The organism is Rhizobium phaseoli (assembly GCF_010668805.1).
GTDB lineage: Bacteria > Pseudomonadota > Alphaproteobacteria > Rhizobiales > Rhizobiaceae > Rhizobium > Rhizobium phaseoli_A.
Genome location: NZ_WUFT01000007.1, coordinates 168,350 through 224,152, shown reverse-complemented (window position 1 = coordinate 224,152; position 55,803 = coordinate 168,350). Strand labels below are relative to the sequence as shown.

53 protein-coding genes, 1 tRNA gene and 2 pseudogenes (2 of these 56 only partly in view) are annotated in these 55,803 nt (G+C 62.1%); 32 read left to right on the top strand and 24 right to left on the bottom strand.

Annotated elements, in window-relative coordinates:
• Window positions 1-152: the end of a M24 family metallopeptidase gene (locus GR197_RS13180; protein WP_164010086.1), read on the top strand. It extends 1,273 nt beyond the left edge of the window; 152 of the gene's 1,425 nt are visible here — the last part of the coding sequence; its start codon lies off the left edge, out of view; its stop codon occupies window positions 150-152.
• A gap of 1 nt (window position 153) precedes the next feature.
• Window positions 154-804, top strand: a complete 651-nt coding sequence (locus tag GR197_RS13175) for a flavin reductase family protein (RefSeq protein WP_164010084.1) — start codon at window positions 154-156, stop codon at window positions 802-804.
• A 147-nt stretch (window positions 805-951) separates the two neighbouring features.
• On the opposite strand, the gene GR197_RS31980 is transcribed toward GR197_RS13175, so the two are convergent.
• Both GR197_RS31980 and GR197_RS13165 read right to left on the bottom strand, forming a co-directional pair.
• Window positions 952-1,326 (bottom strand): DUF6538 domain-containing protein, encoded by a 375-nt coding sequence (locus GR197_RS31980; protein ID WP_204330185.1) that lies wholly within the window; start codon window positions 1,324-1,326, stop codon window positions 952-954.
• Window positions 1,327-1,481: 155 nt separating this feature from the next.
• Window positions 1,482-1,555: transfer RNA gene (locus GR197_RS13165), tRNA-Gln, on the bottom strand.
• Window positions 1,556-1,796: 241 nt separating this feature from the next.
• On the opposite strand from GR197_RS13165, the gene GR197_RS13160 reads away from it, so the two are divergent.
• Genes GR197_RS13160 through GR197_RS13150 form a run of 3 tightly spaced genes read left to right on the top strand, consistent with a single transcriptional unit; the run spans window position 1,797 to window position 4,530 of the window.
• Window positions 1,797-3,362, top strand: coding sequence for an exopolyphosphatase (locus GR197_RS13160; RefSeq protein WP_164010082.1), 1,566 nt, complete (start codon window positions 1,797-1,799; stop codon window positions 3,360-3,362).
• Window positions 3,363-3,371: 9 nt separating this feature from the next.
• The gene (locus tag GR197_RS13155) at window positions 3,372-4,091 is read left to right on the top strand and encodes an RlmE family RNA methyltransferase (protein ID WP_164010080.1); all 720 of its coding nucleotides are present in this window, start codon (window positions 3,372-3,374) and stop codon (window positions 4,089-4,091) included.
• Window positions 4,092-4,146: 55 nt separating this feature from the next.
• Window positions 4,147-4,530 (top strand): VOC family protein, encoded by a 384-nt coding sequence (locus GR197_RS13150; RefSeq protein WP_164010078.1) that lies wholly within the window; start codon window positions 4,147-4,149, stop codon window positions 4,528-4,530.
• A gap of 55 nt (window positions 4,531-4,585) precedes the next feature.
• Here the strand turns inward: GR197_RS13150 and GR197_RS13145 are convergent, their stop codons facing one another.
• The gene (locus GR197_RS13145; protein ID WP_164010076.1) at window positions 4,586-6,007 is read right to left on the bottom strand and encodes a DHA2 family efflux MFS transporter permease subunit; all 1,422 of its coding nucleotides are present in this window, start codon (window positions 6,005-6,007) and stop codon (window positions 4,586-4,588) included.
• Window positions 6,008-6,271: 264 nt separating this feature from the next.
• Between GR197_RS13145 and GR197_RS13140 the strand changes: the two genes are divergently transcribed.
• The 3 genes from GR197_RS13140 (at window position 6,272) to GR197_RS13130 (ending at window position 9,581) form a co-directional block, all read left to right on the top strand.
• Window positions 6,272-7,264 (top strand): MBL fold metallo-hydrolase, encoded by a 993-nt coding sequence (locus GR197_RS13140; protein ID WP_164010074.1) that lies wholly within the window; start codon window positions 6,272-6,274, stop codon window positions 7,262-7,264.
• A gap of 278 nt (window positions 7,265-7,542) precedes the next feature.
• Window positions 7,543-9,027 (top strand): IMP dehydrogenase, encoded by a 1,485-nt coding sequence (guaB, locus tag GR197_RS13135; RefSeq protein WP_164010072.1) that lies wholly within the window; start codon window positions 7,543-7,545, stop codon window positions 9,025-9,027.
• Window positions 9,028-9,029: 2 nt separating this feature from the next.
• A complete protein-coding gene (locus tag GR197_RS13130; protein ID WP_164010070.1) occupies window positions 9,030-9,581 on the top strand; it encodes a hypothetical protein in 552 nt (183 codons plus the stop codon).
• A gap of 7 nt (window positions 9,582-9,588) precedes the next feature.
• Here the strand turns inward: GR197_RS13130 and GR197_RS13125 are convergent, their stop codons facing one another.
• Complete coding sequence (locus GR197_RS13125) at window positions 9,589-10,506, bottom strand: LysR family transcriptional regulator (RefSeq protein ID WP_164010068.1); 918 nt, start codon at window positions 10,504-10,506, stop codon at window positions 9,589-9,591.
• A 92-nt stretch (window positions 10,507-10,598) separates the two neighbouring features.
• On the opposite strand from GR197_RS13125, the gene GR197_RS13120 reads away from it, so the two are divergent.
• The 3 genes from GR197_RS13120 (at window position 10,599) to GR197_RS13110 (ending at window position 12,799) form a co-directional block, all read left to right on the top strand.
• Window positions 10,599-11,354: an SDR family oxidoreductase gene (locus GR197_RS13120; protein ID WP_164010066.1), complete on the top strand. Its 756-nt coding sequence runs from the start codon at window positions 10,599-10,601 to the stop codon at window positions 11,352-11,354.
• Between the two features lie 107 nt (window positions 11,355-11,461).
• Complete coding sequence (locus GR197_RS13115; protein ID WP_164010064.1) at window positions 11,462-11,878, top strand: MAPEG family protein; 417 nt, start codon at window positions 11,462-11,464, stop codon at window positions 11,876-11,878.
• A gap of 279 nt (window positions 11,879-12,157) precedes the next feature.
• Entirely contained in the window at window positions 12,158-12,799 is a 642-nt protein-coding gene (locus GR197_RS13110; protein WP_164010062.1) for a TetR/AcrR family transcriptional regulator, read from the top strand.
• Window positions 12,800-12,802: 3 nt separating this feature from the next.
• On the opposite strand, the gene GR197_RS13105 is transcribed toward GR197_RS13110, so the two are convergent.
• Entirely contained in the window at window positions 12,803-13,759 is a 957-nt protein-coding gene (locus GR197_RS13105; protein WP_164010060.1) for a LysR substrate-binding domain-containing protein, read from the bottom strand.
• Between the two features lie 203 nt (window positions 13,760-13,962).
• On the opposite strand from GR197_RS13105, the gene GR197_RS13100 reads away from it, so the two are divergent.
• Window positions 13,963-14,262, top strand: coding sequence for a DUF1127 domain-containing protein (locus GR197_RS13100; RefSeq protein ID WP_164010058.1), 300 nt, complete (start codon window positions 13,963-13,965; stop codon window positions 14,260-14,262).
• A gap of 87 nt (window positions 14,263-14,349) precedes the next feature.
• Here GR197_RS13100 and GR197_RS13095 read toward each other — a convergent pair whose 3' ends face one another.
• From GR197_RS13095 to GR197_RS13075, 5 genes are all read right to left on the bottom strand, one after another.
• Entirely contained in the window at window positions 14,350-15,216 is an 867-nt protein-coding gene (locus tag GR197_RS13095) for a DUF937 domain-containing protein (protein WP_164010056.1), read from the bottom strand.
• Window positions 15,217-15,454: 238 nt separating this feature from the next.
• Window positions 15,455-16,828 (bottom strand): glutamate--cysteine ligase, encoded by a 1,374-nt coding sequence (locus GR197_RS13090; RefSeq protein WP_164010054.1) that lies wholly within the window; start codon window positions 16,826-16,828, stop codon window positions 15,455-15,457.
• A gap of 146 nt (window positions 16,829-16,974) precedes the next feature.
• A complete protein-coding gene (locus GR197_RS13085; RefSeq protein WP_164010052.1) occupies window positions 16,975-17,712 on the bottom strand; it encodes a 16S rRNA (uracil(1498)-N(3))-methyltransferase in 738 nt (245 codons plus the stop codon).
• A 119-nt stretch (window positions 17,713-17,831) separates the two neighbouring features.
• Window positions 17,832-19,331 (bottom strand): inorganic phosphate transporter, encoded by a 1,500-nt coding sequence (locus GR197_RS13080; RefSeq protein ID WP_164010050.1) that lies wholly within the window; start codon window positions 19,329-19,331, stop codon window positions 17,832-17,834.
• Window positions 19,332-19,394: 63 nt separating this feature from the next.
• Window positions 19,395-19,925: an NUDIX hydrolase gene (locus tag GR197_RS13075; RefSeq protein WP_164010048.1), complete on the bottom strand. Its 531-nt coding sequence runs from the start codon at window positions 19,923-19,925 to the stop codon at window positions 19,395-19,397.
• A gap of 262 nt (window positions 19,926-20,187) precedes the next feature.
• Between GR197_RS13075 and GR197_RS13070 the strand changes: the two genes are divergently transcribed.
• Both GR197_RS13070 and GR197_RS13065 read left to right on the top strand, forming a co-directional pair.
• On the top strand, window positions 20,188-21,066 hold the full coding sequence (locus tag GR197_RS13070) for a LysR substrate-binding domain-containing protein (RefSeq protein ID WP_164010046.1): 879 nt from the start codon (window positions 20,188-20,190) through the stop codon (window positions 21,064-21,066).
• Window positions 21,067-21,164: 98 nt separating this feature from the next.
• Window positions 21,165-22,322 carry an adenosylhomocysteinase gene (locus GR197_RS13065; RefSeq protein ID WP_164010044.1) on the top strand — a complete coding sequence of 386 codons (1,158 nt, stop codon included), beginning with the start codon at window positions 21,165-21,167 and terminating at the stop codon, window positions 22,320-22,322.
• A gap of 19 nt (window positions 22,323-22,341) precedes the next feature.
• On the opposite strand, the gene GR197_RS13060 is transcribed toward GR197_RS13065, so the two are convergent.
• Window positions 22,342-23,337: a zinc-dependent alcohol dehydrogenase family protein gene (locus tag GR197_RS13060; protein ID WP_164010042.1), complete on the bottom strand. Its 996-nt coding sequence runs from the start codon at window positions 23,335-23,337 to the stop codon at window positions 22,342-22,344.
• Between the two features lie 137 nt (window positions 23,338-23,474).
• Here GR197_RS13060 and GR197_RS13055 point away from each other — a divergent pair.
• Window positions 23,475-24,324 (top strand): annotated as a pseudogene (locus tag GR197_RS13055) (LysR family transcriptional regulator).
• A gap of 71 nt (window positions 24,325-24,395) precedes the next feature.
• Here the strand turns inward: GR197_RS13055 and GR197_RS13050 are convergent.
• Window positions 24,396-25,292 carry a LysR family transcriptional regulator gene (locus GR197_RS13050; protein ID WP_164010039.1) on the bottom strand — a complete coding sequence of 299 codons (897 nt, stop codon included), beginning with the start codon at window positions 25,290-25,292 and terminating at the stop codon, window positions 24,396-24,398.
• 164 nt (window positions 25,293-25,456) lie between these two features.
• Between GR197_RS13050 and GR197_RS13045 the strand changes: the two genes are divergently transcribed.
• The 4 genes from GR197_RS13045 to GR197_RS13030 all read left to right on the top strand — a co-directional run bounded on the left by GR197_RS13045 (window position 25,457) and on the right by GR197_RS13030 (window position 30,122).
• On the top strand, window positions 25,457-26,896 hold the full coding sequence (locus GR197_RS13045; protein ID WP_164010037.1) for an FAD-linked oxidase C-terminal domain-containing protein: 1,440 nt from the start codon (window positions 25,457-25,459) through the stop codon (window positions 26,894-26,896).
• A complete protein-coding gene (gene glcE, locus GR197_RS13040; protein ID WP_164010034.1) occupies window positions 26,893-28,092 on the top strand; it encodes a glycolate oxidase subunit GlcE in 1,200 nt (399 codons plus the stop codon). Before GR197_RS13045 ends, glcE begins: the two co-directional genes overlap by 4 nt.
• A gap of 238 nt (window positions 28,093-28,330) precedes the next feature.
• A complete protein-coding gene (gene glcF / locus GR197_RS13035) occupies window positions 28,331-29,641 on the top strand; it encodes a glycolate oxidase subunit GlcF (RefSeq protein ID WP_164010032.1) in 1,311 nt (436 codons plus the stop codon).
• A 40-nt stretch (window positions 29,642-29,681) separates the two neighbouring features.
• The gene (locus GR197_RS13030; protein ID WP_164010030.1) at window positions 29,682-30,122 is read left to right on the top strand and encodes a hypothetical protein; all 441 of its coding nucleotides are present in this window, start codon (window positions 29,682-29,684) and stop codon (window positions 30,120-30,122) included.
• A gap of 27 nt (window positions 30,123-30,149) precedes the next feature.
• Here GR197_RS13030 and GR197_RS13025 read toward each other — a convergent pair whose 3' ends face one another.
• From GR197_RS13025 to GR197_RS13015, 3 genes are all read right to left on the bottom strand, one after another.
• Window positions 30,150-30,824: an outer membrane protein gene (locus tag GR197_RS13025; protein WP_164010028.1), complete on the bottom strand. Its 675-nt coding sequence runs from the start codon at window positions 30,822-30,824 to the stop codon at window positions 30,150-30,152.
• 123 nt (window positions 30,825-30,947) lie between these two features.
• Window positions 30,948-31,640, bottom strand: coding sequence for a L,D-transpeptidase (locus tag GR197_RS13020; RefSeq protein ID WP_164010026.1), 693 nt, complete (start codon window positions 31,638-31,640; stop codon window positions 30,948-30,950).
• A gap of 372 nt (window positions 31,641-32,012) precedes the next feature.
• Window positions 32,013-32,762: a L,D-transpeptidase gene (locus GR197_RS13015; protein ID WP_164010024.1), complete on the bottom strand. Its 750-nt coding sequence runs from the start codon at window positions 32,760-32,762 to the stop codon at window positions 32,013-32,015.
• 261 nt (window positions 32,763-33,023) lie between these two features.
• Here GR197_RS13015 and GR197_RS13010 point away from each other — a divergent pair, with 261 nt between their 5' ends.
• Both GR197_RS13010 and GR197_RS13005 read left to right on the top strand, forming a co-directional pair.
• On the top strand, window positions 33,024-33,653 hold the full coding sequence (locus GR197_RS13010; RefSeq protein WP_164010021.1) for a DNA-3-methyladenine glycosylase I: 630 nt from the start codon (window positions 33,024-33,026) through the stop codon (window positions 33,651-33,653).
• On the top strand, window positions 33,650-34,162 hold the full coding sequence (locus GR197_RS13005) for a hypothetical protein (protein ID WP_164010020.1): 513 nt from the start codon (window positions 33,650-33,652) through the stop codon (window positions 34,160-34,162). The genes GR197_RS13010 and GR197_RS13005 overlap by 4 nt, the downstream gene beginning before the upstream one ends.
• Window positions 34,163-34,179: 17 nt before the next feature.
• Here the strand turns inward: GR197_RS13005 and GR197_RS13000 are convergent, their stop codons facing one another.
• Window positions 34,180-34,884, bottom strand: coding sequence for an HAD family hydrolase (locus tag GR197_RS13000; protein WP_164010018.1), 705 nt, complete (start codon window positions 34,882-34,884; stop codon window positions 34,180-34,182).
• A gap of 314 nt (window positions 34,885-35,198) precedes the next feature.
• Between GR197_RS13000 and GR197_RS12995 the strand changes: the two genes are divergently transcribed.
• Window positions 35,199-36,248, top strand: coding sequence for an aldo/keto reductase (locus GR197_RS12995; protein ID WP_164010016.1), 1,050 nt, complete (start codon window positions 35,199-35,201; stop codon window positions 36,246-36,248).
• Between the two features lie 184 nt (window positions 36,249-36,432).
• Here GR197_RS12995 and copM read toward each other — a convergent pair whose 3' ends face one another.
• From copM to GR197_RS12980, 3 genes and pseudogenes are all read right to left on the bottom strand, one after another.
• Entirely contained in the window at window positions 36,433-36,792 is a 360-nt protein-coding gene (gene copM / locus GR197_RS12990; RefSeq protein WP_164010014.1) for a CopM family metallochaperone, read from the bottom strand.
• Between the two features lie 70 nt (window positions 36,793-36,862).
• Window positions 36,863-37,246: a hypothetical protein gene (locus GR197_RS12985; protein WP_164010012.1), complete on the bottom strand. Its 384-nt coding sequence runs from the start codon at window positions 37,244-37,246 to the stop codon at window positions 36,863-36,865.
• Between the two features lie 83 nt (window positions 37,247-37,329).
• Window positions 37,330-38,083, bottom strand: a pseudogene (locus GR197_RS12980) (hypothetical protein).
• Between the two features lie 135 nt (window positions 38,084-38,218).
• On the opposite strand from GR197_RS12980, the gene hisS reads away from it, so the two are divergent.
• From hisS to hisG, 3 genes are all read left to right on the top strand, one after another.
• On the top strand, window positions 38,219-39,742 hold the full coding sequence (gene hisS / locus GR197_RS12975) for a histidine--tRNA ligase (RefSeq protein WP_164010010.1): 1,524 nt from the start codon (window positions 38,219-38,221) through the stop codon (window positions 39,740-39,742).
• Between the two features lie 174 nt (window positions 39,743-39,916).
• The gene (locus GR197_RS12970; RefSeq protein ID WP_164010008.1) at window positions 39,917-41,038 is read left to right on the top strand and encodes an ATP phosphoribosyltransferase regulatory subunit; all 1,122 of its coding nucleotides are present in this window, start codon (window positions 39,917-39,919) and stop codon (window positions 41,036-41,038) included.
• The gene (gene hisG, locus GR197_RS12965; protein ID WP_164010006.1) at window positions 41,035-41,730 is read left to right on the top strand and encodes an ATP phosphoribosyltransferase; all 696 of its coding nucleotides are present in this window, start codon (window positions 41,035-41,037) and stop codon (window positions 41,728-41,730) included. Before GR197_RS12970 ends, hisG begins: the two co-directional genes overlap by 4 nt.
• Window positions 41,731-41,815: 85 nt before the next feature.
• On the opposite strand, the gene GR197_RS12960 is transcribed toward hisG, so the two are convergent.
• A complete protein-coding gene (locus tag GR197_RS12960; protein WP_164010004.1) occupies window positions 41,816-42,229 on the bottom strand; it encodes a DoxX family protein in 414 nt (137 codons plus the stop codon).
• A gap of 212 nt (window positions 42,230-42,441) precedes the next feature.
• Here GR197_RS12960 and GR197_RS12955 point away from each other — a divergent pair, with 212 nt between their 5' ends.
• Entirely contained in the window at window positions 42,442-43,152 is a 711-nt protein-coding gene (locus GR197_RS12955; protein WP_164010002.1) for a glutathione binding-like protein, read from the top strand.
• A gap of 221 nt (window positions 43,153-43,373) precedes the next feature.
• On the opposite strand, the gene GR197_RS12950 is transcribed toward GR197_RS12955, so the two are convergent.
• The 3 genes from GR197_RS12950 to groES form a co-directional block, all read right to left on the bottom strand.
• Entirely contained in the window at window positions 43,374-43,820 is a 447-nt protein-coding gene (locus GR197_RS12950) for a hypothetical protein (protein WP_164010000.1), read from the bottom strand.
• A gap of 482 nt (window positions 43,821-44,302) precedes the next feature.
• Entirely contained in the window at window positions 44,303-45,946 is a 1,644-nt protein-coding gene (groL, locus tag GR197_RS12945) for a chaperonin GroEL (RefSeq protein WP_164009998.1), read from the bottom strand.
• 70 nt (window positions 45,947-46,016) lie between these two features.
• Window positions 46,017-46,313 (bottom strand): co-chaperone GroES, encoded by a 297-nt coding sequence (gene groES, locus GR197_RS12940; RefSeq protein WP_003545797.1) that lies wholly within the window; start codon window positions 46,311-46,313, stop codon window positions 46,017-46,019.
• A gap of 285 nt (window positions 46,314-46,598) precedes the next feature.
• Between groES and GR197_RS12935 the strand changes: the two genes are divergently transcribed.
• The 4 genes from GR197_RS12935 (at window position 46,599) to GR197_RS12920 (ending at window position 52,385) form a co-directional block, all read left to right on the top strand.
• Window positions 46,599-47,447: a TIGR01459 family HAD-type hydrolase gene (locus GR197_RS12935; protein ID WP_164009996.1), complete on the top strand. Its 849-nt coding sequence runs from the start codon at window positions 46,599-46,601 to the stop codon at window positions 47,445-47,447.
• 14 nt (window positions 47,448-47,461) lie between these two features.
• Complete coding sequence (locus tag GR197_RS12930; RefSeq protein ID WP_164009994.1) at window positions 47,462-48,445, top strand: bifunctional riboflavin kinase/FAD synthetase; 984 nt, start codon at window positions 47,462-47,464, stop codon at window positions 48,443-48,445.
• 287 nt (window positions 48,446-48,732) lie between these two features.
• Window positions 48,733-51,624: an isoleucine--tRNA ligase gene (ileS, locus tag GR197_RS12925; RefSeq protein WP_164009992.1), complete on the top strand. Its 2,892-nt coding sequence runs from the start codon at window positions 48,733-48,735 to the stop codon at window positions 51,622-51,624.
• 131 nt (window positions 51,625-51,755) lie between these two features.
• The gene (locus tag GR197_RS12920) at window positions 51,756-52,385 is read left to right on the top strand and encodes a hypothetical protein (RefSeq protein ID WP_164009991.1); all 630 of its coding nucleotides are present in this window, start codon (window positions 51,756-51,758) and stop codon (window positions 52,383-52,385) included.
• Window positions 52,386-52,605: 220 nt separating this feature from the next.
• Here GR197_RS12920 and GR197_RS12915 read toward each other — a convergent pair whose 3' ends face one another.
• Window positions 52,606-53,043, bottom strand: coding sequence for a nucleoside deaminase (locus tag GR197_RS12915; RefSeq protein ID WP_164010248.1), 438 nt, complete (start codon window positions 53,041-53,043; stop codon window positions 52,606-52,608).
• Window positions 53,044-53,133: 90 nt separating this feature from the next.
• Between GR197_RS12915 and GR197_RS12910 the strand changes: the two genes are divergently transcribed.
• Together GR197_RS12910 and rsmD are read left to right on the top strand one after the other, a co-directional pair.
• Window positions 53,134-55,341, top strand: a complete 2,208-nt coding sequence (locus GR197_RS12910; protein ID WP_164009988.1) for a pseudouridine synthase — start codon at window positions 53,134-53,136, stop codon at window positions 55,339-55,341.
• Window positions 55,322-55,803: the 5' portion of a 16S rRNA (guanine(966)-N(2))-methyltransferase RsmD gene (rsmD, locus tag GR197_RS12905; protein WP_164009986.1), read on the top strand. 79 nt of this gene lie beyond the right edge of the window; the window shows 482 of its 561 coding nt (coding positions 1-482); it begins with the start codon at window positions 55,322-55,324; its stop codon lies off the right edge, out of view. The genes GR197_RS12910 and rsmD overlap by 20 nt, the downstream gene beginning before the upstream one ends.

Here is a 55,803-nt window from a genome sequence, read left to right as displayed (position 1 = left end):
AAGGAATGGTCTTCGTACTCCATACGCAATGGCTGGAGCCTCTGTCGGCCGGCTGTAATGTCGGCGACATGTATGTCGTCACCAAGGATGGGTTCGAGAACCTGTCCCGCCACACCCCGCTTGAAACCCACCGCATCGCTGCCGAGGCCTGATATGTACGATCACACCCATTTCGATTTCTCCCGCCTCAACGAACGCGAGCGCTACAAGATTCTGATCGGCACCGTGATCCCGCGCCCGATCGCGCTGGTAACGACCGTAAGCAAGGACGGCCAGCCGAACGCCGGGCCCTTCAGCTTCTTCAACGTCCTGACACATGATCCTGCCATCGTCGCTATCGGCGTGGAGAACTATGCCGACATGCGCTTCAAGGATACCGCCCGCAACATTCGCGAGACCGGTGAGTTCACCGTCCACATTTGCGACAATGCGCTCGTCGAGCAGATGGAAGTCTGCGCTATCAAGTTCGGTCCCGAGGTCGACGAGATGGAGGAGGCCGGCCTCGCAACCGTTCCTGGACAGATGGTCTGCAGTCCGCGAATCCTTGCAGCCCCTGCAGCCTTGGAATGCCGTCGCCACACGACGCTGCAGGTCGGACCGGCTCGCGAGATCATTCTCGGCGAGGTCGTGGGCGTCTTCGTTCGCAGCGACGCGGTCAATGCGTCGAACCTGCATATTGACCAGCAGATGATGGACGCCGTCGGTCGAATGGGTGGCCATACCTATAGCAGGACGCGCGACCAGTTCGATATCAAGACGCTGACGCCGCAGGAGTGGGAAGGCCGGAAGGCGGCGGCCGAGTGAACCACGGCCAAACAAGGACGCCTCCAGATAAGGAACTGGGTCCCCAGCCAGCTTTCGTGCGCCAATGGCTGGCGCTTTTGGATCCTGACAGATCACAGAGCAGCGCGCCTTTATTTGTCGGTAACTAACTGTAAAGTTATGACATTTTCATGTGTATTGCCGGCCATAAGGTTCTGCTTCGAGATCGAGTTCCATCTCGGCGACGTGCCCAGCGCGGCCGTCCCGCTTGGCAATCAAGCTGATGTCCTCGAGCTTCTCAAGCATCCCGTCAGGGAGATGCTCGAACAATTTTTGAAGCAATTCCCTGTCGCCCATCAGGTCCTTCGGTCTCAATTTCATTTCGGCGAGCCGCATGTTGAGCTGCCGGGCAATGATCCTCGCCTTCTTATGATCGGAACACTGAAGACTGAGTGAAAGGCGGCTTCCTGACTTGCAGTTCAGGAAGCACGTGGGGACGCGTGCTCGCCAATAGAAGATGTTTCCGCGGCGGATAAGATTCTCGACTTCGTGGCGGATCGCCATGATGCAGACGGCCTTCGCTGGCCCGAGATGATTCCGGTTTCAATACCGTGGGCATCACCTGTGGGCTACAGTTCCGGGCATCAGGTCGCCAATGATGCCAAAACGATATCCAGCACGACTGGAAAATCAAGGATTTAGAGGGTTTTAGGGAGAATTGGCTGGGGAACCTGGACTCGAACCAAGATTAACGGAGTCAGAGTCCGTCGTTCTACCATTGAACTATTCCCCAGCAGTTGCCGCCGAAGCATGGCTTGGCTGCTGTGCGGCGCTTATAACCAAAAGCCGGGGGATTGCAAATACCCGTTTTGAAAAAAATCGGTGTTCCCTGGGAAAGGCGAAACCGCTGCAAATCCCGGTTCAAAAAAGAATTTGGCGATTTCTGCGGGCGCTGATATTCTTGCCGCAACGCAAAAATCAAATGAGCGCCTGCTGCATATCTCCGAACTTGCGCGGCGCGATGGAAAAACAACGTGGAAGACCCCGAAGGCGGCGCAAAGCCGCAATTTGACGGGGCGTCGGCGGCAGGGCGCAAGGACGGCAAGAAGTCCAGGCGCCGCAAGGGCAAGCGTGGCGGGCAATCCCGCAGCGCGGCTCATCCCGCTTCGCATGAGCCTACCGGCGGTGCCGGACAGCCTGCGCGCCCGATGGAAGATGCAGCCGGCAATCCGGCCCGCAAGCGAAAGCGTCGCCGTCGTAGCGGCCAAGGCGCGCCGCAGGACGGTTCTCCTCATGTCCATCCGATGGAGCAGACCCAAGCGGTGGACAGTGCTGCTCGGCCGGATGGCGAGCAGACGCCGAGCCGGCGCAATCGCCGCAAACATCGCGGCAAGCGCGGTCTTCAGGGCCGGCCGCTGACGTCGGCAAAACCATCAAGTGCCCCGCAACAGGAAAGCCGTGCGGATGAGACGGTGCGCAGTGCAGTTCCGCGTGAAACGCAGAACAGCACAGCCGCCAACCGCAAGGGCCGCCAGGATAGTCACGGCCATCCGGGGTTTCAGGGCGATCGCCAGGCCGGCGAACATGCGTGGCCGGACGAACTCTACGCCGCTCTCGACCTCGGCACCAACAATTGCCGTCTGCTCATTGCCCAGCCGACCCGCCCGGGGCAATTCCGGGTGGTCGACGCCTTTTCCCGCATCGTGCGCCTTGGCGAGGGCCTTGCGGCCAGCGGTCGTCTGTCCGACGAGGCGATGGAAAGGGCAGTCGAAGCGCTGCGGATCTGCGCCTCCAAGCTCAGAAACCGCGAGATCCGCCGCATGCGGCTGATCGCCACCGAAGCCTGCCGCCAGGCCGTCAATGGTGAGGAATTCCTCAGCCGCGTCGTTGCCGAAACCGGTCTCGCGCTGGAGATTATCGATCGCGAGACCGAAGCGCGCCTCGCCGTCTCCGGCTGCTCTTCGCTGGTCGGGCGTGAGACACGCTCCGTCGTGCTCTTTGATATCGGCGGCGGCTCGTCGGAGATCGCCGTCATCCGCATCGGTGACAATCGTTTCAGCCGGTTGGCCAATCACATCACCCACTGGACCTCGCTGCCGGTCGGCGTCGTGACGCTGTCGGAGCGTCATGGCGGGCACGACGTCACGCCGGAGGCTTTCGAAGGCATGGTTCGCGAAGTCGGCGGCATGCTCGAAGGTTTCGATTGCCCGGAGATCGAAGTTGGCCAGGCCGGCGACTTCCATCTGATCGGCACATCAGGCACGGTGACGACGCTTGCCGGCGTGCATCTCGACCTGCCGCGTTATGACCGGCGCAAGGTCGATGGCATCTGGCTGTCTGACGACGAGGTCTCCGCCATGCAGGCAAAGCTGCTCTCCTGGAATTTCGAAAGCCGTGCCGCCAATCCCTGCATCGGGCCGGATCGGGCCGATCTGGTGCTCGCCGGCTGCGCAATCCTGGAGGCGATCCGCCGCCGCTGGCCGAGCCCGCGCATGCGGGTCGCCGATCGCGGCTTGAGGGAAGGCCTGCTCACCGACATGATGGCCGATGACGGCGTGTGGCGGCGCAATCGCAACCGCCGCGGCCAGCGTGCTAAATAAGGATAAGGCATGACCAAAGCACCGATCGCGGGAAACCGCACCGGCCGCAAGCTCGGCCAGCGCGTCAAGAACAAGAAGATGAAGGCCTCCTCGCGCCAATGGCTGCAGCGCCACATCAACGATCCCTATGTGCAGCGGGCTCAGCTGGAAGGCTATCGCGCCCGCGCCGCCTTCAAGCTTTTGGAGATCGACGAGAAGCACCATATCCTGCGCGGCGCCAAGCGCATCATCGATCTGGGTGCGGCACCCGGCAGCTGGTCGCAGATCGCTGCCAAGGTCACCGGCTCGACGGATGAGGATATCCGTGTGGCCGCGATCGATTTTCTCGAAATGGCCCAGCTGCCCGGCGTCAAGATCCTGCAACTCGATTTCCTCGATCCCAGTGCGCCGGAAAAGCTGCTGGAGGCGGTCGGCGGCACGCCAGATCTCGTCTTCTCTGATATGGCAGCACCGACCACCGGCCACCACCGCACCGACCATCTGCGCACCATGCATCTCTGCGAAGTCGCGGCCCAATTCGCCGTCGAGGTGCTGGGGGAGGGCGGGCATTTCCTGACCAAGACTTTCCAGGGCGGCACCGAGCGTGAGCTGCTCGCCATGCTGAAGCAGAATTTCCGCCAGGTCGTCCATGTCAAGCCGAACGCCTCGCGCGCCGAATCGGTCGAGATGTTCCTGCTCGCCAAGGGCTTCAAGGGACGCAAGGTCGAAGGTGACGCAGAGCAGGCTTGATCTTGGGCTGGTCTCGGCCGATGATGACGATCTCGAGAGCTGAGCGGCTGGTCCCATGCTTCTGTACGTCACGCTCGGAACCAACGATCTTTATCGCGCAGGACATTTTTATGATGCCGTGCTGCCTCTGCTTGGCTATCGCCGCCAGCATTATTCGGAAGAGGAAATCGGCTATTCCGCCGAGAGCGATACGCGCTGCCGCTTCTGGGTGGTAACGCCGTTCAATCGCCGCCGGGCGGCTGCCGGCAATGGCGCCATGGTCGCCTTTGCAGCCGAACGCCGAGCCGATGTCGACGCCTTCCATGCGGCGGCGATGGCGGCAGGCGGAGTGGACGAGGGCGGGCCCGGCCTGCGCCCCTACCATGCCCATTTCTATGCCGCTTATGTGAGAGATCTCGACGGCAACAAGCTCAGCGCCGTCTGCGAAAACCCCGAATAGCCGACAGCGGCGCGCGTCATTCCAGGCGCGCAAAGGACGCTGTAGCACTCGAAGCCTATTTCACCACCGGCTGCTCGGCGTCGATCGTCGACTGCACCGCCTTTGCGCGGTGGCCGGAAACGAGCGCGCCGGCATTGCGGTCCATCCGGATGAAGGGAATGGTGGCAATGACCGTCAGTCCGGCGATGATATAGAAGGCAAGGTGGAAATCGGCGACCTGCAAGGCTTCGCCCCTGATATAGATTGAGCTTTCCAGGATCGCGGCTGCGACCGCAACGCCGAGCGCCAGGCTCACCTGCTGCATCACCGAGCTCATCGATGTCGCCTGGCTCGCTTGCGCGTCGTCGATATCGGCAAAGGCAAGCGCGTTGACGCCGGTGAACATGAAGGAGCGGGAGAAGCCGCCGAGCAACAGCACGCCGATGATGGCCAGATGCGGCGTTGCCGGCGTGAACAGGCCAGTAACGATCGTCACGAGGGTCGTCACCATGGCGGCGCAAAGCAGCGTCGTGCGGAAACCGGCGGCCGCGAAAACGCGCTTTGCCATGAACTTGGTGGTGATCGCCCCGATCGCTCCGGCAAAGGTGATCAGGCCGGATTGGAACGGCGTCAGCCCGAAGCCGAGCTGCAGCATCAGCGGCGTCAGGAAGGGCATGGCGCCGACGCAGATCCGAAAGAGCGTGCCGCCCAAGGTCGAGGCCCGGAAGGTCGGGTTCTTGAACAGGTTGAGGTTGAGGATCGGCGCCGGGTGGCGTTTCGCATGGCTGATATAAAGGAAGCCGCAGATAAGGCCGATCAAGGTAGCGGTAATGCCGATGATCGGCGGCAGCGCCGGCAGGCTGACCACCGACAGGCCGAAGACGACGCCGGCGGCCGTAAGCGAGGTGAGCACGAAACCGGTGAAATCGAGCTTCGGCGGCGCCATCGCCTCGACCTCCGGCAGGAAGATCGTCGCCAGCCAGATGCCGATGACGCCGACCGGCACGTTGATCAGGAAGATCCAGTGCCAGCTGAAATAGGTGGTGATGAAGCCGCCGAGCGGCGGGCCGGTGAGCGGGCCGACCAGCGCCGGAATGGTCAGCAGCGCCATGGCCGAGACCAGATCGCTGCGCTTCGTCGTGCGCACCAGCACGAGACGGCCGACCGGCGTCATCATCGCGCCGCCCATGCCCTGCAGGAAGCGGGCGAAGACGAATTCGACGAGGTTGGACGAGATGGCGCAGAAGATCGAGCCGATGACGAAGACGGAGATGGCAAGGCGGAAGATTTTCTTGGCGCCGAACCTGTCGGCCATCCAGCCGCTGACCGGGATGAACACAGCCAGCGCCACCATATAGGAGGTCAGCGCCAGCTTCAGCGTGATCGGCCCGACATTGAGATCCGACGCGATCGCCGGCAGCGCCGTGGCAATGACGGTGGAGTCCATCTGTTCCATGAAAAGAGCGACGGCAAGGATCAGCGGGACGATGCGGTTCATAGGCGGGAGGCCTTGATGGGCTGCGGATGGGAGCTGGGAAGGCCCGTGCTGTTTAGACCCACTTCAGAGGCCTGCCAATGCTCAAATCCGGTTCGACGACATGTTTGCTTCACGTCTGCGTGAGACGGCTTGTCCGACAACATCGCGTGTCAACATTGACATATGCTTACCCTGCCGGGGCAAGAAATCCGGCGGGGAATGTCATCGGCCGGAAAGGTGATCGGCCGTGCGGCGAGACACCGCACGGCGTGGAAGGATGGACATATGGCAATTTCGTCGGGAATAAAGCGGCGCACCCTTTTTGCCGCAGGCCTCGGCCTGCTCGCGGCGCCGGTCATTTTTAGAGAAAAGGCCGAAGCGGCCGCTACTGGAGAAAGCAATACTATGAACATAACGCCTGCGCCGCAGATCAATCAATTCAAGCTCGGTGCCTATAAGTTCACCGTCGTGCGCGACGGCACCAATGTCTCCGAAAACCCGCACGAAACCTTCGGCACCAATCAGGCCCCTGAAACCGTCAAAGCATTGCTGACCGCAAACTTCCTTCCGGCCGACAAGTTCATGAACGGATATACGCCGGCTCTCATCGACACTGGTTCGGAGGTCATTCTCGTCGATACCGGCTTCGGCGCTGGCGGTCGCGCAAGGGGCGCCGGCCAGCTTACCGAAGGCCTGAAGGCCGCAGGCTATTCGGCCGACGACGTCACCCTGGTGGCGCTGACTCATCTGCATGGTGATCACATCGGCGGCCTGATGGAAAATGGTTCGCCAGCCTTCCTGAATGCCCGCTATGTCGTCGGCCAGGCCGAATATGATTTCTGGTCGAACACCGCGCGCGAGGGCACGCCGGCCGAAGGCGGCCACAAGGCGGTGCTCGCCAATGTCGCGCCGCTTGCCGAAAAGACCACGTTCATCAAGGACGGCGACAGTTTCGCGCCCGGCATAACGGCGATGCTGGCGGCCGGGCACTCGCCGGGGCATATGGTGTTCCATGTCGAATCCGAGGGCAAACGCCTGGTTCTCACCGGCGATACCGCCAACCATTATATACTGTCGCTGCTGCGGCCGGATTGGGAAGTGCGTTTCGACATGGACAAGACGCAGGCAGCCGCCACCCGCCGCAAGGTTTTCGAGATGATCGCGACCGAGAAGATCGCCTTCCTCGGCTACCACATGCCGTTCCCGGCGGTCGGCTTCGTCGAGCGGCAGGATGGCGGTTATCGCTTCGTGCCGAAGACCTATCAGTTCGACATCTGATCTGCAGAAATTCCAGCAAACTGCGCCGCAGTTTTGCTTTCGGAGTCTGTGAAAACAATGAGATAGAGCATCCCCATGAGCTGGGGAAATGAGGGGATGCTCCAGGCGCATGGCACCCATGCCGAGCCCGGCCGATAGGCCGGGCTTTTTGCTATTTCCTTCCTGTCATAGACGTGTTACCAGCCCTCGCCAACTTCCAAGCAATCCCATGCACACCGCCGGGGCGGACGATTCGTTTCCGGGCGGGCTCGCATTTTTATTAAATGAAGGAATTGGCCATGGCACGCATCATTGAAACGGCAACCGGCGCGGACGCGCTTACCTTCGACGACGTGCTGCTGCAGCCCGGCCACTCCGAGGTCATGCCCGGCCAGACGAACATCGCGACCCGCATCGCCCGGGATTTCGATCTCAACATCCCGATCCTGTCTTCGGCCATGGATACCGTCACCGAAAGCCGCCTGGCGATCGCCATGGCCCAGGCCGGCGGCCTGGGCGTCATCCACCGCAATCTGACGCCGATCGAGCAGGCCGAAGAGGTCCGCCAGGTCAAGAAGTTCGAAAGCGGCATGGTCGTCAATCCGGTCACCATCGGCCCGGATGCAAAGCTTGCCGAAGCACTCGGCCTGATGAAGTCGCACAGCATCTCCGGCATTCCCGTCGTCGAGAAGTCTGGCCGCCTCGTCGGCATCCTGACCAACCGCGACGTCCGCTTCGCCTCCGATCCTGAGCAGAAGATCCACGAGCTGATGACCAAGGACAATCTGGTCACCGTCAAGGAGAGCGTCGATCAGCAGGAGGCCAAACGCCTGCTGCATTCGCATCGCATCGAGAAGCTGCTGGTCGTCGATACCGAAGGCCGCTGCGTCGGCCTCATCACCGTCAAGGATATCGAAAAGTCGCAGCTGAACCCGAACGCCTCCAAGGATGCCCAGGGTAGGCTTCGTGCCGCTGCCGCCATCAGCGTCGGCGATGACGGTTTCGAGCGCGCCGAACGGCTGATCGAGGCCGGCGTCGACCTTCTGGTCGTCGATACCGCCCACGGCCATTCGCAGCGCGTCCTCGATGCCGTCACCCGCGTCAAGAAGCTGTCCAACTCGGTGCGCATCATGGCCGGCAACGTCGCCACCTATGACGGCACCAGAGCGCTGATCGATGCCGGCGCGGATGCCGTCAAGGTCGGTATCGGCCCGGGTTCGATCTGCACGACGCGCATCGTCGCCGGTGTCGGCGTTCCGCAGCTCGCCGCCATCATGTCGGCCGTTCAGGCAGCGCAGGCTCAGGACGTGCCCGTAATCGCCGATGGCGGCATCAAATTCTCCGGCGATCTTGCCAAGGCGATCGCCGCCGGCGCTTCCGCCGTCATGATCGGTTCGCTGCTGGCCGGCACCGACGAGAGCCCGGGCGAGGTCTATCTCTACCAGGGCCGTTCCTTCAAGGCCTATCGCGGCATGGGCTCCGTCGGCGCCATGGCCCGCGGCTCGGCTGACCGTTATTTCCAGGCGGAGGTGCGCGACACGCTGAAGCTCGTGCCCGAAGGTATCGAGGGCCAGGTGCCGTATAAGGGACCGGTCGCGGCCGTCGTCCACCAGCTCGCCGGCGGCCTCAAGGCGGCCATGGGTTATGTCGGCGGCAAGGACCTGAAGGATTTCCAGGAGCGGGCGACCTTCGTGCGCATCTCCGGCGCCGGTCTTCGCGAAAGCCACGCCCATGACGTGACCATCACCCGGGAGAGCCCGAACTATCCGGGCGCCGGCCTCTGATCATGAAAGCGGGCAGCGGGATTCCTCTCTGGATCGTCGCGCTGCTCGCAGCCCTCTGCCTTGCCGTGCTTGCCTGGACGACGTTCGGCTTCGTTGTGCCCTTCAAGCACGAAACCGGACAGGCGGTTCTCGATACCTATTTCGCCGGTTACGACGAGTCGGCGGTCTTTCATATGCAGAAGCTGCTCGATGAGAACGAGACGGCGACCAAGCTGCTCCGGGCCATGTATTTCGGGCCGGAGCTGATCTTTCCGGCATTGCTAACGGCGCTGCTGTTTCTCGCCTTTGTCAAGCTTGGCCCTCTCGACGCGTGGTTCGGACGATCGCATCCGCTCGTCGGCCAGGCGATCTATCTGCTGCCCTTCGTCTACGGAATCGCCGACTATGGCGAGAACATCTCGAGCCTGATTGCCTTCGGCGACAGTCCTTTCGCAGGACTTGCCGCGCAGCTGCTGCCATGGATGACAAGGCTGAAATTCGCGAGCCTCGCCATCTCGTCCATCGTCCTTGTCAGGCTTGCCATCGCCCGTTGGCTGTCGCCAGGCCGAGATTGAAGCGGCGTCAGTTCCTCCTCCGCCAAACCGGATTTGACAGTCTCGCCACCATGAAATCGGCAAGGACCTCGACCTTCGCTGGCCGGCTCCGAGCCGAAGGTGTGACGAAATACAGTGCGCCGGTCGGCAGCGTCCAGTCGGGAAGGATTGGCGTCAATTGGCCGTCGACGAGATAGTCATGCGCGAGAAATTCGGGGAGTTCGATGATCCCGAGGCCCCGTAGCGCCATTGGCACCAATGCTTGCGAATTGGTGGCCCTGAGAGAGCCGCTTGGCACGATGACCTCCTCCTTGCCTTCGCTATTGCGCAGGCGCCAGACATCCTGTCGCGCCCTGTAGGCGTATCCGAGGCAATGGTGAGCCGTTAGCTCGCGGGGATGTTCCGGCACGCCGTAGTGTTTGAGGTATGCGGGTGCCGCGAGAATGAAGCGATCCACCGGCACCAGCCTGCGCGCGACCAATGACGAATCCGGCAATACCGCGATTCTGAGTGCCGCATCGAAGCCGTCCCCCACGATATCGACGACAGCATCGCTCATGTGCAGGTCGATGGAAATCTCCGGAAAGAGCTCGAAAAAGTCAGGCAGGATCGGGGCCAGCCAGCGTGTCCCGAAGTCCATCGGCGCTGCAAGCCTGATCAGCCCCTTCGGTCGGGTGGCAAGCTCCTGGGCGGCGTCCTCTGCCATTTCGGCCTCGGCATAGATCCGCGCGGCGCTGTCGACCAGTCGCAGGCCGAAATCGGTCAAAGCGAGCTGTCGAGAGGTGCGGTTGAAGAGCCTTGCGCCCAGCCTCTGCTCAAGACGGCTTACGGCCCGTGAAACCGTCGGCACCGACACGCCGAGCGTCTGCGCAGCCCGAACGAAAGAACGCTCCTCGGCGACCTTTGCGAACATCGCCAGTCCCTCGAAATCGGGAAATTTGTTCATTTCATTCCTGAAACAATGGCTTTCAATTCTTTCTATTCCGAAAGGATACCTTCGTCCATATCTCAGCTTCAGTCGAGCCAAAGGAGACGACAATGACACAACGGTTGAATGCGAAGATTGCAGTTATCACTGGCGCCACGTCCGGGATCGGCCTTGCCGCAGCGAAGCGCTTCGTGGCTGAGGGCGCACGGGTCTTCATCACCGGCCGCCGCAAGGACGTTCTCGATGCGGCAATCGCTGAAATCGGCGGCGGGGTTGTGGGGATCCAGGCGGATTCAGCCAACCTCGCTGACCTCGATCGCCTCTATGAGGAGGTGAAGGCTGAGGCCGGGAGAGTTGACGTGCTCTTCGTCAACGCAGGTGGCGGCTCCATGTTGCCCCTCGGCGAAATCACGGAAGAGCAGTATGACGACACATTCGATCGAAACGTGAAGGGGGTTCTCTTTACGGTGCAGAAGGCCTTGCCGCTGCTCTCGCGAGGAGCATCGGTCATCTTGACGGGATCAACAGCAGGCTCGGGCGGCACACCCGCCTTCAGCGTATACGCCGCATCGAAAGCCGCCTTGCGCAGCTTTGCGCGCAACTGGATCCTCGACTTGAAGGATCGCGGCATTCGGATCAACACGCTCAGTCCTGGCCCGACGGAAACGACCGGACTGGTCGAATTGGCTGGTCAGGATCCAGCCCAGCAGCAGGGTTTGCTCGATGCCCTGGCGGCCCAGGTGCCAATGGGCAGGGTTGGCCGCGCAGAAGAGGTTGCTGCTGCCGCACTCTTCCTTGCCTCGGATGATTCCAGCTTCGTTACCGGTGCCGAACTCTTCGTCGATGGCGGCAGCGCCCAGGTGTAAAGACAATATCGGGTTTGCGGATGCCAGCGGCGAGCCGCCCCTGGCATCCGCTTAACCTTTCCGCTAATGCTCCTCGCGACATGTGAAAGCGGATGGGAAGTGCCGAAATGACCGACTATCAAATCTTCTGGCCACTCCTCGCCCATGCCGCCCTGGTCTACGGTCTTTATATGCTTCTTGGGCTGCGGCGCGCAAAACTCGTCCGCGCCGGCAATATCAACAAATCGGACTACCGCGAAAATCGAGACGAGCCGGCAGAAAGTCTCGTCGTCAAGAACTGCCTCGCCAACCAGTTCGAACTGCCGGTGCTGTTCTACGCCTGCTGTATTCTTCTCTACACCACTGACTCCGACAATATCGTCACCGTCGGCCTCGCCTGGATCTTCGTCGCCCTGCGCTACGCCCATGCCGCCATCCATGTCTCCAGCAACGATCTGCGCTACCGCAGCCCGATCTTTGCCGCCGGATACCTGGTGTTGGGAGCCATGTGGGTTTGGCTCGCCGTATGGATGGCCATGAGCTGAGGCCCGGCGCGGAGTGCCTCGTCAGGCGTCCGGTGGCCAGCATTGTCACTCGTCTCGGGCAGCGGCATGGCTCGAAGAATTTTACAACTATTTCAGGTCTTTCGGTTGCTGATCAATTAGCATGATATGATCTAGGGGCCTGATTTCACATGGCTTTGCCGGTCGTTAAAATGCGGGCGTTTTCATTTACTACTGATGAAGACCTGCAATGTCATACCCGCCCGACGCGCTGATTTTGGCATGATGCCTTCTCTCGCGAACGATAAGAACGGGAACGACATGGGCGCGGAAAGCATGGATCGGATCGGCCTGCGCAGGCAGCCGAAGCAGGAGCGCAGCATCCAGAGGCTGGACCTCATTCTCGCCGCAGCCGCCAAGATCATCGCCGAAAAGGGCGTCAGCGCCATGCGGATGACGGAGCTTGCCGTCGCCGCCAAAGTGCCGATCGGTTCGGTTTACCAGTATTTTCCCGAGAAGGCGGCGATCGTCAAAGCCTTGTTCGACCAGCACGCCTCGGCGATACAGGCGAAGACGGAGGCAATGTTTGCCGACGTGCGGTCGCTCGACCAAGCGCTCGGCCTCGTCTGCGACATCATCGACTGGTATTACGATTCCTACCACAATGATCCCGTCTATCTCGGCGTCTGGATGGGAACGGAGACCGACCAGGATCTGCTGCAGCTGAATATCGAGCATAGCGGCCGCGTCGCCGGCATCTTTCACGAGACCGTGCGCCGACTGGCTCCCGACTTTTGCGACGAGCAGATATATGCGCGTACTTACCTGTTCAGCCACCTGATCGGCGCTGTCATCCGGCTTGCCGCCGTCAGCGATGAGGTCTTGGCGCGGCGCATGCTCGACGAATGGAAACGCGTCATCCGCGCCTCCCTTTTCGCCACGACCCTGCCGAACGCCGCCTGAGCCTTACCAGCTCGGCACCATATTGGCGGCCTTCAGCCGCGGATAAAGGCGTGCCTGGGCGGATTTGACATCCGCATCGAGGTTGTCGTCGACGACAGCAGGCGTGATGTTGTCGAGGCAGGCGGTGATATGGGCGGTGATCGCGTTCATCAGCGAGAGCGAAACGCCCGGCCGCTTCATGATGCCGATCTGCACCGGCGGCAGCGCCGGAAAACCGTCCGCCTGGCTCAGCACCTTCATGCCGGTTCGCAGCGCCGATTCCGGCATGACCGAGACCGCCATGCCGGCAAGCACGGCTGCGGCAACGACGGTGCAGGACCAGCTGGTGAACAAGATCTGGTGTTCGCGTCCGACAGCATCGAGCGCCGAACAGGCAAGCTGTCGCCACTGGCAATCCCGCCGGCCGACGGCAAGCGGCACCGGCGCGTCGTCGCGGATCGGATGGTTTGCCGAACCCACCCAGCAAAGCGGCTCGGTTCTCACCACATCGGACATGCGCTCGCGGGGATTGTGGGTGACGAGGGCAATGTCCAGCTCGCCCTTGTGCATGCGCTCGGCCAGATCCACAGAGGGCTCGCAGACGATGTAGAGCTCGACATTCGGATGCGTCTTGGCGAAGCGGCCGATGATCTCGGGCATGTAGCGGTCGGCATAATCGTCCGGCGTGCCGATGCGCAGTGTTCCCTCCAGCCTGTTATCGTCGAACGCCGCGATCGCCTCATTGTTGAGGCGGATGATGCGCCGGGCATAGTTGAGCAGTTTTTCACCTTCGACCGTCAGTCGGTTGCCGCGGCCGTCCTTGATGAACAGCTGCTTGCCGATGCGCTCTTCGAGACGGCGCATCTGCATGGAGACGGCCGATTGGGTCTTGTAGACCCTGTCGGCGGCCTTGGTGAAGCTGCCGGAATCGACGATGGCGATGAAAGTCTGCAACTGGTCGAGATCAAGAGGCGCGGCCATGGTGTCACCCATAAAGATAGCTGATGATAATCATTAGAAACATTCGTTGGACTGATCAATAGCTCTTTGGCATCTTCGGGATGCAAATCAAGCAAAGTGAAGGACAGACACCCTGCCTGTCCAAGCAGAATTCAGCCTTATCCCTTTCCGCACGACCTCGCGGAAGGGGTTGGGTTGTTGCGTGCCCGAGAAAGGAGAGTTCGATGCACACGACAGACCGAACACTAGAACTCGACTGCAGCAAGCTTACCCCGACGCTTTTCCAGCGTCTGGCGGCAGGCCTCGCTCCGCTGGTCTCCCTCTTTCGCGGGTTCCGCAATCGCATGGAGATCAACGCGCTGCATGATCTGAATGACACGCAGCTGAGGGATATTGGCCTTAGCAGGGCCGACCTGACCTCTGCGTTCCTGGCCTCGACGTTCTTCGAGGACCCGTCGGAACATCTGACGCGCTCAGCGCGCAATCGCTGGCGCCTGTCGCTCTTCCGCTCCTACGAAGAGTAGGAGCGTCGAGTTTCCCCGCAGGGTGATAGCCAATAGCCCTGCTGCTTGACCCGGTGATCGGCTTTCCCAAGCCATCGCCGGGTTTTTTTATGCCTTGGTTTCAGGCGCCTTCGGCCGATAGGTCTCGAAAATCGCTTCCAGGTTCCTCTGGTAGGTCTTCTGCACTTCCAATCCGCTGTCGAACATGGCGTTCAGCATCTCGGTATAGCTGTCGGCATTGACCTTCGCCTCTTCCTTCGGCGCTCCTGTGGGCTTCGCCGCCGGCTGTTTGGCCGCCGGCTGCTGGCCAAGCCCGCCCATCATCTCCTGAAAGGCCTTGGCAAAGGGATTGTCGAGGAAGGGGTTCGGCTGAGACGCCGGTTCCGCCCTCGGTACCGAAAACATCTGCTGCATCGCCTGGGTGAAGGGATTGTCGAAGATGCTGGCCTCCGGGGCTGTCTTCGGTTTCGGCGCAAAGCCGGTACTCTCAAGCCATTTCTGGATGGTCTCGCCCATCGCCGAGTTGGCGAAGGGGTTGACCGGTGAGGCCATCTGGCCGGTCGTCTGCTTGAAGAGCCCACCCATCAGCGTATCGGCGAGCACCGGCAGCATCCGCTGGTAGATGTCCTGGCCAATGCCGGTCATCTGTGCGGCCTGCGCCGCCACTGCGCGCGAAACCTCCTTCGAGCCGAAAAGCTGGGCAAGGATGTTGTTGCCGTCGGAAATGCCCTCCGGCGTGAAGGCCCGGCTCATATCCTCGAAATATCGTGCATAATTGCCGGAGGAGACAGCCTGCATCAACCCGACGAAATCATAAGGGTTGCTGGTGCTGCGTTTCAGGCCGGCTGAGAAGGCAGGCATCAGCGCCGCCATCGCCTTGGTCGCCTGTTCCTGCGCGAGGTTGAACTGCCGGGCGACCGCCTCCATCGCCGCGCCGTTCTGCGCCTGCATCATCATGTCGAAGAGTGGCAGCATGGAAGTCCCTTTCCCGGTTCGCGGCGTATTGTGGCGCCACTATAACCTGAAATGGCAGAGCGCAAACCGCTTTTTGCCATAAGAACTTAGGAGCATGTCCCGCAAAAGCGTGCAGCGGATTTGCCAGGCAAAGCGCCGAGCGCTTTTGCCGCTAACGCATGCGTAAAACAAAGGGCTAAAGCGCGAGGAACGGATCTGAAAGATCGCGACGCGCTTTAGAGAGAAATTTTGGCTGAGCTCAGTACTGATAGTCCTCGAAGACAGGTTCCACCGAGCCGTGCCAGCGGCCGTGGTAGAGCGACAGCAGATCCTCGGCGAGCGTCGCCTTCTTGGCGAGCACCTCGTCGAGCGGCGCCAGGAAGATCGTCTCGTCCTGGCCTTCGCCGTTGAGCTTGCCGCGGGCCTTGAGGCCAGCCTTCGATATGCCGACCACTTCGCGCGCCATGTCGAAGAGCGAATGTCCGCGGAATTGCGCCTTCAAGCCTTGCGCCGGAACAGCATTGCGCAGCGCGCCGACCTCGGCAAAGCTCCAATCCTTCGTCAACGCGTCGGCGGCCTCGAGTGCGGCATCGTCATAGAGCAGGCCGACCCAGAAGGCCGGCAGTGCGCAGATGCGCCGCCACGGGCCGCCGTCGGCGCCGCGCATTTCGAGGAAACGCTTCAGCCGCACGTCGGGGAAGAGCGTCGAGAGATGGTTCGTCCAGTCGCCCATCGTCGGCGCCGGATCGGCGATCTCACCCTTCAACGCGCCATTCATGAACTGGCGGAACGTCACATGGGTACAGTCGTGATAGCGGCCGTCGCGGACAATGAAATACATCGGCGCGTCGAGCGCCCATTCGGCATAGTCGCGGAAGCTGAAGTCGTCGCGGAAGGTGAAATCGAGCAGGCCGGCGCGCCGGTTGTCGACATCGCGCCAGATATCGCCGCGCCACGAGAGCAGCCCGTTTGGCTTGCCCTCGGTAAAGGGCGAGGATGCGAAGAGCGCGGTCGCCAGCGATTGCAGCTTCATCGAGACGCGCATCTTCTTGCGCATGTCGGCTTCCGAGGAGAAATCGAGATTCACCTGGATCGTGCAGGTGCGGTACATCATGTCGAGACCCATGGTGCCGACCTTCGGCATATAGCGGGTCATGATCTCGTAGCGTGATTTCGGCATCTGCGGGGTTTCCGCATAGGTCCATTTCGGACTGCCGCCAATGCCGAGGAAGCGGATGCCCATCGGTTCGGCGATTTCGCGTAGCGTCGCCAGGTGCTGGTTCGATTCCCTGCAGGTCTCGTGGATCGTCTCCAGCGGTGCTCCGGAGAGTTCGAACTGGCCGCCGGGCTCGATCGAGATGGCGCCCATGCCATTCTGTTCGGCAAGGCCGATGATGTTGCCGCCGTCCGTGATCGGCTCCCAGCCGTTCTTCGTCTGCAGGCCGGTCAGCAGGGCCGAAATGCTGGCATCGCCGAAATAGGGAACCGGGCTGTTGTCGGCGCGGAAGAAGGCGAATTTCTCGTGTTCGGTGCCGATCCGAAAGCGCTCCCGTGGCTTGTTGCCCGCGGCAATATAATCGGTCAGATCCTGGACCGAAGAGAGCGGTGTCTGGTCGGTGGTGTCGCGGGCCATGCGGGATACCTGTATTGAATAGGCGCCCAGGGGGCCGGGCAATTGGAAGGGTGATTTGGACCCAAGCCACCCATGTTGCAAGTGAAATTCTTTCAACGAGGCATCAAAAAAATAGCACCGATTTCAATGTCAACCCGTTTTCTACGTCAGGCCCAGTCGCCGATCGCCGCCTGGACCACCGCCAAGGCTGCAACCGCTGCCGTATCGGCCCGCAGGATGCGCGGTCCGAGCGGAATCGCGGTGACGAAATCGAGGCTTCGAAGCCGCGCCCGCTCTTCTTCCGAAAAGCCGCCCTCCGGCCCGACGAGCAGAGCAAGATGCCTTTCCTTGATCGCCGACAGCACCGGCAGTGGGTTTTGCCCGGCATCGCCCTCGTCGCAATAGATGATGCGGCGCTCCCTCGGCCAGCGGTCGAGCAGGTCGAGAAGCCTCACGGGCTCGGCGACATCGGGGATGCCGAGAACGCCGCATTGCTCCGCCGCTTCGACGACATTGGCGCGCAGTTTGTCGAGATTGGTGATCTTTCCCTGGACGTGCTGGGTCATGACCGGCTGCAGCAGGCCGGCGCCCATTTCCACCGCCTTCTGCACGAGATAGTCCAGGCGGCCGACCTTGAGCGGGGCAAAGAGATAATGCAGGTCGCATGGCGCGGGCTGCGGCCGCGTCTCTTCGATTGCGGTCATCAGGATGCGTTTGCGTGTGGGGAAGGAGAGGGTCGCCTTCCACTCGCCGTCGCGGCCGTTGAAAAGCAGGATCTCCCCGCCGTCCTCCATCCTCAGCACGTTGGCGAGATAATTGAACTGGTCGGCATTCGCCTCGAGGGCGGCGGCGCTGGAAAGCGGCGCGTCGACGAAAAGCCGTTGCATACGGAAATTGGCGCGCATTTAAAAACTCGTGGGTTTCAGAGCATGTCGAAAAGTGTGAGTGGTTTTCTCATGACATCATGCTCTAATGCAGATCAGGATTCAGATTTCAGGCCGAGCGCGCCTGAAATCATCCTGTTCTAGACGAAGAGCACGAACATAACCCAATAAATCATGGCCGCAAGCGCTGCCGAAACCGGCACGGTGACGATCCAGGCAGCGATGATCGTCATGAAATGCGAGCGTCGCACGAGATAGCGCCGGCGTGTCTCGTGGATGTTCGGCTCCTCCGGCTCGTCGATATCGAAGCTTTCGGCCTTGCGCCTGATATAGGCGATGCGGCGCTTCGAATGGCGCGTATACCATTCCCGGAAGAAGCCGACGCCGAAGACGGCGCCGACGGCGATATGCGTGGTGCTGACCGGCAGGCCGAGCCAGGAGGCGACGATGACGGTGAAGGCGGTCGACAGCGCGACGCAATAGGCCCGCATCGGATTGAGCTTGGTGATCTCCTCGCCGACCAAGCGGATGAGGCGCGGCCCGAAGAGCAGCAGGCCGACGGAGATGCCGAAGGCGCCGATCAGCATCACCCAGAGCGGCGGATGGCCGATGCCGCCGCTGCCGCCAATGCCGATCGAATGGACGATCGCCGAAAGCGGCCCGACCGCGTTCGAAACGTCGTTGGCGCCATGGGCGAACGAAAGCAGCGCCGCAGAGCCGATCAGCGGCAGCCTGAACAGCACCCGCAACGAGCTGTTGCGGTTTTCCAGGTTCCGCGCCTGGGCGAGCACGAGCGGCCGGGCGGCAAGCCAGCTGACCAGGCCGATGCCGATTCCGATGAGAGTGATGGTGGAAGACGGAAATTTGCCGGTGGGCGACAGCTGCAGCACCATATAGGCCATGAAGCCGCCGGCCATCACCGCCACCAGCACAGGCACCCAGCGCTGGGCGGCCGCGACCTTGTCGTCGCGATAGATGATCAGGGTCTTGACGAGGTATAGCAATCCGGCCGCGATCAGCCCGCCGATCAGCGGCGAAGTGATCCAGCTGGAGGTGATCTCCAACATTACCTGCCAGTTCACCGGTTCTGGCCCGACGGCTGCGATGCCGGCGCCGATCACTGCGCCGACGATCGCATGGGTGGTGGAAACCGGCGCGTTCATCCAGGTTGCGAGATTGATCCAGAGGGCTGCGGCCATCAGTGCCGCCATCATGATCCAGCCAAGCAGCGCCGGCGGCACCTGGACGGCGTCGACGATGTTGGAGGAGATCGTCTTGACGACCTCACCGCCGGCGATCGTCGCGCCGAGAACCTCAAAAATCGCAGCGATGACCAACGCCTGGCCCATCGTCATGGCGCGCGCCCCGACGGCAGCGCCGACATTGTTGGTCACGTCATTGGCGCCGATGTTCATCGCCATGTAGCCGGCAAGGGCTGCCGCCGCCACGACGAGCACCGCGCCCGGCCGGTCGAACACGTAGACGCCGGCAAACAGCATGGCCAGACCGACGAAGATCAGCCCGAGACCGGGCGCCACCAGCCGCCGCAAAACATGCTTCGCCGCGTCCTCGGCATGGGTGATCTTGGCGAGGTCTTTGTCGAGCGTGCGTTTCGTGAGGATTGTGGGACGTGGCGGCATTCTTTTTCCGAGGTATGAAATCTGCTTCTACGCTGCTCTTCTAGCAGCGCAAGATGGCAGGATTCATTCCGCCGAAATCTGTTTGCCCGCTGGTCCCTGCTTTACTGCGCTGGCCGAAAGCCTCTCGGTCATCTTTCGCTTGAAGGCCAGCAAAAGGCCGCGCAGCTCAGGCTCGCGCACGCGCCCGGCCGCTTCGTCGAACGAGACCCATTCGATGCGGCGTTCGCCCTTTTCCTTGAAATTCTTCGCCATATCGGTGACTTCAAGCGCATAGACCTGCACTTTGCAGGCCACCTGCACGCCGTCGCGCAGGACTTTCGGATAGCTGTAAGCGCCAAGGGTTTCCGTCTCGACCGCGCCGCGGACGCCGGCTTCCTCAAAGGCCTCCTGTGCGGCGACCTCGTGGGCACATTTACCCCCCATCGGCCAGCCCTTGGGAATAACCCAGCGACCGGTATCGCGGCTCGTCATCAAAAGCACCTCGACATCACCGCTCTTCTTCTTCACCCGATAGCAGATCGCACCATATTGCTGTCGCGGCGGACGCCGGAACATCAGCTGCACATCGGATGCCAATCGGGCGAGAAGAGTCAACTGTCGGGTCACCTTCGCAGTGGTTGTTAGGAATCACTCATATAAGTGTATCACGAAAAGCTTACGCAATCCAAAAGCTGCAGACGCTCCGAATGCGATTCGATCCCCATTCATAGAGGAAATCACGCTGCGCCAGACTTAAAAATCCGTCACGGCCTGTTTCGAATGCGTCACGTTGCACAGGTGTACAATATGACGTGGGCTTGCCTTTCGTTCAATGGCAAGATCAAGTGATCCACTATCATTTCTGATTGTTGTCATCATGCGCCTTCCACCGCTCAATGCCGTCCGCGCCTTCGAGGCAGTCTGCCGTCACGGCAGCATTCTGAGGGCTGCCGGAGAGCTGAACGTGGTGCGCGGCGCTGTGCGCCAGCAGATTGCCACACTGGAGGGCCACTTCGGCCGCAAGCTCTTTGCGCGCGACGGCCGCAGGCTGGTCCCGACCGCGGAGGCCAGCGCTTTCGCCGAGGCGTCGGGCGCGGCTTTCGACATTCTGCAGCGCGCTGCTTGCGAGCTTGAAGGCGTGGTGCCGAGCTGCATCCGCCTCGGCGTGCCCTCCGCCTTCGCGGTCTGGTGGCTGATGCCGCGTGTCGCGGACATGCAGACGAGTCTCGGCGATATAGTGGTCGACATCGTACCGATGACGGTGGTCGAACCGCTGCAGATGCATCCGGAATTGGACGCTGTGATCATGGGCGGTGAATACCGGCCGTCCGCGGGGATTAGCGCCGTGCGGTTCATGGAGGACGAGTTCGGCCCGGTCGCCACACCGGCGCTTGCCGCGACGCTATCTGACGACCCGGCGGCGATGGGCCGGCTCACCATGCTTGCCAGCCGCAGCGTTCCCAAGCTCTGGGATGAGTGGTTTGTCGAAAGCGGCACGCCGCCGGTTGCCTTTTCCCGCCGCCAGGAATTCGAAGATCTGCTGCTGGCGCTCGGTGCCGCCCGCTCGGGGCTCGGCATCGCCCTTGCGCCGCGCGCCTCGATCGAGGACGATCTTCTGCGGGGTCAGCTGGTCGCACCCTACGGCTTCATCTCCCGTCCGTCCGGCTACAGCCTCTGCTGCCGCACGCCGGATGCCAAGCGACCGGGTTTTGCGGCCCTGCACGGCTGGCTGCGCCGTTGTGGGAAAGCGAGCTGAAAGGGCAGATTTTCTGCTCCTTCGACAGAATAACCTCCATATTCGCCGCCCTGTCGCTTCGTTAAAAATGTTGGAGCATCGGCAACGGGGATGAAATGATGGAAAAGACTGCGACGCGCATCGACTGGATCGGCAGCAGCTGCCGGCTGCTAAAGGCGACGGCGGCCGAATTCGAGCGGACGCGTCCCTTCGCTGGTCTGTCGATCGGCACCGGCATTCATCTGGAACCGAAGACGGTGGCGCTGCTGATGACGCTTCGCGCCGGCGGCGCCCGTCTTGTCTGCACCGGCAATCTCAACAGCACCCAGCCTTCGACGGTCGAATTCCTGCGATCCCAGGGTATTGCGGTCTTCGCCACGCAGACGACCGATCCCGCTGCCCACCATCGGAGCCTCGAAGCGGTGATGGCCGAAAAGCCGGATCTGCTGCTCGACAATGGCGGCGATCTCTTCGCCATGGCGGCGGAAAAGCCCTATGCCAATCTCCGCGGCGGCACCGAGGAGACCACCTCCGGGCGGACGCGACTGCTGCCGCTGCGCGAACGCCTGAACATGCCGATCCTCGTCATCAACGACAGCCCGATCAAGCAGTTTGCCGAAAACCGGCATGCCGTCGGCCAGAGCCTGTTCGAAAGCTATTTGCGCTTCACCAACCGCTCCACCAACGGCAAACGCGTGACGGTGTTCGGCTACGGCGCTTGCGGCAAGGGCACGGCTGCCTATTTCCGCAACGCCTTTTCCACCGTCAGCGTCGTCGATATCGACGCCGTGACGACACTCGAAGCCCATCTCGATGGTTTCGCCACGCCGCTGCGCGAGGCGGCAATCCGCTCGGCCGATATAATCGTCACCGTCACCGGCTTTGCCGGCATCGTCACTGCGGTCGACCTGCCGCTCGTCAAGGACGGGGCGATCCTGATGAACGGCGGCCATTTCCCGCATGAGATCGATATCGAGGCCTTCCGTCGGCATCCGGATGTCGTCGGCATCGATCGCTACGAGGCCGATCATATCGAGACGTTCCATCTCGCCGGCGGCCGTTCCTTCCATGTGCTTGGGGGCGGCCATATGGCCAATCTCGCCGGTCCGCGGCCGCTCGGCAATTCCGCCGAATCGATGGATCTCGGCTTCACCCTTCAGGTCCGCTGCCTGGAACGCATCGCCAAGGGCGAGGCCGGTCCCCAAGCCTGCATCGTGCCGGTCCCCGGCGATATCGACGCGATGGTGGCCAACGCTTATCTCGATTTGGCGCGCTAGGTCATTCGGCGAGTTGAGATCAGTTGATCTCGATGACGAGCTTCCCGTCCGCCTGCCGGTTTTCGATCAGCCGATGTGCCTCGTCGGTATCGCCAAGCATGAAGCGGTGCGGGTCGAGCCTCGGCATCACCTTGCCGGCTTCGACCAGCTTCGTCACTTCTCGCATGATCTCGCCGTGATGGGGGCGTCCTTCGCCGGTCAAAAGCGGCAGCAGCGTGAAAACGCCGGAATAGGTCGCCGCCTTGAAGGAGAGCGGCGCCAGCGCGTGATTTCCCCAGCCAAGGCAGCTCACGACATGGCCGAACCGGCTGACGGCCTGGAACGCCGTATCGAGCCCCTGGCCGCCGACCGTATCGTAGACCAGATCGAACCCCTTGCCGCCGGTATGTCTTGCGACATAGGTTTCCACCGTTTCCGCGGCACGATCGATCGGCGTTGCACCGAGACCGGCGAGATAGTCCATTTTCGAAGCGCCGTCGACGACATAGACCTGCGCCCCGACGGCCTTGGCGATCTGCACGACGATATGGCCGACACCGCCGCCGCCCAACACGAGGACCTTGTGATCGGCTCTCACTCCGGCACGGTCGACGAGCCCTTCCCAGGCGGTAATCGCGATCAGCGGCAATGCGGCGGCCTCGCGCATCGAAACATTTTGCGGCTTTGGTGCCAACAGTCCGGCGTCGACGGCTGCGAATTCGGCAAGCGATCCCTGAACGCCGCCGACGCCGCCGGTCATGCCATAGACCGCGTCGCCGCTGCGGAAACCGTCGACGCCGGGTCCGATCTCTTCGACGATGCCGGCCATATCGATGCCAAGAATGGCGCGGAGCGGGTGGCGCGCATGGGCCGCACTGCCGGCTCGGATCTTGAGGTCGAGCGGATTGACGCCGCTCGCCATGATACGCACCAGGACCTGGCCTTCGCCGGGCACCGGCTTTGCAACATCGGCGATCCGCAATGGCGAATTCGGCGATTCCGCCAGCAGCGCTTTCATCGTTGATTGTATCGACATGCAACTCTCCTTCGTTCGCAGTGTGGCGTCTACGGTCGCAACCGGTATTTCTGGAAGAAAGATCGCTCATTGAAACGCGAATGAAAATGAAAGACAACGACTGAAGCCCATGCATTTTTGTTTGATGGATACCAGCGATGGAATGGAGCGACCTGAAGCTGTTTCTGGCGATTGCGCGGTTCGGCACGCTGGGGGCAGCAGCCCGCAGCCTCCGGCTGACGCAGCCGACGATGGGGAGGCGGTTGCGTGCCCTTGAAGCCTCTCTTGGCCAGACGCTGTTTCAGCGCACCAGCGAGGGCTTCGTGCTGACGGAGGAAGGCGCGGTCGTGCTCGCCGGTGCCGAACGCATCGAGGAGGAGGCGCTTGCTGTGGAGCGCGTCCTTGCCGGCGGCAGCCGCCAGCTCGGTGGTTTTCTCAGGCTGTCCTCATCCGACTGGTTCGGCGTGCATATGCTTTCGCCGGTGCTGGCGGAATTCTCCCAAGTCCACCCCAAGGTGGTGGTTGAATTATTGACCGACAGCCGGCTTCTCAGCTTGCCGCGGCGCGAAGCCGACCTCGTTTTCCGCATTCAGCCCTTTACGGAAGCGGAGATCATATCGCGCAAGCTCATCCATATTGAATACGGCCTTTACATCCGCCGCGGCGCGCCGCACCCGAGAGCATTCGACGGCGCCGGCGCCCGCCTCGTCACCATGGACGAGGCTTTCGGCGATATGCCGGATGTCGGCTGGCTGCAGCGCCTCTTGCCGCGGGCCGAAATCGTCTTGCGCAGCAACAGCCGCGATGTGCAGGCGGCTATGTGCCAATGGAACAGGGCTCGCGGTCCTGCCGCGGCCGCTCGGTGATTCCCTTGCTGCCATCGAACTGGTCGATCTCGGCGAGGCACCGCCCGGCCGCGACACCTGGGTCGGCTATCACCGCGACATGAAACGCCTGGAGCGGCTGCGCGCCCTCCTGGATCTCGTCATCGAAAGATTGGCGGGCTGAACGACGCTGGTGCGAAACGCGTGAGCGGTTTTCGGGACGACATCGCTCCAGTGTATTGGCTGGGCCTGCCGTCAGCGCTCCCAATAGGGGACGGGTCCGTAAAGCTCCGCCAGATAGTCGATGAACAGCCGCACCTTGGCCGGCAGGAACTGCCGGCTGGGATAAACGGCAGACAGCGCCACATTGTGCGAACCCTCATAGGCCGGCAGCACCTGCATCAGCCGGCCGGCTTTGAGCTCTTCGCCGATATCCCAGGTGGAGCGCAGGGCGATCCCGAGACCTGAGATGACCGCCTCGCGGATGACTTCGCTGGAATTGGTGATCAGCATACCCTCCGGCCGCAGGCTGAGTGGCCCTTCCGGCCCGTTCAGCCGCCATGTATCATTGTTGTGCGCCGGCAGGCAGCGGTGGTGTTTCAGCTCATCGATATGCCTGGGCTCGCCATGTGCCGCGAGGTAATCCGGTGAGGCGCAGAGCAGCCGGCGCACCGGCGCCAGTCGGCGGGCGACGAGGCTAGAATCGGTGAGTTCGGCGATGCGGATCGCCAGGTCGAAACCGCCGCCGACGATGTCGCTGAATTCGTCCGTCAGCACCAGGTTGATCGCAAGCTCCGGATGCGCCAGCATGAACATCTTCAGATGCGGTGCTATGTGCATGCGTCCGAAGGAGGTCGGTGCCGAGATCTTCAGCGTGCCGTGCATCTGCGCCGAGCGGCCGGAAATATAGAATTCCGCCTCTTCCAGACCGGCGAGAATGCCGAGAACGCGGTCGTAGAAACCCTGTCCGGCCTCCGTCAGCGAGATCTGCCGCGTCGTACGCTGCAAAAGCCGGGTGCCCAGCCGATCCTCCAGCCGCTTGATCCGTTTGGAGACGACGGCGGGAGAAAAGCCGAGCGCGCGCCCGGCAAGCGACATGCTGCCTGTCGAAACGACCTTGGCAAAGATTTCGAGATCACCCAGATTGGTCATAAGGTTTTGTGACTTTTTCCTATTTTGGCATAAGTGCTTAGCATTTGCGCCAGTTTCGGGAAAGTGTTAAGCCGGGTCTATCGGCGGCAGGGAGGTTCGCGGCCGGTTTCCGCTGCCATTTCCTGTTGTCATTTTCCCGATGAAAGAGGGTCAGGGAGAACGCCATGTCCGACGCCATATCGTTTCTCGAGCCGCGCGCCGATGTGCTGGCGCGCCGAGCCCAGATCGTCGCCGATCTGACCGATCTTCTGCCGCCGGAATGCTTGGTTCATGAGGCCCGCGAACTGGTGCCGTTCGAGACCGACGCCTTCGTGTCCTACCGGCGCCTGCCGCTCGCCGTCGCCCTGCCGCGCACCACCGCCGAGGTTTCGGCCGTCATGCGTTATTGCCATCGCTACGGCATTCCCGTTGTGCCGCGCGGCGCCGGCACCTCGCTTTGCGGCGGCGCCATTCCGCAGGAGGACGCCGTCGTGCTCGGCCTGTCGAAGATGAACCGCATCCTCGAAATCGATCTGCTGAACCGCGTCGCCGTGGTCCAGGCCGGCGTCACCAATCTCAACATCTCCGAATCCGTCTCCGCGGACGGGTTTTTCTATGCTCCCGATCCGAGCTCGCAGCTCGCCTGCACCATCGGCGGCAATATCGGCATGAATTCCGGCGGCGCCCACTGCCTGAAATACGGCGTCACCACCAACAATCTGCTCGGCGTCAGGATGGTGCTGGTCGACGGCACGGTGATCGAACTCGGCGGCAAGGCGTTGGACGCGGCGGGATACGACCTGCTCGGCCTCGTCTGCGGCCATGAAGGCCAGCTCGGCATCGTCACCGAGGCGACGGTGCGGCTGATCGCCAAGCCGGAAGGCGCACGCCCCGTGCTCTTCGGCTTTGAAGCGTCGGAAGAGGCCGGCGCCTGTGTTGCCGATGTCATCGCCGCCGGCATCGTCCCGGTCGCGATCGAATTCATGGACAAGCCGGCCATCGAGATCTGCGAGGCCTTTGCCCATGCCGGCTATCCTCTCGATGTCGGCGCGCTGCTGATCGTCGAGGTCGAAGGCTCGGAAGCGGAAATGGACGCCACGCTGAAGGACATAGTCGAGATCGCCCGCCGCCACGGCGTCAAGACCGTGCGCGAATGCCAGTCGGCCACCGAAGCGGCGCTGATCTGGAAGGGTCGCAAATCCGCCTTCGGCGCCACCGGCCGGATCGCCGACTATATCTGCATGGACGGTACCGTGCCGCTCAGCCAGCTGTCCCACGTGCTGAAGCGAACGGCGGAGATCATCGATCATTACGGCCTGCGGGTCGCCAACGTCTTCCATGCCGGCGACGGCAACATGCATCCGCTGATCCTCTTCAACGCCAACGATCCGGAGGATGCCGCCCGCGCCGAGGCGGCCGGCAACGATATCCTCAGGCTCTGCGTCGACGCCGGCGGCTGCCTGACCGGCGAACACGGCGTCGGCATCGAGAAGCGCGACCTGATGCGGCATCAATATTCCGACGCCGATCTCACCCAGCAGATGGCGGCGCGCGCTGCCTTCGATCCCGGCTGGCTCCTCAACCCGTCCAAGGTCTTCCCGCTCGAAGGGCGCCCCGCCGCATGATCGATCTGACGCCGACAAGCGAGGAAGAGGCGGCGGCGATCGTTCGCGCCCATGCGGAGGTGGGCCGGCCGCTTGCCATCTGCGGCGGCGATACCCGCTCGGGTTTCGGCAATGCCGTTGCCGCTGAAGACCGGCTGCGCTCGACCGGTCTTGCTGGGATCGTCGCCTACAACCCCGGCGAAATGGTCATGACGGTGCGATCGGGTACGCCGCTTGCCGAGGTCGAGGCAGCTCTTTCCGACAGCGGCCAGATGCTCGCCTTCGAGCCGATGGATCATCGCCCTGTCATGGGAACCTCGGGCGAGCCGACCATCGGCGGTGTCTTTGCCGCCAATGTCTCCGGCCCGCGTCGACTGATCGCCGGGGCTGCCCGCGACAGCCTGCTCGGTGTGCGCTTCGTCAACGGCAAGGGTGAGATCATCAAGGCCGGCGGCCGGGTGATGAAGAATGTCACCGGCCTCGACCTCGTCAAGCTGATCGCCGGCTCGCATGGCACGCTGGGCTTCCTCACCGAAGTCACTTTCCGGGTGCCGCCGCGCCCGAAGACCGAGCGCACGGTGGTTCTCTCCGGTCTCAACGACGCCGAGGCGGCAAACGCCATGGCGGCGGCGATGGCGCTGCCGGTCGAAGTCTCCGGCGCCGCCCACCTGCCGCTGACGGTGACGTGGAAATTTCTTGCCGGCAGATTGCCGGAGGGCGAGGCGACGGTTTTGCGCATCGAAGGCTTGGCCAGTTCGGTCGAGGTGCGCTCGGAAAAGCTTGCGGCGGCAATGTCCGCCTTTGCGACGGTGACGCGGCTGGATGAGCCTGAAAGCCGCAGCCTCTGGCAGGAAATCCGCGACGTACTGCCCTTTGCCGACGGCACGGCGCGTCCGGTCTGGCGCGTCTCGGTCGCTCCCGGCATCGGCCATCAGCTGGTCGCAGCGCTACGCCTCGAGGCTGGCGTCGACGCCTTCTACGATTGGCAGGGAGGTCTTGTCTGGCTGCGCATGGAAGCCGGCCCCGAAGGCCAGCTGGTTCGCCGCTACATCAAGGCGCTCGGCGGCGGTCATGCGACGCTGATCCGCGCGTCGGAGCAGGCGAGGGCGGTAACCGCGGCGTTTCATCCGGAGCCCGAGGCGGTGGCGATGCTGTCGAAGCGGGTGAAGGAGAAGTTCGATCCGGCCGGGATTTTTAATCCGGGGAAGATGGGGTGAGAAGATGAGTCTGCGTCTGGGTTACCCCGCTCTGTCCTGCCGGACATCTCCCCCACAAGGGGGGAGATCGGCAAGAGGTTGGAGCAGTGCTTCCTATCTGCCGTGGTGGAATCGCAGTGCCTTAGTTGTTTGGGGAAGCGGTCAACCCCAGCCAATCTCCCCCCTTGTGGGGGAGATGTCCGGCAGGACAGAGGGGGGTGTCCCAGGCACAACGCCCTCGAAGCGGAGGCCTCGCTAGATGCAAACCAACTTCACCCCCGCCCAGCTCCTCGACCCTGATGTCGCCGAATCCGAGCAGATTCTGCGCAAATGTGTCCATTGCGGTTTCTGCACGGCCACCTGTCCCACCTATGTGACGCTCGGCAACGAGCTCGACAGTCCGCGCGGCCGTATCTACCTGATCAAGGATATGCTGGAAAACGGCCGCCCCGCCGATGCCGAGGTCGTCACCCATATCGACCGTTGCCTCTCCTGCCTTGCCTGCGTCACCACCTGTCCCTCCGGTGTCGACTACATGCACTTGGTCGATCACGCCCGCGCCCATATTGAAAAGACCTACAAGCGTCCGTTGATGAACAGGCTGACACGGGCGATCCTTGCCGCCGTGCTGCCCTATCCCGGCCGTTTCCGCCTGGCGCTCAATCTTGCCCGCCTCGGCCGGCCCTTTGCCGGCCTGATGCGGGGAGGTGCGCTGAAACCCTTCGCCGCCATGCTGGCGCTTGCGCCGCGCCGCATCCCCGCAGCGTCGGCCTTCGCAAAACCCGGCAGCTACCCGCCCGAGACCGAACGGCGCGGCCGGGTGGCGATGCTTTCCGGCTGTGCCCAACCGGTGCTCGATCCCGGCATCAACGCGGCGGCGATCCGGCTTTTGACCCGCCTCGGCGTCGAGGTCGTGCTGCCGGAAGGCGAAGTCTGCTGCGGTTCGCTCGTCCATCACATGGGCCGCGCCGAACAGGCGCTCGCCAGCGCCCGAGCCAATGTCGATCTCTGGACGCGCGAAATCGACGGGCAGGGGCTCGATGCCATTATCATCACCGCGTCGGGCTGCGGCACGACGATCAAGGATTACGGCCATATGCTGCGCCTCGATCCCGCCTATGCCGCAAAGGCGGCGAGGGTCTCGGGCCTCGCCAAGGACGTCACCGAATATCTCGCAACCCTCGATCTGCCGGCGCATATGCCAAAGGGCATTACCGTCGCCTATCACTCCGCCTGTTCCATGCAGCACGGCCAGCGCATCACGCTGACGCCGAAGCAATTGCTGAAAGCCGCAGGTTTTATCGTGCGCGATCCGGCGGAAGGCCATCTCTGCTGCGGTTCCGCCGGCACCTACAACATCATGCAGCCGGAGATCTCGGCTGCCTTGAAGGCACGCAAGGTCAAGAATATCGAGGCGACCAAGGCCGACGTCATCGCCACCGGCAATATCGGCTGCATCACCCAGATCGCCACCGGCACCGGCATGCCGATCCTGCATACGGTCGAGCTGCTCGATTGGGCTTATGGTGGCGCTGTGCCGGAAAAATTAAGAGGTTTGCCGCTAGATTGACGAGAAAGGCCCGATCGGGCCGGTCTCGGGAGTTTAGACGATGTGGCGGGGAATGATTGTGCTTGCGGGATTACTCGTTGCGGCAGGAACTGCCCATGCGAATAGCCGTTTTTTCTGTTCCGCCGATGACACGGAAACGCGCTTCACGCTCGAAAGCGGTTTCGAAAGCGAAGCCGGCCACAAGCTCAACCATTTCCGCGGCGCGCTTGTTGTCAAGGATCCGGCGCAATCGACCGTGTTCGGCAAGCGTGTTTTCGAATCACAGCATTTGACCAACCATTGGTCGCGCGACGGCGATCTGCTGCTGGAAGTCTTTGATGGCGGCGAAGATGACACCGGCGGAGCAACGCTGGATCTGGTCGTGGTTGCCGGCGAACGCGGCAAGCCGGCTGCAACTTTCAGCGGCACCTATTCCCTGACGATCGAAGGCGGCAGCAAACCCTATGCCGTCGAGGGCAAGGTCAGCTGCGGCGCAAAATAGCACCGCAGCCGAAATTCAATTGTTCAATTACCAATGGAACGCGACGCCGACGTTGACGGCATTGGTGAAGATGTTGGTCTTCAGGTCCACGCCGCTGTCGATCGGAACGTCGATGCGCGAATAGGTGCCCTTGTATTCGACGAAGGTCGACCAGCGCTCGGTCACCTTGAAGTCGACGCCGGCCTGAGCCTGCAGCGTCACGCCGCCGAATTCATAAGCCCAGGTCTTGCCTTCGGGGCGAATCACTTCGACATGCGGAATGTTCACGCCGATACCGGCGCCGAGATAGGGCGTCCAGCGGCGGGCAGGATCCTGGAAGCGGTAGAGCCCGTTCACCGTCAAGAGGTTCAGGCCGTCGGTGAATTCGAAATGCGACCAGCCGGTCTTTTCAAGCGTATCGTCGTCGGCATAGACCTTGTCATGGGTATAATCGAGCGAAATACCCCAGTTCGGCTTGTTGAAGTTCTCAAGCCACCAGGTGACGCGGCCGCCATAGTAAGGCGGGCTGCCGAAGGACTTGCCTTCCCAGCCGGCGGTGAAATGCGTGCCGTCGGAAAGATCGACGCCGCTATGCGGTGCCGTCTGATAGCCGCCGTAGATAGAGAATTGCAGGTCTTCCGCCGAGGCGGAGGCTGCCGAACAGATCGTGAAGAACGCGATGCCCGCAAGCAGCGAAGCGGAAGAGCGCAGCGCATATGTCATTGAATAGCCCCGATATTGCAAATAAGTCGTCCTTGCCGCAGATGTGCCAGCTTTCCGCCGCAATGTCTAAGAAAAATAAAAGGCGCGTCAAAGAGCGCCTTTCGTTTTTTTCGCGAGTGTTGCTCAGCCGCCGAACATCGTCCGCAGCACGTCGATGCCCCGATCCTCGAAAGCGACCTTGCCCTGCCGGTTGCCCGGGCCGATGACGATCACCTTGGTGCCGACGGGCGCGCGATCGTAGAGATGCGTCACATCCTCGTTCATCATCCGGATGCAGCCGGAAGACATGTTGAGGCCGATCGTCCACGGCTGGTTGGTGCCGTGGATGCGGAAGATGGTATCGCGGCCGCCCTGGTAGAGATACATGGCCCGCGCCCCGAGCGGATTGTCCTCGCCACCTTCCTGGAAGGCAGGAATCATGTGACCCTTGGCGGCTTCGCGGCGGCGCATCTCGGCCGGCGGCGTCCAGCCCGGCCATTCGGCCTTGCGGCCGATCTTGACGACACCCGACCAGCCGAAGCCGTCACGGCCGACGCCGATTCCGTAGCGGGTGGCCCGGTTGTTGCCTTCGACGAGGTAGAGATACTTGTTGTTGGTATCGATGATCACGGTGCCCGCCGCTTCCGGCGTCACCAGCCGCACCTTCTTGCGCTTGAACTGCGGCTTCACATATTTCGGCATCTGCGCGACGCGCACAATCTGCGTCGGATGCCGTGTATTGTCGGGCGTGGAGCCGGCCGGCGCTGCAAAGGCGGATGTAGACATCAAGGACAGGACAAGTCCGGCGGCAGCCAGACCCGGCATTAATTTGATCATGATTGATTCCCCTCAAGCAAATCCGCCCGAGGCTACATGAACTTCTGCCCGATTCAAGATCGGCGTGGCCGGATAAGGCGTTTTTGGAGGAGGGAGCCGCCTGTTCTTGCGGCTTTCTACAGCATGATGCCGAAAAGTGTGTGCGGTTTTCGGACGACATCATGCTCTAACTATTTAATTTAGAGCAGGATTCAGATTTTAGGCCGATAGAGCCTAAAATCATCCTGTTCTAGAGCATTCCCGTTTTCTACGAAACGCGGAAATGCTCTATCCTTTTGTTTTTACGCAATTCCCCGCAAAAGCGCTTCCCGCTTTGCCTGGCAAAATCGCTGCACACTTCTGCTGGAATTGCTCTCGCTACTATGCGTGCCGTTACATGACGATGACGCGGGTTCCGACGTTGACGCGGTCATAGAGGTCGACGACGTCTTCGTTGCGCAGACGAATGCAGCCGGAGGAGACGGCGCTGCCGATCGACCAGGGCGCGTTGGTGCCGTGGATGCGGTAAAGCGTCGAGCCGAGATACATGGCGCGTGCGCCGAGCGGGTTTTCCGCGCCGCCGTCCATGCGCGCCGGCAGGTAGTGGCCCTTGGCGGCTTCGCGGCTGATCATCTCGGACGGCGGCGTCCAGTCTGGCCATTCCTGCTTACGGGTGATCTTATGGGCGCCTGCCCATTCGAAGCCGGGCTTGCCGACGCCGACGCCGTAACGCCGCGCCTTGCCACCCTGCATCACCAGATAGAGGAAGCGGTTGTTGGTATCGATGACGATCGTGCCGGGCCTTTCCTGCGTGTCGTAGTCGACCATCTGCGGCAGGTATTGCGGCTCGATCGGATGGCGGATCGCCGGTATGCCGGGATTGATCGCCGAAACGGTCTGCGGTGACACTTGCGGCGCCTGGCGCAGTGCGCGGCGCTGGAAAAGGCCACGCTGCTGCGGCTGGATGGCCGGCCGCTGGTAGACGACGGGACGAACCGTGCCGCCGCCCAACTGATTGATCCAGGGCGCCGTCAGGTCAGGGCTGAGCACGACCGGTGGGCGAGTGGCGTAGCGGTCGTCTGCAAGGGCGGACGTGGAGAAAATGCCGAAGATGGCTGCGGCAAAAACAAGCTGTTTCATCATCGGACGGACTCTCTACAAATGACCGAAAACGTTGGCGGGATACATCCGCCTGGGCGGATATGTTCCGCCCGGGAAAGACGCTGCCACCCAATCCGCCAGCGAATGGTAAAGATCGATTCATGAAAAGCCGACCGACCGGATAAACTTTTCGTCAGGGTTACCGTTCGGTTTGGAAAGACGGTTTGCAAATGGTAAAGCCGGAATCATAACCGGAAAACGAAGCGGACCCGGCGAACAGACGGACCCGGGAATGAAGCGGACATGAGCGAGACAGGCATCATCATCGGCGAGGACGGCAGGAGCCGATGCCACTGGCACGCCAATCTGCCCGATTATCTCAGATATCATGACGAGGAATGGGGCCGCCCAGTCACCGATGACATTCGCCTCTTCGAGAAGATCTGCCTCGAAGGCTTCCAGTCCGGTCTTTCCTGGCTGACCATCCTGCGCAAGCGGGAGAATTTTCGCGCCGCCTTTTCCGGCTTCGATTTCGAGAAGGTCGCTCTCTTCGGCGAGGAGGACGTTGCTCGCTGCCTGGCCGATGCCGGCATCATCCGCCATCGCGGCAAGATCGTGTCGACCATCAACAATGCCAGGCGCGCCATTGCGCTCAGGGAGGAATTCGGCTCGCTCGCCCATTATTTCTGGCGCTACGAACCCGGCCATAACGAGCGGCCCGTGGTGGTCGACCGCAATCATATCGTCGCAAATCCGACGACGCCGACCTCGACGGTGATTTCAAAGGATCTGAAGAAGCGCGGCTGGACCTTTGTCGGCCCGACCACAGTTTATGCTTTCATGCAGGCGATGGGTCTCGTCAACGATCATCTGGAGGGCTGCTTCTGCCGTCCCGAGGTCGAGGCGATGCGCGCCGCTTTGGTTCGTCCATGAAAGAAGATGCATCCGTGAGAACATTGATCGCCGCCGCTGCTCTGTTTTTCCTGCCGGTCTCAGCCATGGCGCAGACGCCGCAGCTCGATCCCGGCGAGAAGCTTGAGAAACTTCAGTTCCCGGCCGTCACCATGCAGCTGAAGGGCTGGACGAAGTTCGGCAACAGCCATGTCTATACGCTGCCGGTGCGCACCGGCCAGCACCTGAAGATCGACTTTGCCACCAAAAGCAAGTTCGCCTACTTGGCGATCTTCGACCTGTCGAAACCGGATGACGAGGCTTTCTTCGGCACCGACGAGGACGGCTTGAGCTTCGAGACGACGGTCAAGGAAAACACCACCTGGCTGCTGCGTCCCTACTATTCGAAGGTCTCGCCGCGCCGCGGCCTCGGCGCGCCCTTCAGCATTCTGATCGAGCCTTTGGCCACTGCGCCGAAGCAGCCGCAGCCACCTGCCGAGCCGGAGCGCCCGTCGCTGTTTCCGAAGGCGCCGGCTGCCAAGCCGCAATAAACGGAACGTTTTGCCCCCTATGCCAGCCGGTCGATCAGGTCGCGCAATTCGCCGAGATGGCCGATCTTGCGGAAGCGCGGCGCCTCCGTCGGCTCTTCCACATGTTCCAGCACCCAGGTGAGTTCGTGCGGCACGAAGACGCCGTAGCTGCCGGCGGCGATCGCCGGCACGATGTCGGATTTCAGCGAATTGCCGACCATCATCGCCCGCTCCGGCCCGTCGCCGACCTTGGCGAAGATGCGCCGATAGGTGACGGCGGTCTTGTCGGAGACGATCTCGACGGCATCGAACAAGTCGCCGAGCCCGGATTGGGCGAGCTTGCGCTCCTGATCGAAGAGATCGCCCTTGGTGATCATCACCAGCAGATATTTGCCGGCAAGCGCCTCCAGCGTGTCGCGCACATGCGGCATGGTCTCGACCGGATGGGAAAGAAGATCGCGGCCGGTATCGAGGATCTTGGCGATCACGCCGGCGGGAATCTTGCCCTCGGTGATCTCGATCGCCGTCTCGATCATCGACAGCGTAAAACCCTTGATGCCGAAGCCGTAATGGCGAAGGTTGCGCTTCTCGGCTTCCAGCAGCCGCTCGGAAATCTTCGGTCCTTCGGCGAAATCGGCAAGAAGCCCGGTGAAATGCGCTTCCGTCAGCCGGTAATATTGTTCGTTCTGCCAGAGCGTGTCGTCGGCATCGAAGCCGATCGTGGTCAGTGGTCGCGTCGTCATATGCGTACCTTTGAGCATGATGCCGAAAAGTGTCAGCGGTTTTCTTATGACATCATGCTCTAACTCTTTCATTGAGATATGGCCGGCAATTTACCGCTCGCCTGTGTCGAGACAAGGGCTGTGTCGAGACAAAGGCGTTCCGCTGCCGCTGCGACAAGGCGCGCGTTGAAAACCACCGCTGCCGCACTACATCGAGTTTGCCTCACCGTGCAGCCAGCCACGGCTGTGCCTGTCACGCGCAGGCCAATAATCAAAAAATGACGTTCAGCGGTTCGCAAGCCCCTCTTGCGGCAGACACAAAGGATTTTTCGACCATGCGTTACAATCAACTCGGAAATACGGGACTTTTTGTCTCGGAAATCTGCCTGGGCACCATGACCTTCGGCGAAGCCAAACAGGGCAGCATGTGGGGCGCCATCGCCGACGTCGACCAGAATGCCGCCGACCGGATCGTCGAGCGCTCGCTTGCATCAGGCGTCAATTTCATCGACACGGCCGATGTCTACTCTGCCGGCGAGTCCGAAAGGCTGCTCGGCCAGGCGCTGAAGAACCTCGACGTGCCCCGCAAGGATGTCGTCATCGCCACCAAGGTCTACGGCGTCATGGGCGACAAGCCGAACGACCGCGGCGCCTCGCGCGGCCACATCATGGATTCGGTGGAGGCGAGCCTCAAGCGCCTGCAGACCGATCATATCGACCTCTATCAGATCCACGCCACCGATACGGTGACGCCGATCGAGGAGACGCTGCGCGCCTTCGACGATCTCGTTTCCCGCGGCCCCGTGCGTTATATCGGTGTCTCCAACTGGCAGGCTTGGCGCATTTCCAAGGCGCTCGGCCTCTCCGAACGCCGCGGCTTTGCCCGTTTCGAAACGGTGCAGGCCTATTATTCGATCGCCGGCCGCGATCTGGAGCGCGACATCGTGCCGATGATGCAGGAGGAGAAGCTCGGCCTGATGGTCTGGTCGCCGCTCGCCGGCGGTCTGCTCTCCGGCAAATACGGTCCCGGCGCGCCCGGCAACGGCGAGGGCCGCCGCGCCAGTTTCGACTTCCCGCCCGTCGACAAGGACAAGGCCTGGGCCTGTGTCGCCGTCATGCGCGAGGTCGCCGAAAAACACGGCGTCAGCGTCGCCACCGTGGCGCTCGCCTATATCCTCGCCAAGCCTTTTGTCACCACCGTTATCATCGGCGCCAAGCATGTCGACCAGCTCGACCAGAACCTCGCCGCCGTCAAGCTGAAGCTCGATGGCGACGATATGAAAAGGCTCGACGAGGTCAGCGCCCTTGCTCCGGAATATCCGGGCTGGATGCTGGCGCGCCAGGGCGCCGGCCGCCGCCCGGCCGATTTCGAGCCGAAGGATTGAGATCGCCGAGAACTCGCGGAACGCCGGATATTCCGGCGTTCCCATTTCTTGCAAACCTCGCTCTTTACTCGGTCATCCTCGGCCTTGTGCCGAGGATCTGCTGCGCTCGTTGCAGATGCTCGGGACAAGCCCGAGCATGACGAAAGAGGAGTGGACGACTTTATCGGCAGCCAAGAACGGCTTGTTACTTGCCGTGAGCCTTGAGCCAGGCGTTCATCTCGGCGATCTCGGCCTCCTGCGCCTTGATCACCCCTCCGGCGAGTTTGCGGATTTCGGCATCCTTACCGTATTGGAGCTCGATCTTCGCCATGTCGATCGCGCCCTGATGGTGCGGGATCATGCCGCGGACGAAATCCACATCGGGATTGCCGCTATACTCGATCATCATATCCTTATGCATCTTGGCGTTGGCCTCGCTGAAGGCGTGGCTTGCCGCATCGTGGCTGCCCATTGGCTTGCTCATGTCCATCGACATGTCTTCGGCAAGGCTGGGGGCGGCAACGAAAGCAAGCATTGTAGCAAGCGTAATGATTTTCAGAGACATGAGAGATCCTTCCACTGTCTGACAATAGATCTTCCAGGCAGCAGGGCTACCTGATTGGCATGGAATGAAGTCAGGACAGTCGGGGAGGGGGCGCCTGCGGCGCGGGCCTTTTATCATCCAGAGCGCGGGCAAGTGCCGGGGCGGGATAGCCGAAAACGGATGTTCCGCCATCCATGACCGTCACCGTCGGCGGCAACAGAAGACAGGCGGCGCAAAGCGGCATATGCGCAGCGTCACCGCCGGCGCAGGGCTCTTTCAAGGGAGCAGCATGGCATGGTCCCTCGGGCATATTCTCTTTGGACACATCCATGCCGGCCATCTGATGGTGCATGCTGCCGGCCTCGACGGCGACCGGCATATTCATCGACGCGCATGCCCGGCAGCCCGCCCATGCAGACATGGCGCTGTAGACCAGCCAGCCGAGTAACATCGTAATGAGCGCGAGTGTCCGCATGATGTTTCATATAGGCGAATGCAGGCCGCGCGCCAAGCTGGCCGACGATGGCAGGTTGACGGATCACGGCAGTGTCATGCCTCTTACCAGGCAGCAATCACCTTGTGCTCGATCCGATAATCCCGGCTCTCCTCGCCGAGTGGCGCGACCGGCCATGTCCAAGCTGCCTTTGCCGGCGGCGGCGAGACACCATGCAGCAGGTCGGCCTCTTCATGCGTCCTGCCGTTGCGGTCGATAACGGCATAGGCGATGTCGGTCACCAGGCAATGGCGGCAAGAGAGCCCCGAAAGGCTGGCCAGATGCGCGGCGATCAGCCTTTCCACCGTATCTTCAGCCATGCGGCCGGCCTCGGCCTCGTGGCGCCGTTTGACGCCGCGGCCGATCTGCGACAGCAGGTTGGCCGAAACCACGAAATCGAGATAGGGCACCGTGCGCAGGAAGCCGAGCGGTTCGGGTTCCCTGCCGGCGGCGAGATCGTCATAGCCGGAGAGATCCCGCTCGATCAGCCGGACATTGCGATAGCCCTTGGCCGTCAGCCACAGGCGCACCGAGGCGAGATGGACGAGATCGACCAGCACCACGGTGTCGAAATCGCGCCAGTTCTTCGATCGGCACGTCGCGCAGCAGGCCCGAGCCGAGCACGACGGCCGTCCGCTTCTGCCTGAGATCGGCCGCAGCCGCGCGGATCGCATTGCGGCTCATCTCCTCATGTTCGGCCCAATCCTTGGAGCACCGTCCGGCTCGTGACCAGAGATTGACGGAATAGCGAATGAACTTTCGATAGGGCTTGCCGGTGAGCGGCCATGTTGCGGCATAGAGAAGCGTCTCGGTGATCATGAATGTATCCGCATTTCTGATGGACGCCTCTGCTTCAATCGATTCTGCCTGCGGCTTCAAGGCCCTTCGCCCTTGCCGCTGCTTGCCCAATCCGCTAGGAAACCGCCACTGTCACAGTCAGCGGAATTGCCGGAAATGAACGACAAGCAGAAGAAACCGCAAAAGCTCAAAGCCCGCCTGCCGCGCGGCTTCGTCGACCGCACGGCCGCCGATATCCGTGCCGTCAACGAGATGACGGCAAAGATCCGGGAAGTCTACGAGCATTATGGTTTCGATCCGCACGAAACGCCGCTGTTCGAATATACCGATGCGCTGGGCAAATTCCTGCCCGACAGCGACCGGCCGAACGAGGGCGTCTTCTCGCTGCAGGACGACGACGAGCAATGGATGTCGCTGCGTTACGACCTGACGGCGCCGCTCGCCCGTCATGTCGCCGAGAATTTCAACGAGATCCAGCTTCCCTACCGCACCTATCGCGCCGGTTACGTCTTCCGCAACGAGAAGCCCGGCCCCGGCCGCTTCCGCCAGTTCATGCAGTTCGATGCCGATACCGTCGGCGCGCCTGGTGTTCAGGCCGATGCCGAAATGTGCATGATGATGGCCGATACGCTTGAGGCCCTCGGCATCAGGCGCGGCGACTATGTCATCCGCGTCAACAACCGCAAGGTTCTGGATGGCGTGCTGGAGGCGATCGGCCTCGGCGGTGACGACAAGGCCGGCCAGCGGCTCAGCGTGCTGCGCGCCATCGACAAGCTCGACAAGTTCGGCTCGGAGGGCGTGGCCCTGCTGCTCGGTGCCGGCCGCAAGGATGAGTCCGGCGACTTCACCAAGGGCGCCGGTCTCGACCAGGCGCAGATCGACAAGGTGCTGTTCTTCGTCGGCATCAAGGATTATGCCGAAAGTGCAGAGCGCCTGGCCGAACTCGTTGCCGGAACCTCTAGGGGTGGCGAAGGCGTCGAGGAGCTGAATTTCATCGGTGCGCTGGTCACCAGCGCCGGCTATCAGTCCGACCGCATCAAGATCGACCCTTCCGTCGTGCGTGGCCTCGAATATTATACCGGCCCGGTCTACGAGGCCGAGCTCAGCTTCGACGTCACCAACGAAAAGGGTGAAAAGGTCGTCTTCGGTTCGGTCGGCGGCGGCGGCCGTTATGATGGCCTCGTCTCCCGCTTCATGGGTCAGCCGGTTCCGGCCACCGGCTTTTCGATCGGCGTCTCCAGGCTGATGACGGCGCTGAAGAACCTCGGCAAGCTCGGCGCCAGCGAAGTCATCGAGCCCGTGCTGGTGACCGTCATGGACGGTGATGTCGAGGCGATGGGCCGCTATCAGAAGATGACGCAGCAGCTGCGCGCTGCCGGCATCCGCGCCGAGATGTTCCAGGGCAACTGGAAGAAGTTCGGCAACCAGCTGAAATATGCCGACCGCCGCGGCTGCCCCATCGCCATCATCCAGGGCGGCGACGAGCGCGCAACCGGCGACGTGCAGATCAAGGATCTGATCGAGGGCAAACGGCTCTCCGGCGAGATCGAGGACAATGCCAGCTGGCGCGAGGCGCGCGTGGCCCAGGAGACGGTGCCGGAAGCCGACTTGGTCGCCAAGGTGAGGGAGATCCTTGCGGCGCAGGCGGAGGATCGGAAGAGGGCGGGCGATGCGCAGTAAACCCCTCCCCAACCCCTCCCCACAAGAGGGAGGGGCTTTCAGTGGCGCCGCTGTGCCCAACTCGACCTTTGTTTCATCGACGGTCCTCTCGATTTGTTTCGGCGATCGCCGCGGGTTAGTCCCTCCCCCTTGTGGGGAGGGCTTGGGGAGGGGACTTTTCCCAGGAGCCACACCATGCCCCTGATCAACCTCCCCGAATTCGCCAACGACCTGCTGGCCGAATTTACCGCCCGCAACACCGAGCGCATCGACACGCCGGTGATCCAGCCGGCCGAGCCCTTTCTCGATATCGCCGGCGAGGATCTGCGCCGCCGCATCTTCATGACGGAGAGCGAAACCGGCGCCAGCCTCTGCCTGCGTCCCGAATTCACCATCCCCGTCTGCCTGCGCCACATCGAGGCGGCAACCGGCACGCCGAGGCGTTACGCCTATCTCGGCGAGGTTTTCCGCCAGCGCCGCGACGGTGCCAATGAATTCTATCAGGCCGGCATCGAAGATCTCGGCGACATCAACCTGTCCGGCGCCGACGCCCGCGCCATCGGCGATGCCACCGGCATTCTCGCTCGCCTGCTGCCGGGCCGGCGCCTATCGGTGACCCTTGGCGATCAGGCGGTGTTCGAAGCCGTCGTCCAGGCGCTCGGCCTGCCGCTCGGCTGGCAGAAGCGCCTGATCCACGCTTTCGGCAACATGACTCAGTTGGAAGCCTTGCTTGCCGGCCTCGTCAGCCCGCAATTCGTCACTGGCCTGGACGACGATATTGCCAGGCTTGTCGCGTCAGGCGACGAGCAGGCGCTGGTCGGCCATATCGAGCAGGAGATGCAGGCGACGGGTTATTCGGCCAATGCCGGCCGCTCGCCGTTGGAAATCGCCCGGCGGCTCAAGGAAAAGCTCATCCTCTCCGAAACCCGTCTCGACGACGCGGCCTTCCATGTGCTGGAGGAGTTCCTGTCGCTCAATGTGCCGCTCGTCAATGCGTCCGCGGCGCTGGCCGGTTTCGCCGATGCGGCCGGCCTGAAACTCGGTAACGCGCTATCGCGCTTCAACGGCCGCGTCGCCGCCCTTGCCAATGCCGGTGTCGACCTCTCTTGCGTTGACTACCGCGCCGCCTTCGGGCGACCGCTCGATTATTATACCGGCCTCGTCTTCGAGGTGACGGTGGAGGGTTCGGCGGCGGTTCTGGCCGGCGGCGGTCGCTATGATAGGCTCTTGACCTTCCTCGGCGCGACGGACCGCATTCCGGCCGTCGGCTTCTCCTTCTGGCTCGACCGCATCGAAACCGAAAGGGCAGCCGCATGACCATCACCATCGCGCTTCCCTCCAAGGGCCGGATGAAGGACGATGCGTCGGCAATCTTCGAGCGGGCCGGCATGCCGATCACGGCTGTGGGCAACGACCGCTCCTATCGCGGCCGCGTCGAAGGCTGGGACAATGTCGAAATCGCCTTCCTCTCTGCTTCCGAAATCTCCCGCGAACTCGGCAACGGCACCGTCGATTTCGGTGTCACCGGCGAAGATCTGATGCGGGAAGGCTTTGCCGAAGTCGACAAGCGTGTCGAATTCTGCGCCCGCCTCGGCTTCGGCCATGCCGATGTCGTCGTCGCCGTGCCGGAGATCTGGCTTGATGTGGAGACCATGGCCGATCTCGTCGATGTCGCTGCCGATTTCCGTGCCCGTCATTCCAGGCGCCTTGCCATCGCCACCAAATACTGGCGGCTGACCCAGCAGTTCTTTTCGAGCCAGCACGGCATCCAGCTTTATCGGATCGTCGAAAGCCTCGGGGCCACCGAGGGTGCTCCGGCCTCCGGCTCGGCCGATATCATCGTCGACATCACCTCCACCGGCTCGACGCTGCGCGCCAACCGCCTGAAAGTGCTCCAGGACGGCGTCATCCTGCATTCACAGGCCTGCCTCGTGCGCGCCCGCAGGGAAAGCCATACGGGCGAACCGGTCGTGCAGGCGATTATCGAAGCGGTGCGCGCCGCCCTCTGATTTTAGCGATCATTGAATGCATAAGAGAACCCGCCGTCAATTCAATGACGGCGGGTTCTGCATGGCTGGGAGGATGTCTGCTGAATCAGGCAGCCGCATAGGCGCCGCGGCGGGCGTCAATCGAATAGGCACCGGCACCGACGGTGGCGAGCAGTATGTACGCGCCGGCAAGCGTGATGTTCTTCATGACCATGATCTGGTTGAGAATATTCACGAGTTCCGCGCCACTTGCGTAAGGCAGATGGAAGGCAACGGCCGTGAAGACACAGAACGCCGCGAGCAGCCAGCCGGCAATGCGGACCTGGAAGCCAGTGAGAACCGCAAGGCCGGCGAGCAGTTCGAAAAGGCCTGCGACATACGCCAACAGGGTTGCTGCCGGCAGGCCGGCACCGGCGATCATGCCCGCAGTACCGGCAGGATCGGTTAGCTTCATGAAGCCGGAAAGGACGAACATGAACGACAGAAGAATGCGGGCAATCAGGATAATGGCGTTCGACATGGATGCTGTCTCCGTTTGAATGGCTCTGGAGATCTTGGTGCCCCGGCACCGTGTGGACCTCGGATGCCTCCTATGTCGCTCATTTCTCCTGTTGTGGAAAGATAAACGAACGGGGACACTTTGTTCAATAATATGGAACGATACCCCGCAGGCGGCCGCTTGCCTTTGCCGCACCCGGTCTCTTATGGTCGGCGCCTAACAAGGAGAATCCGATGGCAGATCTGTCCGCATTTCCGATCACCGCACGCTGGCCGGCGAAAAATTCCGACATCATCCAGCTCTATTCCCTGCAGACCCCGAATGGGGTGAAGGTATCCGTCGCGCTCGAGGAACTCGGCCTTGCCTACGAGCCACATTATATTTCCTTCGCCGTCAACGAGCAGAAGTCGCCGGAATTCGAATCTCTCAACCCGAACGGCCGCATTCCGGCGATCATCGATCCGAACGGGCCTGCTGGTAAACCGATCGGCCTGTTCGAATCCGGCGCCATCCTGCTTTATCTCGCCGAAAAGACCGGCAGGCTCATCCCCGAAGATGCCGCCGGCCGCTACGAATGCATTCAGTGGGTATTCTTCCAGATGGCCGGAATCGGCCCGATGTTCGGCCAGTTCGGACATTTCCACAAATTCGCCGCCGACAAGGTCGCCAACAATTCCTATCCGGTGGAGCGCTACCGCGATGAATCCAAACGGCTGCTCGGCGTGCTCGAAGGCCGGCTGAAAGGTCGGCAGTGGATCATGGGCGATCAGTATACGATCGCCGACATCACCACCTTCACCTGGGTTCGCGGCGCCGATATCTTCTATGGCGGCCGCGAGGTTCTCGACTATGCGAAATTCCCGGCCGTCATGGACTGGCTGCAGCGCTGCATTGCCCGGCCTGCCAGCGAGAAGGGGCTCAACATTCCGGTCAAGCCGGAGTAACGGACGGATCGCCGGAAAACACAGAGGCTGCTTTCGAAGCGTGGCCTCAGCTATAGACCACCTCGCTTTTCCCCAGCGTCATCCTCGGCCTTGTGCGAGGATCTGCTGCACCGGCTCAGAGGCTTGGGGCACAAGCCCGAGCATGACGAAATATGAGTCAGTCGACTTTGTCAGCAGGTTGAGCCGGCGTCGCGCGCGTCCTTTGTTTTTATTTGCCAATCTTATCGCGGACTTATGATCTGCCTTGCGCCCTCAAGCTTGAAGCGCGGAAAGATGAAGACGCCGACCAGGCTGCCGCTGTATTTTTCCTCGAGCCCGTTTGACTCGCCCATGCAGAACACTGGCTGGCGCAAGCCGTTCGGCATGATGATCGTCGTCGAAAAACAGAAGGAGGAGCAACGTGTCGCCGCCTGCTCGAACAGCTCCAATATATGGCCGCGGTCCTTGGTGTCGTAGCAGCGGATCAGGCTTAACAGCCCGCATTCCTGTGCGGAGAGGCCATGCAGCATCGCGCTCCATTCGCCGAGACGCAGCATGCCGCTCGACAAATCTCCGGTCCAGGCTTCGGAGATCGAAAACTGAGCCACCATCTCGTCATTTTGATTGTGGTGCTCAAGCGAGCCGGGTGTCAAAGGTCCGGCTGCATTGGCTTTGGCGATCTTAAACAAGGCGTTCCCCCGTTCGGATGCAGCTCCTCCGCCGCACGCTCGGTAAACACAAAAACAGGATCACGCAGCAGCAGGCATGATGCCCGCGCTTCAATTGCAGCGCGGATTTATAAGAGCTTTTTATCAAACGGCAACGGCTTTTTAAGGGGTGTTAGGATCGGCATTTTTCCTGGGATGCCGGCATCCTCAGCCTATCCAACGGGAAGCGGCGTCGAAACATCAGTTTTGCGGGCTTTGGATACGGTTCCACTCGACATGACGTGAGAAATGGTGCCGCAACGCTGCAATCTCCCACCGAGACCGGCGGCCCGAAAAAGCGCGGCAACGCAAGCTTCGCGAAAGCTTCCCTGGCAGGAGCGGGCAACGCGTCATAAAATTGCGCACAACGGATCGAATCACTGGGCGTAAAAGAAAAAGGGCGACCCGAGGGCCGCCCTTCCTGTTCCGGAAACCGGAATGGTGTCAGTGCAGGCTTTGGCCTATCACATCATGTCCATTCCGCCCATGCCGCCCATGCCGCCCGGCATGCCGCCGCCAGCCGAATCCTTCTTCGGCAGTTCGGCGATCATGGCTTCGGTGGTGATCAGCAGCGATGCAACAGAAGCAGCGTTCTGCAGTGCCGTGCGAACAACCTTGAGCGGGTCGACGATACCCATGGCGATCATGTCGCCATATTCGGATGTCTGAGCGTTGTAGCCGAAGTTGTCTTCGTTCTTGTCGAGGACCTTGCCGACAACGATCGAGGCTTCGTCGCCTGCGTTTTCAGCGATCTGACGAACGAGCGACTGCAGGGCGCGGCGAACGATGTTGATGCCAGCTTCCTGGTCGTCGTTTGCACCCTTGACGGTGATCTTCGTGGAGGAGCGTAGCAGAGCGATACCGCCGCCGGGGACGATACCTTCCTGAACGGCAGCGCGCGTCGCGTTGAGTGCGTCGTCGATGCGGTCCTTCTTTTCCTTCACTTCAACTTCCGTCGAGCCGCCGACGCGGATGACGGCAACGCCGCCAGCGAGCTTGGCAAGACGTTCCTGCAGCTTCTCGCGGTCGTAGTCGGAGGTGGTTTCTTCGATCTGCGCCTTGATCTGGGCAACACGGCCTTCGATGTCGGACTTGGCGCCCGAACCGTCGACGATCGTGGTGTTTTCCTTGGAGATCGAAACCTTCTTCGCACGGCCGAGCATGTCGAGCGTGACGGATTCGAGCTTGATGCCGAGGTCTTCGGAGATCACGGTGCCGCCGGTCAGGATGGCGATGTCTTCGAGCATGGCCTTGCGGCGGTCGCCGAAGCCAGGCGCCTTGACAGCAGCGATCTTGAGGCCGCCGCGCAGCTTGTTGACGACGAGCGTAGCAAGAGCTTCGCCTTCGACGTCTTCAGCGATGATCAGGAGCGGCTTGCCGGTCTGAACGACAGCTTCGAGAACCGGGAGCATCGACTGCAGGTTCGAGAGCTTCTTCTCGTGGAGGAGAATGAAGACGTCTTCGAGGTCGGCGATCATCTTTTCCGGGTTGGTCACGAAGTAGGGGCTGAGGTAGCCGCGGTCGAACTGCATGCCTTCGACGACTTCGAGTTCGGTTTCGGCGGTCTTGGCTTCTTCAACCGTGATGACGCCTTCGTTGCCGACCTTCTGCATGGCTTCAGCAATGTCGAGACCGACCTGCTTGTCGCCGTTGGCCGAAATCGTGCCGACCTGTGCAACTTCTTCCGAGGTGGAGATCTTCTTGGCCTTGGCCTGGAGATCCTTCACGACGTCGGCAACAGCGAGGTCGATGCCGCGCTTCAGGTCCATCGGGTTCATGCCGGCTGCAACGGCCTTGTTGCCTTCGCGAACGATCGCCTGGGCAAGAACGGTTGCGGTCGTGGTGCCGTCGCCGGCGATGTCGTTGGTCTTCGAAGCAACTTCGCGGACCATCTGTGCGCCCATGTTTTCGAACTTGTCTTCGAGTTCGATTTCCTTGGCGACGGAAACGCCGTCCTTGGTGATGCGCGGAGCGCCGAAGGACTTGTCGATGATGACGTTACGGCCCTTCGGGCCGAGCGTTACCTTGACTGCATCGGCGAGAATGTCGACGCCACGCAGCATTTTTTCGCGCGCGGTGCGACCAAACTTGATTTCTTTAGATGCCATGATTGAAACTCCTCATTTCGAGTGTCCGGGTTCTGGACCCGTAGGCTAAGTCGGAAAGGCCAGCGGCTGATCAGCCGATGATGCCCATAATGTCGGCTTCCTTCATGATCAGAAGGTCTTCGCCGTCGATCTTGACTTCGGTGCCGGACCATTTGCCGAACAGGATGCGGTCGCCAGCCTTGACGTCGAGTGCGACGACCTTGCCGGACTCATCGCGCGCGCCGGAACCGACGGCGACGATTTCGCCTTCCTGCGGCTTTTCCTTGGCGGTATCGGGAATGATGATGCCACCCTTGGTCTTGGCTTCGGACTCAACGCGGCGAACAACGACGCGGTCGTGAAGGGGGCGGAAGTTGGTGCTTGCCATTGTCTAATCCCTCGATCGAATGACATTCGCGGGCCGGATCGGCCCACATGGATAGATGTTAGCACTCCCTTGCGGTGAGTGCTAGCGACGAGCATTTAGGGATGGCTCCGAAAGGAGTCAATGAGAGCCATCACGAATTTTTGTGCCGGAATTGTGAAGAGGCTAGAGAATAATCGGAGAATGCGGCCGAAACCGGCGCGGCGGGTCGACGGCGAAGAAAATGCCTTGCCATCGCCTTGCGCCTTTGCAATGTCACCGGTGACTGCAGCAAATCGGGAAATCGGAATGGCCAGGCGGATAGAAAACTTCTCGGAGATAACAGGTCATTATGACGTGGTGCTCTGCGATGTCTGGGGCGTCGTTCACAATGGCGTCGATCCGTTCCCGAAGGCAGCCTCTGCCCTTGAAGCGGCCCGCGCCAGCGGCGTCGCGGTCGTCCTCATCACCAATTCGCCGCGCCTTTCCTGGCAGGTGGTCGAGCAGTTGCGCCAGATCGGCGTTCCCGACAGCGCCTATGACCGGATCGTCACCTCCGGCGACGTCACGCGCCGGCTGATTGCCGAAGGGCCGAAGACGGTCTTTCTGCTCGGCCCCGAGCGCGACAAGGCGCTTCTCGAAGGCATCGGCGTCGAGCGCAAGCCGGCTGAAGAAGCGCAGTCGCTCGTCTGCACCGGCTTTTTCGACGATGAGACCGAGAAGCCGGAAGATTACACCGACATGCTTCTGGAATTCAAAGCGCGCCAGGTGCCGATGATCTGCGCCAATCCCGACCTCGTCGTCGAGCGCGGCCACCGCATCATTCCCTGCGCCGGCGCCATGGCCGCCTATTATGAGCAGCTTGGCGGCAGCACCCGCATCGCCGGAAAACCGCACCGGCCGATCTATGAGGCGACGCTGGCCGCTGCCCGCGAGCTTCGCGGCGATTTCCCGGTCGACCGCGTGCTGGCGATCGGCGACGGCATGCCCACCGATGTGCGCGGCGCCTTGAATTACGGCCTCGACCTTCTCTACATCAGCGGCGGTATCCACGCCAAGGAATACACCTTGAACGGCGAGACCGACGAGGCGATCCTCAACGCCTATCTCGATCGGGAAAAAGCCGCGCCGAAGTGGTGGATGCCACGCTTTGCATAAAGAGAAGCCAGCCGATGACCGTCTTCCACCGCAATGAAACCCGGGAACCCTTGCCTGCCCATCTCAAGGGCGGCGTCATTGCCATCGGCAATTTCGACGGCGTGCACCGTGGCCACCAGTCGGTGCTCAGCCGCGCGCTGGAAATCTCCAAGGCGCGCGGCATCCCCGCATTGGTGCTGACGTTCGAGCCGCATCCGCGCACGGTCTTCCGGCCTGAGACGCCGGTCTTCCGCCTGACGCCTGCGCCGCTCAAGGCCCGCATCCTGCAAACCCTCGGTTTCGGCGCGGTCATCGAATATCCTTTCGATCATGAGTTTTCGCAGCGCTCGGCCGATGATTTCATCCATTCGATCCTCAAGGATTGGCTCGGTGCCTCCGAGGTCGTCACCGGCTTCGATTTCCATTTCGGCCGCGGCCGCGAGGGCGGTCCCGCTTTTCTGATGAATGCCGGCCAGACCTATGGCTTTGGCGTCACCCTGATCGATGCTTTCCGCGACGAAAACGCCGACGTCGTCTCTTCGAGCCATATCCGCGCGCTTTTAAGCGATGGCAATGTCAGCGAAGTCGCCGGCATGCTGGGTTATCATTATACGGTTGAGGCCGAGGTGATCGACGGCGAAAAACTCGGCCGGCAGCTCGGTTTTCCCACCGCCAACATGCGTCTGCCGCCGGAGGTCGAACTCGCCGCCGGTATCTACGCCGTCCGCTTCCGCCGCCAAGACGGCACGCTGCACGACGCCGTCGCAAGCTACGGCCGCCGCCCGACGGTCACCGAAAACGGCGCGCCGTTGCTCGAAACCTATCTTTTCGACTTCAGCGGCGATCTCTACGGCCAGCGCTGCGCCGTCTCCTTTTTCGGCTATATCAGGCCCGAGCTGAAATTCGACGGCCTCGATCCGCTGGTCGCCCAGATCAAGCGCGACGAGGAGGAGGCGAGGGCGCTGCTATCAGGTGTAAAACCGCTGGGCGAACTCGACCGGAAGCTTTGTTTTTCCTGACGTCGCCGTGAGCGTGCCAACAGCGGGGAGACCAGCGATTCTTGCCACCGATGCCGATGGCGCAACTGCGAATTCTGCTCTTCCTTTTCCAGGCAAAAACGCCTATGAACCGCCGCTATGACGAAATTTCGGCTGGCGATGACGATGCGAATTATCGGCCCGGCCTTCCGCGCGCGCTAAGCGGCCGGAAGGTCCGGGTTTTTGGCGCTTGGATACGAGCGCTTCCGTCACCAGCTTTTTCACGCCCGTTGCGCCCCTTCCTGGGCCGCCAGAAACGATTGTCCGATATGACCGACACAGCCGAAAAGATCGACTATTCGAAGACCCTCTATTTGCCCGAAACCGATTTCCCCATGCGCGCCGGCCTGCCGCAGAAGGAGCCGGAGCTGGTCAAGCGCTGGCAGGAGATGGGTCTCTACAAGAAACTGCGCGCTTCGGCCGCCGGCCGCGAAAAGTTCGTGCTTCACGACGGCCCGCCCTATGCCAACGGCAACATCCATATCGGCCACGCGCTGAACAAGATCCTCAAGGACGTCATCAACCGTTCGTTCCAGATGCGCGGCTATGACGCCAATTATGTACCCGGCTGGGATTGCCACGGCCTGCCGATCGAATGGAAGATCGAAGAGAAGTACCGCGAGAAGGGCAAGAACAAGGACGAGGTCCCGGTCAACGAATTCCGCCGCGAATGCCGCGAATTCGCCACCGGCTGGATCAAGACCCAGGCCGAAGAGTTCAAGCGTCTCGGCATCGAAGGCGACTTCGACAATCCCTACACGACGATGAACTTCCACGCGGAATCGCGCATCGCCGGCGAACTCTTGAAGATCGCCGCCAGCGGCCAGCTTTATCGCGGCTCCAAGCCGATCATGTGGTCGGTCGTCGAGCGCACGGCACTGGCCGAGGCCGAGGTCGAATACCAGGATTACGAGAGCGATACGATCTGGGTGAAATTCCCTGTCGTCGAAGGCCCGGCCGCGCTCAAGGATGCCTTCGTGGTCATCTGGACCACCACGCCCTGGACGATCCCCGGCAACCGGGCAATCGCCTATTCGTCGCGTGGTGTCTACGGTCTTTACGAAGTGACGGCCGCCGAGAACGATTTTGGCCCGCGCCCGGGCGAGAAGCTGATCTTCGCCGACAAGCTGGCCGATGAGTCTTTTGCCAAGGCAAAACTGCAGTACAAGCGTGTCGCTGACGTGACCGCTGCTGATCTTGCTGGGATCAACTGCGCGCATCCGCTCAACGGCCTTGGAGGCGGATACAAATTTACTGTCCCGCTGCTCGATGGCGATCACGTCACCGACGATGCCGGCACCGGTTTCGTGCACACGGCACCCAGCCACGGCCGCGAAGACTTTGATGCCTGGACGTCGGCTGTCCGCACGCTTGAGGCCCGCGGCATCGACACCAAGATCCCGTTCCCGGTCGACGATGGCGGCTTCTATACATCGGACGCCCCCGGCTTCGACGGCGCCCGCGTCATCGACGATAACGGCAAGAAGGGCGATGCCAACGACCGCGTCATCAAGGAACTGATCGCCCGCGGCGCGCTCTTTGCCCGTGGCCGGCTGAAGCATCAGTATCCGCATTCCTGGCGCTCGAAGAAGCCGGTGATCTTCCGCAACACGCCGCAATGGTTCGTCCATATGGACAAGACCCTTGCCGACGGCACGACGCTGCGTTCGCGCGCGCTGGGTGCGATCGACGACACCCGCTTCGTGCCCGCCGCCGGCCAGAACCGCTTGCGCGCCATGATCGAGGGCCGCCCGGATTGGGTGCTTTCTCGTCAGAGAGCATGGGGCGTGCCGATCGCCGTCTTTGCCGACGAACAGGGCGAGGTCCTGGTCGATGAAGCCGTCAACGCCCGCATCCTCGACGCCTTCGAACAGGAGGGCGCCGACGCCTGGTTTGCCGATGGCGCCAAGGAGCGCTTCCTCGGCAACGACCATGACCATGCCCGCTGGAAGCAGGTCATGGATATCCTCGACGTCTGGTTTGATTCCGGCTCGACGCACACCTTCACGCTCGAAGACCGCCCCGACCTGAAGTGGCCGGCCGATCTCTACCTCGAAGGGTCCGACCAGCATCGCGGCTGGTTCCATTCGTCACTGCTGGAATCGGCGGCCACCCGCGGCCGCGCGCCTTATAACGCCGTCCTCACCCATGGTTTCACCATGGACGAGAAGGGCGAGAAGATGTCGAAGTCGAAGGGCAATGTCACCGCGCCGCAGGAAGTGATGAAGGATGCGGGCGCCGATATCCTGCGCCTCTGGGTCATGACCTCGGACTATGCCGACGACCTGCGCGTCGGCAAGACGATCATCCAGACCAATGTCGATGCCTATCGCAAGCTGCGCAACACCATCCGCTGGATGCTCGGCACGCTCGCCCATGACACGGGCGAGGAGATCGCCGTTGGCGATCTGCCGGAGCTGGAGCAGTTGATGCTGCACCGGCTTGCCGAACTCGACGAGCTGGTGCGCGAAAACTACGATGCCTTCGATTTCAAGAAGATCGCCCGCGCGCTGATCGATTTCGCCAATGTCGAGCTTTCGGCCTTCTATTTCGATATCCGCAAGGATGCGCTCTACTGCGACGCGCCGTCGAGCCTGCGCCGGCGCGCCAGCCTGCACGTCATCCGCCAGATCTTCGATTGCATGGTGACCTGGCTTGCCCCGATGCTGCCCTTCACCACCGAAGAGGCCTGGTTGTCGCGCAATCCGTCCGCCGTTTCCGTGCATCTGGAGCAGTTTGCCCCGGTTGCAAAGGAATGGCGCAACGATGCCCTGGCCGAGAAGTGGAAGAAGATCCGCACGGTCCGCTCGGTCGTCACAGGCGCGCTGGAAATCGAGCGCAAGGACAAGCGCATCGGCTCCTCGCTGGAAGCCGCTCCCGTCGTCTACATCGCTGATCCGGAATTGCTGAAGGCGCTGGAAGGCCAGGACTTCACCGAAGTCTGCATCACTTCGGCAATCGAGGTCAGGGCCGGCGAGGGCCCGGCAGACGCCTTCCGCCTGGCTGAAGTGCCTGAGGTCAGCGTCGTGCCGAAGCTTGCAGAGGGTGAGAAATGCGCCCGCTCCTGGCGCATCACCAGGGATGTCGGTTCCGATCCCGAATATCCCGATGTCTCGGCCCGTGACGCTGCCGCCCTTCGCGAACTTGCCGCAACGGCGTGAAGAATATTGCCGGGTGAATTGCGTTTTCGCGGTTCATCCGGTAAAAGCTGCCTGAAAATGGCCGGATTTTTGCGTCAGGGGGACGGTTGTCCGGTTGGGCAACGATTGCACCGGTGGCTGGAAGGGTTTTCATGTTCGCAACGCATTGGTTCCGTATGGGCGCCTGCCTGTCTGTCGTCGTGGCGGGATGCTCCCTGGTCTCCAGCTGCGCCAGCAGCCCGACCTACGGCACCGACAAGACTGCCATGGAGCAATTGACCGACGACCTCGGCCAGTCGGTGTCGCTGACCGGGCCCGACCCGAAGAACAAGGGCGTCAAGTACACGCCGCGCCCGACGCTGGTTCTGCCGGCCCAGGCGCAAAGGGAGACCCTCGTTGCGCCGCAGCCGACGGTCGCCAACAAGGACAATCCGCAATGGATTGAATCGCCGGAAGAAACCCGCGCTCGCCTGGTCGGCGAAGCCGACGCGAACTCAGACAATCCGAACTATCGCTCGCCGCTCGCCAGCTCGGCAATCGAAGGCGGCCGGCGCACGACGGAAGCCCAGACCAAAGCCTATCGTGAAGCCCGCGCTCTGCAAAAGGGCTCCTATATCGATCAGCGCCGCTTTATTTCCGATCCGCCGCCCGGCTACCGCACCGTCGACGATCCGGCAAAGCTCGACGATGTCGGCGAGCCCGAGCTGAAGAAGCAGAAGAAGCGCAAGAAGGATGCGGCGGTCGCCAACACCGGCAAGCAGTGGTGGAACCTCCTGCAATAGCGGGTTGAGCTCGGTGAGAGCAGCCCCTCATCCGGCTGCCGCCACCTTCTCCCCGTAAACGGGGCGAAGGGGATAGCCGCAACCTCTCCGTCCCTCGCCAACGTCTCGCCCCGTTTACGGGGGTCCGAAGGACGGGTCGAGACGAGTGGCTCGACCCCGGTCGGGTTAGGGTGAGGGGCAGCCATTGGCGCGACAGCCGAAGATGGCGACGCGCCTGAGGCTACGGCGCCTCTCTCTTTTGCGAAAAGAATGCGCGCAGAATCTCGGCCGATTGCACCTCGTTAAAGCCGGAATAAACCTCCGGAGCGTGGTGACAGGTCGGCTGCGCATAAAATCGCACGCCATTGTCGACCCCGCCGCCCTTCGGGTCTTCGGCGCCGTAATAGAGCCTGCGGATGCGCGCAAACGAGATGGCTGCCGCGCACATGGTGCAAGGCTCGAGCGTCACATAGAGATCGGCAGCGACGAGACGCTCCTGTCCGAGCGCTTCGCAGGCAAGCCGGATCGCAGCGATTTCGGCATGCGCGGTCACGTCTTTGAGCTCGCGCGTGCGGTTTCCTGCGCGGGAAATGGCGATATCGTCGACAACGACGACGGCGCCGATCGGCACCTCGCCGCGTTCTCCGGCGGCACGCGCTTCGTCAAGCGCCATCTCCATGAAACGATTTGTCTTCACGATCGCAAGAATTTCCACTTAACCGCAGATGCGTGACCTGATAGACAGGCCCAAAAGGCAGGCAAACAACAAATGACACCCAAAGACAAGCCAAAACGCCCGGGCGCGAAGCCCTTTTCACGGGACGACGGACCGAAGGCCGGCGCAAAGCCTAGCGGCGCGAAGCCGGCAAAGGCTGCGATCGCCGCCGACACCGATAGCGAGGCCAAGGCCGAACGCATTTCCAAGGTGATGGCACGCGCCGGCGTCGCGTCCCGCCGCGACATCGAACGCATGATCATGGAAGGTCGTGTGACGCTAAACGGCAGGGCTCTCGATACCCCGGTCGTCAACGTCACGCTCGCCGATCGCATCGAGGTCGACGGCGTGCCGATCCGCGGCATCGAGCGCACCAGGCTGTGGCTCTATCACAAGCCGGCCGGTCTGGTGACCACCAATGCTGATCCGGAAGGCCGGTCGACCGTCTTCGACAATCTGCCGGAAGAACTGCCGCGCGTCATGTCGATCGGCCGCCTCGATATCAATACCGAAGGCCTGCTGCTGCTCACCAATGACGGCGGTCTCGCCCGCGCGCTCGAGCTGCCGGCAACCGGATGGCTTCGGCGCTACCGCGTCCGCGCTCACGGCGAGATCGATCAGGACGCGCTCGACAAGCTGAAGGACGGCATCGCCGTCGACGGCGTGCTCTATGGCTCGATCGAGGCGACGCTCGACCGCACTCAAGCGTCGAACGTCTGGATCACCATGGGCCTTCGCGAAGGTAAGAACCGCGAAATCAAGAACGTGATGGGCGCGCTCGGCCTCGACGTCAACCGTCTGATCCGCATTTCCTATGGCCCGTTCCAGCTCGGCGACCTGCCGGAAGGTCATGTCATCGAAGTGCGCGGCCGCACACTTCGCGACCAGCTCGGCCCGCGCCTCATCGAGGAAGCCAAGGCGAATTTCGACGCGCCGCTCTACAATGCGCCGGCCGTTGCTGCCGAGGAAGAGGCTGAAGCCTCAGTACCGGAAAGGCGCGAGCAGCGTCCGCGCCGCGACGAGGACAAGCGCGAACGGGCGCTGAGCCGCCTCGACACCAAACGCGACGATCGCCACGGTGGCGGGCGTAGAGATGACGATCGCCGCGATGGCGGCCGCAGGGATGATGACAAGCCGAAGCGTCCTCAGCCGCTCGGCCAGCGTCGCAGCGCCAACGTCTGGATGGCGCCCGGCGCCCGGCCGCTCGGCGAAAAGGCTGCGGCGAAAGCCGCCAAGAATGAGCAGACCGCGCGCCGGCGCGGCGAGCAGACGCCGGCAAAGGGCACAGGTTCCCACCATATCGAGGATCGCCCGCGCACGCAGGTGAATCGCGTGCGCGAAGAGGACGGCGAATGGATCCGCTCGAGCGAGCAGCCCCACCGCAAGGATGAGGGCGAAGGTTCCGGCCGCAAGCGCTCGTTCGGGGATCGGCCTGCCCGCGAAGACCGCGGTTATGGCGACCGCCCGGCGCGCGGCGAACGCCGCCCCCGTGAAGGGGGCGACGAACGCCCGCGTGCCAGAAGCTCGGCCGGCGAAGGCCGTCCGGAGCGTCCGCGCGGCGACCGGCCTTTCGGTGATCGTCCCTCGCGCGGCGATCGGCCCTTCGGCGACAAGCCGCGCGGTGATCGCAAACCCCGTTCGGATGGTGACGAGCGTCCTCGTGCCGCCAGAGCCTCCGCGGGCGAAGCCCGTTCGGAGCGTCCGCGCGGCGACCGGCCTTTCGGTGATCGTCCCTCGCGTGGCGATCGGCCGTTCGGCGATAAGCCGCGGGGTGATCGCAAACCGCGGGATGGTGACGAGCGTCCTCGTGCCGCCAGAGCCTCCACCGGTGAGGCCCGTTCGGAGCGTCCGCGCGGCGACCGGCCTTTCGGTGATCGTCCTTCGCGTGGCGGTCGGCCGTTCGGTGACAAGCCGCGTGGTGATCGTAGGCCGCGCGAGGACGGTGATGAACGTCCGCGCGCAACAAGGGCCTCCGCCGGCGAAGGCCGCTCCGAGCGTCCGCGTGGCGAACGATCCTTCGGCGATAAATCTACGGGCGGCAGGCCTTCGGGCGACAAGCCTTCGAGTGATAAGCCGCGCGGCAAGGGCTTTGGTGCCAAGCCGGGTGGGGCCAAGAATTTTTCCGGTAAGCCGAAGGGTGCCAAGCCAGGCAGTGACAGGCCAGGCAGTGACCGGCCGGGCGGCGACAGGCCTGCGGGCGGGCCGTCCAGAGGTGGTGCGAAAGGAAAGGGAATGACACGCGGTGCGGATCGTCGGCGGTGAATTTCGCGGACGGCCTCTCGCCGTGCCAAAATCCAACGATATCCGGCCGACTGCCGACCGGACGCGCGAGAGCCTGTTCAATATATTGAGCCATGCCTATCCGGAATGTGTCGACGGCACCCGGATACTCGACCTTTTTGCCGGAACCGGCGCCGTCGGCCTCGAAGCCGTTTCACGCGGCTGTCGCCATGCGCTCTTCGTCGAAAACAGCGTCGAGGGCAGGGGGCTGCTTTGGGAAAACATCGATGCGCTCGGCCTGCACGGCCGCACGCGCATCCTGCGCCGGGATGCCACCGATCTCGGCAGCGTCGGCAATCTCGAAGCCTTCGACGTGCTGTTTGCCGACCCGCCCTATGGCAAGGGTCTCGGCGAGAAGGCGATGGCGGCGGCAGCCAGTGGCGGCTGGCTGCGGCCGGGCGCGATCGCGGTGCTGGAAGAACGCGCCGATATTGTCGTTTCCGT

Coding starts and splice junctions, on each gene's coding strand:
- GR197_RS13175 (WP_164010084.1), top strand. CDS start 154: ATGTACGATCACACCCATTTCGATTTCTCCCGCCTCAACGAACGCGAG.
- GR197_RS31980 (WP_204330185.1), bottom strand. CDS start 1,326: ATGGCGATCCGCCACGAAGTCGAGAATCTTATCCGCCGCGGAAACATC.
- GR197_RS13155 (WP_164010080.1), top strand. CDS start 3,372: ATGACCAAAGCACCGATCGCGGGAAACCGCACCGGCCGCAAGCTCGGC.
- GR197_RS13150 (WP_164010078.1), top strand. CDS start 4,147: ATGCTTCTGTACGTCACGCTCGGAACCAACGATCTTTATCGCGCAGGA.
- GR197_RS13145 (WP_164010076.1), bottom strand. CDS start 6,007: ATGAACCGCATCGTCCCGCTGATCCTTGCCGTCGCTCTTTTCATGGAA.
- GR197_RS13140 (WP_164010074.1), top strand. CDS start 6,272: ATGGCAATTTCGTCGGGAATAAAGCGGCGCACCCTTTTTGCCGCAGGC.
- guaB (WP_164010072.1), top strand. CDS start 7,543: ATGGCACGCATCATTGAAACGGCAACCGGCGCGGACGCGCTTACCTTC.
- GR197_RS13130 (WP_164010070.1), top strand. CDS start 9,030: ATGAAAGCGGGCAGCGGGATTCCTCTCTGGATCGTCGCGCTGCTCGCA.
- GR197_RS13125 (WP_164010068.1), bottom strand. CDS start 10,506: ATGAACAAATTTCCCGATTTCGAGGGACTGGCGATGTTCGCAAAGGTC.
- GR197_RS13120 (WP_164010066.1), top strand. CDS start 10,599: ATGACACAACGGTTGAATGCGAAGATTGCAGTTATCACTGGCGCCACG.
- GR197_RS13115 (WP_164010064.1), top strand. CDS start 11,462: ATGACCGACTATCAAATCTTCTGGCCACTCCTCGCCCATGCCGCCCTG.
- GR197_RS13110 (WP_164010062.1), top strand. CDS start 12,158: ATGGGCGCGGAAAGCATGGATCGGATCGGCCTGCGCAGGCAGCCGAAG.
- GR197_RS13105 (WP_164010060.1), bottom strand. CDS start 13,759: ATGGCCGCGCCTCTTGATCTCGACCAGTTGCAGACTTTCATCGCCATC.
- GR197_RS13100 (WP_164010058.1), top strand. CDS start 13,963: ATGCACACGACAGACCGAACACTAGAACTCGACTGCAGCAAGCTTACC.
- GR197_RS13095 (WP_164010056.1), bottom strand. CDS start 15,216: ATGCTGCCACTCTTCGACATGATGATGCAGGCGCAGAACGGCGCGGCG.
- GR197_RS13090 (WP_164010054.1), bottom strand. CDS start 16,828: ATGGCCCGCGACACCACCGACCAGACACCGCTCTCTTCGGTCCAGGAT.
- GR197_RS13085 (WP_164010052.1), bottom strand. CDS start 17,712: ATGCGCGCCAATTTCCGTATGCAACGGCTTTTCGTCGACGCGCCGCTT.
- GR197_RS13080 (WP_164010050.1), bottom strand. CDS start 19,331: ATGCCGCCACGTCCCACAATCCTCACGAAACGCACGCTCGACAAAGAC.
- GR197_RS13070 (WP_164010046.1), top strand. CDS start 20,188: ATGCGCCTTCCACCGCTCAATGCCGTCCGCGCCTTCGAGGCAGTCTGC.
- GR197_RS13065 (WP_164010044.1), top strand. CDS start 21,165: ATGGAAAAGACTGCGACGCGCATCGACTGGATCGGCAGCAGCTGCCGG.
- GR197_RS13060 (WP_164010042.1), bottom strand. CDS start 23,337: ATGTCGATACAATCAACGATGAAAGCGCTGCTGGCGGAATCGCCGAAT.
- GR197_RS13050 (WP_164010039.1), bottom strand. CDS start 25,292: ATGACCAATCTGGGTGATCTCGAAATCTTTGCCAAGGTCGTTTCGACA.
- GR197_RS13045 (WP_164010037.1), top strand. CDS start 25,457: ATGTCCGACGCCATATCGTTTCTCGAGCCGCGCGCCGATGTGCTGGCG.
- glcE (WP_164010034.1), top strand. CDS start 26,893: ATGATCGATCTGACGCCGACAAGCGAGGAAGAGGCGGCGGCGATCGTT.
- glcF (WP_164010032.1), top strand. CDS start 28,331: ATGCAAACCAACTTCACCCCCGCCCAGCTCCTCGACCCTGATGTCGCC.
- GR197_RS13030 (WP_164010030.1), top strand. CDS start 29,682: ATGTGGCGGGGAATGATTGTGCTTGCGGGATTACTCGTTGCGGCAGGA.
- GR197_RS13025 (WP_164010028.1), bottom strand. CDS start 30,824: ATGACATATGCGCTGCGCTCTTCCGCTTCGCTGCTTGCGGGCATCGCG.
- GR197_RS13020 (WP_164010026.1), bottom strand. CDS start 31,640: ATGATCAAATTAATGCCGGGTCTGGCTGCCGCCGGACTTGTCCTGTCC.
- GR197_RS13015 (WP_164010024.1), bottom strand. CDS start 32,762: ATGATGAAACAGCTTGTTTTTGCCGCAGCCATCTTCGGCATTTTCTCC.
- GR197_RS13010 (WP_164010021.1), top strand. CDS start 33,024: ATGAGCGAGACAGGCATCATCATCGGCGAGGACGGCAGGAGCCGATGC.
- GR197_RS13005 (WP_164010020.1), top strand. CDS start 33,650: ATGAAAGAAGATGCATCCGTGAGAACATTGATCGCCGCCGCTGCTCTG.
- GR197_RS13000 (WP_164010018.1), bottom strand. CDS start 34,884: ATGACGACGCGACCACTGACCACGATCGGCTTCGATGCCGACGACACG.
- GR197_RS12995 (WP_164010016.1), top strand. CDS start 35,199: ATGCGTTACAATCAACTCGGAAATACGGGACTTTTTGTCTCGGAAATC.
- copM (WP_164010014.1), bottom strand. CDS start 36,792: ATGTCTCTGAAAATCATTACGCTTGCTACAATGCTTGCTTTCGTTGCC.
- GR197_RS12985 (WP_164010012.1), bottom strand. CDS start 37,246: ATGCGGACACTCGCGCTCATTACGATGTTACTCGGCTGGCTGGTCTAC.
- hisS (WP_164010010.1), top strand. CDS start 38,219: ATGAACGACAAGCAGAAGAAACCGCAAAAGCTCAAAGCCCGCCTGCCG.
- GR197_RS12970 (WP_164010008.1), top strand. CDS start 39,917: ATGCCCCTGATCAACCTCCCCGAATTCGCCAACGACCTGCTGGCCGAA.
- hisG (WP_164010006.1), top strand. CDS start 41,035: ATGACCATCACCATCGCGCTTCCCTCCAAGGGCCGGATGAAGGACGAT.
- GR197_RS12960 (WP_164010004.1), bottom strand. CDS start 42,229: ATGTCGAACGCCATTATCCTGATTGCCCGCATTCTTCTGTCGTTCATG.
- GR197_RS12955 (WP_164010002.1), top strand. CDS start 42,442: ATGGCAGATCTGTCCGCATTTCCGATCACCGCACGCTGGCCGGCGAAA.
- groL (WP_164009998.1), bottom strand. CDS start 45,946: ATGGCATCTAAAGAAATCAAGTTTGGTCGCACCGCGCGCGAAAAAATG.
- groES (WP_003545797.1), bottom strand. CDS start 46,313: ATGGCAAGCACCAACTTCCGCCCCCTTCACGACCGCGTCGTTGTTCGC.
- GR197_RS12935 (WP_164009996.1), top strand. CDS start 46,599: ATGGCCAGGCGGATAGAAAACTTCTCGGAGATAACAGGTCATTATGAC.
- GR197_RS12930 (WP_164009994.1), top strand. CDS start 47,462: ATGACCGTCTTCCACCGCAATGAAACCCGGGAACCCTTGCCTGCCCAT.
- ileS (WP_164009992.1), top strand. CDS start 48,733: ATGACCGACACAGCCGAAAAGATCGACTATTCGAAGACCCTCTATTTG.
- GR197_RS12920 (WP_164009991.1), top strand. CDS start 51,756: ATGTTCGCAACGCATTGGTTCCGTATGGGCGCCTGCCTGTCTGTCGTC.
- GR197_RS12915 (WP_164010248.1), bottom strand. CDS start 53,043: ATGGAGATGGCGCTTGACGAAGCGCGTGCCGCCGGAGAACGCGGCGAG.
- GR197_RS12910 (WP_164009988.1), top strand. CDS start 53,134: ATGACACCCAAAGACAAGCCAAAACGCCCGGGCGCGAAGCCCTTTTCA.